This window comes from Pseudoalteromonas sp. S3178 (assembly GCF_005886985.1).
Lineage (GTDB): Bacteria > Pseudomonadota > Gammaproteobacteria > Enterobacterales > Alteromonadaceae > Pseudoalteromonas > Pseudoalteromonas carrageenovora.
In genome coordinates this window covers 1-46,117 of sequence record NZ_PNCW01000089.1, presented here as the reverse complement: position 1 = coordinate 46,117, position 46,117 = coordinate 1, and the positions used below count along the sequence as shown (strand labels likewise).

Sequence of the window (46,117 nt, the reverse complement as noted above, 5' to 3'; positions counted from 1 at the left end):
ATCTTGTCTGAACTAATACAAATAAGAGCAAGTGCTTTATTTAGATGTTTCATAGCGTATTCCTTCATATTCAATGTTCTATCAAAAAATTGGTTTGCTAAAATTAAAGTCATATTCACTTCCTTGTTATCCTCTTTCGTAAACTCCCTTGCCTACTTAGGTTGTCTTTGGCAACTCAGGATAAATCACTTTAAATTAAGCTTCTGAAAACTCTTCTTTTGATAACTCACCATTTTGGTCAGTATCGAGCTCTGAAAACATGCTCATTAGCTTTGCATCTACCGACGCTTCTGCTTGGCTAATTGCGCCATTACCATCTACATCTAACGTATCGAAATCTGATGCTGCAAAAGCTGCTGATGAAGATGCAATAGCGATTAGTGCTAAAGTTTTATTAATGCTTTTCATAATATGTATCCTTCAAATTTATGTGTGTGCGATTAAGTCTTTCACTTTAAATCACGTTTTCGTTCAGTACACCCAGACTATTACAACTTAAATGCCAACCTTTAAAAGCCTCTATATATCAATGTATTACGATAACTTTCTCGTTGTTTTAAAGATTTTAGCTGTGATTTTTGTTGCTATTTAGCAACGCGATTTATAAAGCGAAAATTAAAGCCAACAAAAACAGGTAGTTACAATTAAGTAAAAAGCTACAGTTTTGAGTATTTAATAGAAAGGTGGGGTTTTACCTAGAAAATTTAAGTAAACTTTAAGCTAAGCAGGTTTGCAGTGAAAATAATAATTCTATTTTCAACTAACTCAACAAACTGTTATTTAAGGAAATTATATTTATTTTTAAATTAAATGAAGAAGTATTTTTAAATTTTTACGCAAAATACCTTTTTGTTGCAAAAAGGCGAAACGTTACTACTCTACAGCCATATCAAGTACTGATGGGTCGATAAAATGTTCTTTCATAAATGCTTTCATTTCATCTTCACTGGCTAATAACCTAATTCCGCAATTAACACCCGATGAGTGCTCTTTCACACTGCAAATCTCACCCTGAAAATCCTTACTATTGGTATCGAGTATTACAGTGCATTGCATGTTTTTTAGGTCTTCGTCTTGTTGATCGCCCCTAACATCAAACATAACACCAGTGAGTGAAATATCTTTGATGATGCCTTCAAGTACTCTGTCATCGTTCACTTTTAATTTAGCCGGTAATAAGGTAGGTATGCGTGCTTGAGAGCGCAGAGCAAAAAGCTGTACTTGCTTAGGGTAGTTAATAAAAATCAACCTAGCAGGATGAGAAGCCACCGACATTATTTGTTGTCGAAATGCAATAATTTGCCCGCCACTGCCTTCTATTAATGCTCTTACTATAACCATTACACCATCGCGTAAATAATCACTACTCGCAGGCAAGCGCTTTGAACTAGGGTAATTTAAAATAATAAACTTATTCTCGAGCAAGCCTACAAACTCGGTTTTAATGCGCTTGCTGTCGGTGGGAGTGAGTATTTCTAAGTCAACCAAGCCACTCGTAGTGAGTTGGTGTAATTTGTTTAGATTTGACGCTGGCATACTCTACCCCTGAGTTAGTTTAATAGCGTTTAGCCACGCCAAAAAGTAGGCGTAAATAATACTAATAACGTGAATATTTCTAACCGGCCAAATACCATAGCAATAGTTAGCAACCATTTTGCGCCATCGGTAATTGCACCATAGTGCGAGGCAACATCACCTAAACCTGGGCCTAAGTTATTTAAACATGCAGCAGTGGCAGAAAACGCCGTTATGTTATCCATACCAGTCCCCATAAGCGCCAGCATAATAATAATAAACACCAGTGCATATGCCGAGAAAAAGCCCCACACGGCCTCTACAACTTTATCTGGCAATGCTTTACGGCCAAGTTTAATAGAGTATATAGCGCGTGGGTGTACAAGCCTATTAAGTTCACGTACGCCCTGTAAGTAAAGTAAAAACACTCTTACTACTTTCATGCCGCCACCGGTAGAGCCTGCACAGCCACCAATAAAGCTCGAAAATATAAGTAAAATAGGTAAAAACAGCGGCCAAGTAGAAAAGTTATCGGTAGCAAAGCCTGCCGTTGTACTCATAGATACCGCTTGAAACAAAGCCTGATCGAGGGTCTCGTCGCCATTGGCAAATATTTCGTTGGATGAAAGCACAGTAAAACAAATAACCACCAGCGCTAATTGAATACACAAAAACACCTTAAACTCAGGATCACGTATATATACTTGAATGTTTCTGCTCGCCACTGCGGCGTAATGCAAAGAGAAGTTGACGGCGGCAATAATTAAAAAGAACACGCAAATAAAGTTAATCATTGGGCTGTCAAAATGCCCCATAGACGCATCGTAAGTAGAAAAACCACCTATCGCTACTGTAGAAAACGCATGACATATAGCATCAAACCACTCCATTCCTGCAGCCCAATAAGCCAGCATACACGTAATAGTTAACGACACATAAATATACCAAAGGTGTTTGGCTGTATCGGCTATGCGAGGGGTCATTTTAGAGTCTTTAACAGGACCAGGTATTTCAGCTCTGTATAACTGCATGCCACCCACACCAAGCATGGGCAGTATAGCGACAGCAAGTACGATTATACCCATACCGCCAAACCACTGGAGTTGCTGGCGATAAAATAATACCGATTTTGGCAAGTATTCAATACCCGTTAGTACGGTAGCACCGGTGGTCGTAAGGCCTGAAAACGCCTCAAATACGGCATCAGCCAAAGATAAGTTTGGCTCTTGTAAAAATATAAGCGGTAATGATGCAAACGCCCCTAGTACTAACCAAAACAAAACTACAATTAAAAAGCCTTCGCGTGCTTTTAAATCGCCGTTTTCATGGCGGTTTGGGTAATAAGCCATCATGCCAATAACAACGCTGAATATAAATGCTAAAACAAACGGAACACCACCACCGTCTTTATAAATTAAAGACACCAGTGCCGGTGGCACCATGGTAATACTAAACAGCGCAACAAGTTGGCCAAGAATTTTTATGATGGTACGAAATTGCATTTAGCTTATCGCTTTTATTATTAGTAAACTGAGATTGAGTAACTTCAATCAGATCAAATTAAACAGGTATGCATTAAATGCAATTTGTGTAGGTTATTACTCTTTAATAGTTAACTCAACTGCGCCGTGGCTTAAATCAAAAATATCTTTTATTGCTTGCTGGGCTTGTCGGCTATCTATTGTGATCACCCATTCAATATTAGCAGTAAATTGCTTATCAATATTAAGTACCTGATAATTGGTTTTTAATAACTGCTCTATTGCACCTTGCATGTTGTATTCGCTTTGGCCAATAATTTCTACGCTAGGTACTTTAGTGACTGTTTTAAGTTGAGTAAGCGCATTATTAAGCGAGCCGCCATAAGCACGCACTAAACCACCTGTGCCTAACTTAATACCCCCAAAATAACGTGTAACCACTGCGGTAATTTCACCAAGCCCGGATCCCACCAGCACATTTAACATAGGTTTGCCTGCAGTACCATTTGGCTCTCCATCATCTGAAAAACCATAAACATGGCTGCCACCAGGATTACCCGCTACATGCGCCCAACAGTTATGGCGAGCATCTGAGTACTTTTCTTCAATGCTTTTAATAAACGCTTTAGCTGCATTTAAATCAGGCGTATGAGCTATATGAACAATAAAAGTGCTTTTTTTAATTTCTTCTTGGTGAAACACATCTTCGGCAGGGTATTTATATTCAGACATAATTAAAGCTCAATTAAAAATGGGGCCAAAAGGCCCCTTTGTATTCGCGTATTTTAGCGCGTATTAGCTAACTCGTCTTTATAAGGATCTAGTCGAGCGCTAAATCACGAGTCATATTTTCTAGGCTATCTTCGTGCACAATAATGTTGTCTTCAATACGAATACCGCCATAAGGTTTAAATGTCTCAACTTTATCCCAGTTAATAAACTGTTTGTTGTCGGTTTGTGCTAAATCACCTAATAGTGAATCAATGAAATATAAACCCGGCTCTATAGTGAATACTTGGTTTTTCTCAATTTTACGAGTACAACGCAAGAATGGATGCCCTTCTGGTGATGGCTGATGCCCTCCTTTTTCATCACTCATAAAACCGCCCATATCATGAACTTGTAAACCTAAATGATGCCCGAGTCCATGCGGGAAAAAAGTAGACGTAATTTTACGCTCAACAATTTCTGCCGCTGGTAAGTTTACAATTTTGAAGTCGCTAAGAATTTGCGCAATACGGTTATGGCATTCAACATGTAAATCGCCATATAACATACCTGGTTTTAAACCTTTGCCTAACTCAATTTGCGTAGCCGTCATAGTATTAACAAGCTCAGCAAACTCACCCTGCTTTTTAAAATCGTATGTGCGGGTAATATCAGCAGCGTAACCGTTGAAGTTTGCACCTGCATCAATCAAAAACGAATTATGAGTATGCGGCGCTTTAGGGTCAAAATGTGTGTAATGCAAAATAGCGCAGTTTTCGTTAAGCGCAACAATATTACCGTATGGCATTTCGTTTTCGCTTTGGCGTGTAGCCATAAGGTACGCTTGTTGAATATCAAACTCGCTACCACCATTGTAAAACGTATCGCGTGCGGCTTTATGCCCGTCTACTGCTATGCGGTTAGCTTGGCGTAAACATTCAAGCTCGTACTGCGTTTTGTATGCACGATGAAAATGAAAGTAATTTAATACAGGCTCAGGGTTCATTAAACTAAAACCAAGTGCTTGTGCTACTTCAATGTACTCGCCCATATACGCATATTTAGCTTTATCGTATGGAAGTAGCTTTTCGACTTGATCAGGCTGTAGTAATAGCTCGATATCAAAGTACTCAGCCCAAAAGTCACGTGGCTCGTCAGGTACTTTATGCCAAAAATCAACTGGACGATAAAAAATAAGCTTTGGCTTATCGCTACCATTAACCACAATCCAGCAATGTGGATTATCAATTACAGGCAACCAAGCTTTAAATTGTGGATTAACTTTAAACGGGTAATACATGTCGTCTAAAAACTGGCGCTTAGCTTGGCCTGAGTGAATAACTAATCCCTCTAACCCTTCACGGTCACAAATTGTACGAGTACGCTGTTGCAGTGTTGCAATATGTTCGGCGTATAAAACGGCTAATTTATCCATTGTTAATCCATCTGTTAAATTTAACTTGCTTTGAGTCTACCACTTAAAGGCTGAGCGCTCAAAAAAGGGGGATATTTAACATGTAAATATCCCCCTTCTTAATGCTTATACCAATCGTGTTAAGTTATTACTCGGTGGGTATTATATATTCAACCACCCATTTTCATTTCAAGGAGCGGCGCGAGCACATTACCTTCTCGGCCCATTCGAGTGTGATACACCTGCCTATATGCAAATACATTTTTTACATAGTCGCGGGTCTCACGATACGGAATAAGCTCTACCCATAACTCAGCCGGAATTGCTTCATCGGGTAACCAACGTTTTATACGATGATACCCCGCATTATAAGAAGCTGTTGCTAGTACTTCGTTGCCGTGGTTTTTCTTTTTTAAATACTGTAAGTAACTTGTACCTAATCTAATATTAGTTTTAGGCTGATACAAACGATTACTCGATACACTTCCTTTATTTACGTACTCAGCAGTACTTGGCAATAATTGCATTAAGCCACGCGCATTAGCATGCGAGCGAGCATCGGGTGCAAATGAGCTCTCACGCCTTGCTATTGCAATACTCCATGCGGGGTCTATTTTGCTACGTTTGCTGTAACGCTCAAATACATCTTGATATGCAAACGGAAAACGCTGCTCTACATTATCCCACGCTTTTATTTTAGCGAGTGTAAAAATAGTGCTGTCGTGCCAACCTAAATCGGTAGAGAGTATTGATGCAGCTAACTTTTCGTCAGCACTAGAGGTATCTGTTAAGTAATTCCACTCACGGCGCGCTGAGGTAAATCGTTCTATATCGTAAAGCGCCTTTGCACGTTTAAACCCTGGTGCATTACTCACTTTATCTACCAACTTTTGATCAACCGCTAAAGGGTGATTATTTAAATCAATAGGCAGCCCTAAACGCGCAGCAGCTAAAAAGCCATAATAATCGCGATTAGCAGCCACTTTTTTCCAAATATCATCCGCTTTTTGTTGCTCGCCTCGTTTAGCGTAGCTATACGCTAACCAATATTGTTGGCCTAAGCTTAAATCTTCTTTACCTGTAAAAAATGCAGCTATACCTTCCCAATCTTGGGTTTTGAGCATATTACCCAGCTGCCATTGTATTAACTTTTTATCTTGTCGGTCTTTAGGTACTTTATTTAACCAAAAGCTAGCTTGTTTGTGCCCGCTTGATGCAAGCGATAGCGCAAAGGTGTAATACACATCAGCCTTAGAAGCTTCGCTGTAGTTAAATATTTTTTCTAACTTTTCCCATGCTTTTAATGCAAGCTCTTTGTCGCGCCAAATTAAACGCTTAACCCCATAAAGAGCTATTTCGCCTTCTTTATCCGATTTATTTTTATAACGATATAAACCAGCCGCTGCGCTTGGATCGCGACGTACTTTTAAATATAAATCAGCTAAGTAGCGTTCATTTTTAGGCAATAGTGTTTTTAAATAAGGTAATAAGCTTTGTGTACCGCCTTGCGCTGCGAGTGTAACGCGTTGCCATACGGTTTCTTCTTTCATGTAGCCTTTTTTACGCCACTGAGAAAAAAGCGCATCACACTCATTGGGCTGCGACTTTCCAACAGCCCACAAATCAGTAACCTGATTAAAAATTGCTTTTTCAGGTGCGCCTAAATCAAGCTGAAAATCCAAATAAGTACACGTAAGCTCAGCATTTGAGGTTTGGCGATAATTACGAATATATGCCGCTTTTTTGTTTTTATCTTTTAAGTACTCTAACCACGCTTTTCGCACAGGCCATTCTAATGGCGTATGCTGATAAATAGTTAAGTAGTCTTCTATTTCGGCTTGGTATTTAAAGTTTGGGTTACGCTGCCAATAGGTTTTTTCAACATACGGTTTTAGCGGATGATTAAGTCCACTAACCGCTTCTTTAAAGTCTTGATAACTACCGTAACGTGCTTTTTTTTCAGCATCTAAAAAAGCATCGTTATCGATACTCGCCTCGGCAGAATAAAGAGGAAATATAAATGCAGCTGCCGCAACGTTTAATAAATATTTTTTCATAATGTCCTTTAATAAAAAATTAAAGCGATGACTAAAAACTTTCCATCACACCTTAGCACCAAACCAGCTATATTTTAACCAGCCGTTTGTAACCGAGTTAAATTTTTCGTTGCATTTTTAATTTAAAGCAAGCACACTGATTGAAATGCAAACTCATCGTACCAGTCTTAGTTCGTCAACTAGGGAGAATAATAATGTTATATAAAAGCGATTCCTTTGAAGTTAGCTTCCTTAAGGAAAACATCGCCGAGTTTAAGTTTTGTGTTGCAGGTTCTGTAAACACACTATCTCAAAAAACTCTTTCAGATTGCGCGGCAGCATTAAAAGAATTAGCCGCTAATACTGATATCAAAGGCATGATTTTTACCAGTGATAAAGACCACTTTATTATTGGTGCCGACATCTTCGAATTTTTACCTACGTTTACTAAACCAGAAGAAGAATTAGTAACGTGGATCAAAAACGCAACCGACGTTTTTGATTCAATCGAAGATCTACCATTCCCAACTCTAAGCGCTATAAACGGTATGGCACTTGGCGGTGGGTGTGAGTGGGCACTTGCTACCGATTATCGTGTTGCAAGCGAAACAGCTAAAATGGGCCTACCAGAAGTTAAACTTGGCATAATGCCTGGTTTTGGTGGCACAGTGCGCTTACCACGCATCATTGGCGCCGATAACGCAATGATGTGGATTACCTCAGGCGCAGAAAACCGCGCAGCTGATGCCCTTAAAGTAGGTGCGTTTGACGCGGTAGTTAGTACTGACAAACTACTAGAGTCAAGCGTAGCAACACTTGAATTAGCAATTGCTGGCAAGTTAGATTGGCAAGCAAAACGCAACGTAAAATTACAGCCACTTAAATTAAACCGCGTTGAGCAAGGCATGAGCTTTGCTATGGCAGAAGGTATGGTAATGGGTAAAACCAAAGGCCACTATCCTGCACCGGTTATGGCAGTACGTACCATTAAAGCAGCGGCAAACTGTACTCGCGATGAAGCAATGGCAATCGAAAATGCTAACTTTGCAAAACTTGCGCGTACTAACGAAGCAGCTGCACAAACCGGCATTTTCTTAAATGACCAGTTCATTAAAGGCAAAGCACGCAAACTTGCTAAACACAGCGATGTTGAAATTAAACAAGCTGCGGTATTAGGCGCAGGTATTATGGGCGGCGGTATTGCATACCAGTCAGCTTATAAAGGCACACCAATCATAATGAAAGACATCCAACAGGATGCGCTTGATTTAGGTATGGGTGAAGCATCTAAGCTACTTGGTGCAAAAGTTAAACGCGGCCATATGCCAATGGAAAAAATGCTGGCAACGCTTAGCAAAATTAAACCAACGCTTAACGATGCTGACCTACAAAACGCCAACATTATTGTTGAAGCCGTAGTAGAAAATCCTAAAGTTAAGCAAGCAGTATTAGCTGACCTTGAAAAGAACATGCCTGAAGGCACTGTACTTACATCAAACACATCGACTATTTGTATTGATTTACTTGCAGAAGCGTTAGATAAACCAGAAAACTTCTGTGGTATGCACTTTTTCAATCCAGTGCCAAGAATGCCGTTAGTAGAAATTATCCGTGGTGCAAAAACTTCTGATAAAACAATTAACGCGGTAGTTGATTACGCCCTTAAACTTGGCAAGTCACCTATCGTTGTTAACGATTGCCCTGGCTTTTTTGTAAACCGTGTTTTATTCCCGTACTTTGCAGGCTTTAGCAAATTAGTTGTTGAAGGCGCTAACTTTGCAAAAGTAGATAAAGTAATGGAAAACGTATTTGGCTGGCCAATGGGTCCAGCTTACCTACTTGACGTTGTAGGTATTGATACGGCTTATCATTGTACTGGCGTAATGGCAGACGGTTTCCCTGAGCGTATGGCACGTGCAGAAAAAGATCCGGTAACTGTTTTTGCTAACGAAAAACGTTTTGGTCAAAAGAACAAGGCGGGCTTTTACAAGTACGAAACAGACCGTCGTGGTCGTCTTAAAAAATCAAGCGATGCAACAGCAGTTGAGCTACTAGCGCCAATTACTGATGCACCTAAAGAATTTGATAAACAAGAAATCATTGACCGTTGTATGATCCCAATGATCAACGAAGTACTACTTTGTTTACAAGAAGGCATTGTTGCTTCTCCGCAAGAAGCTGATATGGCCCTTGTATACGGCGTTGGTTTCCCTCCATTTAGAGGCGGCGCGTTCCGTTACTTAGATCAAACTGGTTTAGCTAACTTTGTTGCATCAGCAGACAAATATGCTCACCTAGGTGCGATTTACCAAGTATCAGAGCAAACTCGCAAATGGGCCGAAGAAGGTCGTGTTTTCTATAAGGTGGAAGGTTAATATCATGAATAATCCAGTAATTGTAGATTGTATCCGCACACCAATGGGTCGCTCAAAAGGCGGCGTATTTAAAAACAAGCGTGCGGAAGACTTAAGCGCTCACTTAATGAAGGGCTTACTAGAACGCAACCCAGCGGTTGATCCAGCATCAATTGACGACATTTATTGGGGTTGTGTACAGCAAACATTAGAGCAAGGCTTTAACGTTGCACGTAACGCATCACTGCTTGCGGGTATTCCACATTCAGTACCTGCTACAACCGTTAACCGTTTATGTGGCTCGTCAATGCAAGCATTACATGACGCAGCACGCGCCATTATGACAGGCGCTGGCGACACTTACCTAATTGGTGGTGTTGAGCACATGGGTCACGTACCTATGACCCACGGTAACGATTTTCACCCTGGCCTAGCTACATCAATTGCACAAGCATCTGGCTCTATGGGCTTAACAGCTGAATACCTTGCTACTATTCACGGCATTAGCCGTCAGCAGCAAGACGAGTTTGCTTATCGCTCACATCAACGTGCACATGCTGCAACAGTTGAAGGACGTTTCCGCCGCGAAATTTTAGCAATGGAAGGTCACGCAGCAGATGGCTCACTTATTTTAGTTGAAGATGATGAAGTAATTCGTCCTGAAACAACGGTTGAAGGTTTATCTCAGCTTCGCCCAGTATTTAACCCAGCTACAGGCTCAGTTACTGCGGGTACGTCTTCTGCTCTTTCTGATGGCGCATCAGCCATGTTAGTAATGAGCGAAGAAAAAGCAAAAGAGCTTGGTTTACCAATTCGTGCACGCATTAGAGCTATGGCTGTTGCTGGTTGCGATCCATCAATCATGGGTTACGGCCCAGTACCAGCAAGTAAAAAAGCACTTGCACAAGCTGGTATTACAATTGATGACATCGATGTAGCAGAGCTTAACGAAGCATTTGCAGCACAATCACTGCCTGTACTTAAAGACTTAGGTTTAGCAGACGTGGTTGACGAAAAAGTGAATTTAAACGGCGGAGCAATCGCACTTGGTCACCCTCTAGGTTGTTCGGGTTCGCGTATTAGCACATCGCTTATTCACTTAATGGAAGACAAAAATGCAAAATACGGTTTAGCAACTATGTGTATTGGTTTAGGCCAAGGCATTGCCACTGTATTTGAACGTGTTCAAGACTAATTATTAGCTTAAACATGTAAACCATCTTGGTGATTAAAAAGGCGAACTGATGCAAATCAGTTCGCCTTTTTTTATTGTGCCACCAGCTAAATGAATAATGTGATCGGGTGTATTAAACTTATGCCAGATTGTTTTTTACTTTATTGAGCTGATTCGTTATATGCAAAATAGTTAACCCACAGGTTTATTTGCGCTAAACTACCCGACCTAACCAAGCCGCGACTATTTTTACAGGTAACTTTTTATGAGCTTTGATAATCCCGATCACCAATTAGACGCCATGGGCCTACGCTGCCCAGAACCTGTAATGATGATTCGCGCTGCCATTCGCAAAATTAATGACGGCGAAACACTGCTTATCATTGCCGACGACCCATCAACCACCCGCGACATTCCCAGCTTTTGTACGTTTATGGATCACACGCTGGTGGCTAAAGATGTTGAAGAAGCACCGTATAGGTATGTGGTGAAGAAAGGACTTTAAGGTTCATTGCTCAAATACTGTGTTCTAATTAAATTACTGCTTTTGAAGTGAGAATTATTTTTTTCTTCTAAATAATGAGCCACTCGGAACCACTCAAAATCCAAGTAAAATTTCTTTTCATTGTCAACTACTAACGCTGGCGGCCCCAAGAGTCGCTTCGCGTCTAAGTCTATATTCTGACCAAGTAACTTACTAAAATAATCTTCAGCCCCAGTTACTGATTTATTTACCAAGGTGCGTAGTTTTATCATTAAATCAAAAATCCCTTCAAAATAACCATCTATCGCTCTGTTGAGGTCGACTAAATCATACTTTAAGAGCTCACCTTTAAATGCAGAGTTTAACCCCTTTAACAACTTTATCCTCTCTTTCTCTTCCATTGCCGATAATACGAGTGGAATCTGAAATTTTGTTATTACGCCATTCCCATGTTTACTTTTAGATGGATATTTTAAAGTTAGCCTATTTACGGGTAACATTTTATGTTGGCATAAATTTCTCAAATTACAGCATAGAACATAATACTGATTCTCTTTAAAGATCCTCTCCCTTTCAATCAATAATTCAGATAATAATGATTGATCGATATCATTATTATCGAAAACTTATTACGTTCAATGTACAACCGATCTAAAACTAATTTTCCAGTATTCAAAATACTTAGATAGGAGATATTTAATTTAGTACGAGCTTTTTGATTTTCTATGTAAGCATGTACCTCAGAGAAATTTGAAAACTCTTGTGAAAGTTGAGCCATAGTAAGTAATGATTTAAATGTTTTAACCTCCTCGATCAAAACATCAAATAAATTTTCTATCTCTAGCTTTCGTAAAAAAACTTTATGTTTTGCTATGCACTCATATGAGTCTGTCTCAGTTAACTTACTTCGTTCAAAGCTAGGCTTATCATTTTCTAGATAGCAGTACTCTATATAATTATTCAATGCACTACCCCTTAATCCAAAGGCTCAATTTCATATTAACGTCCTTGTTGCAAATCTATAAGCTCACTCGGGCAGCTAAAAACTGATAGCTTTAAGCTTACAGCTATTTCTTCGTTATCGTCACTTTCGGCTCATCGTAGACACTGTAATCAATGCTTACTATGTACGTGCCTTTTATTGCGGGTGTATAGCTAAAGTAATTATAAATAGTATTACAGTCGGCAAGCGCTGGTTGGCCAAGTGTTAGTTTTTGCCCTTCAGGTTGTGTATCGCTATAGCCACAGTTGTAGCCTTCACTAAAATCGGCATCGGCTATTTTAAACTCGTATACTTTACCTGGCGTACTAAATTTAACTTCTGCTTGGTAGAGCGCAGGACCTACTGGCATAAATTGATACTGAGGTTCAGCATCCCAAAGCGTAAAGTCGCCTCTTAAGTAAATGGTTTTATCTAGCTCTTGTTGTGGCAGTACGTCGTTAATAGAAATTTGGCTAGTACAGGCTGTAAGTAAGCCGGCAATAGCAAGGGTTGAAATTCGTTTCATTGGGATCATCAATAAATATCCTTTACGTTCTGTGAAAACTAAAAAGCCAGCAAATCGCTGGCTTTTTAAATTGCTAAGTTAGCTTATTTTTGTAACACAGAAATATCTGCAATACCTAAAAATAATCCGCTTAACTGGCTTAGTAGCGCAAGACGATTTTGTTTAACTGCTTCATCGTCGGCCATAACCATTACGTTGTCAAAAAAGTTATCAACACTTTGACGAATACCCGCTAATTGGCTTAATGCTTCTTGATAGTTTCCATCGGCATAAAGTGGTGCAAGCTCAGTGGCAAATTTTGCCACTTGTGATGCTAATACTTTTTCAGCGTCGTCGCTTAATAAGCTCTCATCAACATCACCTTGACTAGTAATATTGTTTTTAGCCAGAATATTACCTACACGCTTATTAGCCGCTGCAAGCGCTTCTGCTTCGTCTAATGTACGGAAATGGCTTACCGCTTTAACACGGCGATCAAAATCAACAGGCTTAGTTGGACGGCGTGCAAGCACAGCTTGAATTACGTCTACTTCAATACCTTCATCTTGATACCATGCGCGAAAACGCCCTAGCATAAAATCAAATACATCTGTTGATACATTTAGATTAGTTAACTTATCGCCAAACAGGGTTTGTGCTTTTGCTACTAGGTCTAAAATATCAAGCGGTAGTTCTTTTTCTACCATGATGCGTAGTGCACCAATAGCAGCACGACGAAGCGCAAATGGGTCTTTATCACCTTTTGGTGCTTGGCCTATACCAAAAATACCCACCAGCGTATCAAACTTATCTGCAATGGCAACTGCACAGCTAATTAGGTTTGTAGGTAAGTTGTCGCCTGCAAAGCGTGGCATGTATTGCTCGTTTTGCGCAACTGCTACATCTTCAGCTTCACCATCGTGGCGAGCGTAATGCATACCCATAACACCTTGTACGTCGGTAAATTCCATTACCATTTCGGTCATTAAGTCAGTTTTACTTAATAAACCAGCACGCTTTGCAAGGTCTTTGTCGGCACCTAACTGCTCTGCAATGTAACCGGCAAGCTCGCTAATACGTACAGATTTATCTTTAAGCGTACCTAACTGCTTTTGGAATAAAACGGTATCAAGCGACTCTAAACGGCTTTCTAATGTTTTCTTTTTATCAGTTTCAAAGAAGAATTGTGCATCAGCTAAACGTGGGCGCACTACTTTTTCGTTACCTGATATAACCACACTTGGATCTTTACTTTCGATGTTAGATACAAACAAAAACTTATTTAAAAGTTTGCCGTTTTGATCTAATAACGGGAAGTATTTTTGGTCGTCCTTCATGGTGTAAATTAGCGCTTCGGCCGGTACATCTAAAAATGCTTCTTCAAATGTAGCAGTTAAAGTAACTGGCCACTCTACAAGTGATGTTACTTCTTCTAGTAAGTCTTCATCCATCGCGACAACAGCGTTAACTGCGCTTGCTGCCTCTTCTATTTGTGTACGTATTTGCGCTTTACGCTGCTCGTAGTCAGCAATAACGTAAGCCGATTTAAGTACATCAAAAATATCATCAGCATGGTTAATACTAATTTTTTCTGGATGATGGAAACGATGGCCTTGTAGTTGGTTACTTACTTGTTTACCAAGTATTTCGCCTTCTAGTAACTCGCTACCAAATAAAATAGTGACTGTATGAACTGGGCGAATAAATTGTGTTTTATTCGCGCCCCAACGCATAGGTTTAGGGATTGGTAATTTACTTAATGCTTTAGCGATAGCATCTGTCATTAGCGCTTTAGTTTCTTGCCCTGCTACTTTAGCAATGTGTAATAACCAAGCGCCTTTATCGGTTTCGAGTGTTTGTGCTTCACTTACGTCAATACCACAACCACGCGCCCAACCCATCGCTGCTTTAGTTGGATTACCTTCACTATCAAACGCTGCCTTTGTAGCTGGGCCGCGCTTTTCTACTTCTTTGTCTTGTTGCTTAGCTTCAAGCGATTTTACTTGTAAACCCAAACGACGAGGCGATGCATACCAGCTTACACCTTGGTGTGCTAACTCTAGTGTTTCTAGCTCTTGAGTTAAATTTGCAGCAAAGGCTTCTGCTAATTTACGCAAAGCTTTTGGTGGCAACTCTTCTGTGCCAATTTCTACTAATAAATTTTGTGCTGACATTTTACTTATCCTTACACAGCGGGAAACCAAGCGCTTCACGTGCATCGTAATAACTTTGTGCACACGCTTTAGATAACGCACGAACGCGTAAAATATAACGCTGACGTTCTGTTACCGATATTGCGTGGCGTGCATCTAGCAAGTTAAATGCGTGCGATGCTTTCATTACTTGCTCGTATGCAGGTAGTGGTAAGTTAGCTTCAATTAACTTTTGGCTTTCTGCTTCACACTTATCAAACTGTGCAAATAAGTCTTCTACGTTTGCATGTTCAAAGTTATAAGTAGATTGCTCTACTTCATTTTGATGGAACACGTCGCCGTATGTTACACGCCCTAGTGGACCGTCAGCCCATACTAGGTCGTAAATGCTATCTACGCCTTGAATGTACATTGCTAAACGCTCTAGGCCGTAAGTGATTTCACCTGTTACCGGTGAGCACTCTAAACCGCCTACTTGTTGAAAGTAGGTAAACTGCGTTACTTCCATACCGTTTAACCAAATTTCCCAACCTAAGCCCCATGCGCCTAGCGTAGGTGATTCCCAGTTATCTTCAACAAAGCGTACTTCGTGAGTAAGGGTGTCAATACCCATTGCCGCTAACGAGCCTAAATAAAGCTCTTGGATGTTATCTGGCGATGGCTTAAGTACTACTTGAAATTGGTAGTAATGTTGTAAGCGATTTGGATTTTCGCCATAGCGACCATCCGTAGGACGACGACATGGCTGTACGTACGCGCTCGACATTGGCTCTGGGCCAATCGATTTTAAAAATGTTTGCGGGTGGAATGTCCCTGCGCCCACTTCCATATCAAGTGGTTGAATAATGACACAGCCTTGCTGCGCCCAATAATCCTGTAAAGCCAGGATCAAACCTTGAAAGGTTTTAACGTCATATTTTTGCATATTTGGCTTTTTACTATCTGAGAAGTAGCGTGAAATTACCCTCAGTATACCTTGTGCACACTCAGGTTTTAAGCAGTTTGTGCGGTTGATAAAATAAAAAAGGAGCCATTAGGCTCCTTTCAAGATGTAAGTATAATTTTTTACACGTCTAAGTTAACTACGCGTAGTGCGTTAGTTTCAATAAAGTCACGACGAGGCTCAACTTGATCGCCCATTAATGTTGCAAACAATTGATCCGCAGCAACTGCGTCTTCAATAGTTACTTGTAACATACGACGAGCGCTAGGATCCATTGTCGTTTCCCACAGTTGGCTAGGGTTCATCTCACCCAATCCTTTATAGCGTTGAATATAGATCCCGCGCTTAGATTCTGTGATCAACCATTCCAAAGCATCCACAAAGTTATCAACAGGTTTTGTTTTCTCACCACGTTGAATATATGCGCCTTCACCAAGGATATTTGCAATGTTAGTACCAGTCACAGCAATACGTTGGTAGTCACGTGATGCAATAAAGTCATGATGAAGTACATGTGCTTTATCAACACCGTGCTGACGAATATTCACAACCGGGAAGTATAGGTTGCGCTCTGCGTCATGCTCAGTACCTGCATGGAAAATTGTTGCATCTTCATCACGTTCAATAAGGTCATCAACAAGTTCTTTAGTCCAAGCAATTACTTTAGCTTCGTCTGAAAGGTCATCTGTTTTCAGTTCGCTTTGATAAATTAAACGCTCCATTACCGTATTAGGGTATTTACGTTTTAAGCGCTCAATTACTTTAACTGTGTTTTGGTAATCATGAACAATTTGCTCAAGTGCTTCACCTTCAATCGCACTTGCATCTGCACTTGTATAAAGTGCGGCATTATTTAGTGCTAATGAAGTTAAGTAATCAACGAGTGCTGGATCATCTTTAATATAACGCTCTTGCTTACCTTTTTTCACTTTATAAAGCGGCGGCTGTGCAATGTAGATATACCCACGCTCAACAATTTCAGGCATTTGACGGTAGAAGAAAGTAAGTAGTAGCGTACGAATGTGAGAACCATCCACGTCCGCATCGGTCATGATGATGATGCGGTGATAACGAAGTTTTTCAGGATTATATTCATCGCGGCCAATACCACAGCCTAATGCAGTAATTAGCGTTGCTACTTCTTGCGAAGATAACATTTTGTCAAAACGTGCTTTTTCTACGTTTAAAATTTTACCTTTAAGTGGAAGAATAGCTTGGTTTTTACGGTTACGTCCCTGCTTGGCTGATCCGCCAGCAGAGTCCCCTTCCACTATGTATAGTTCAGATTGGGCTGGGTCTTTTTCTTGGCAATCTGCAAGCTTACCTGGTAAGCCAGCTAAATCCATTGCGCCTTTACGACGTGTCATTTCACGCGCTTTACGCGCAGCTTCACGAGCACGAGCAGCATCAATAATCTTACCAACAACAATTTTGGCATCCATTGGATTTTCTAATAAGAAATCAGTGAATTTTTCAGCCATTGCTTGTTCAACCGCAGATTTAACTTCGCTTGATACTAGCTTGTCTTTGGTTTGTGATGAGAACTTAGGATCTGGAACTTTAACACTAACAACTGCAGTTAAGCCTTCACGTGCATCATCGCCCGTCGCATTACTAGTTGTTTTAGCTTTTTTGTTAAAGCCTTCTTTTTCCATATAGTTATTAAGTGTACGTGTTAGCGCAGATCTAAAACCGGCTAAGTGAGTACCACCATCACGTTGTGGAATGTTGTTTGTAAAACAGTAGATGTTTTCTTGGAAGCCATCATTCCACTGCATTGATACTTCAACGCTAATACCATCTTCTTCACGTTCGTGAGTAAAGTGGAATACACCTTTATGTACCGGTGTTTTATTACGGTTTAGGTATTCAACAAATGCCTGAATACCACCTTCGTATTTAAAGTGGTCAGATTTATTTTCTTCACGCTCATCACTTAAGATAATACTAACGCCAGAGTTCAAGAATGAAAGCTCGCGTAAACGTTTAGCTAAAATATCATAATGAAAATCTAGGTTTGTGAATGTTTCGCCGCTTGGCCAAAAACGTAATTCAGTACCTGTTGTTTCAGAGTCGCCAATAATAGCGAGTGGTGCATCTGGCACACCCATAGTATAAAACTGCTGATGAAGTTTACCTTCACGGCGAACTGTAAGCTTTAACTTTTCAGAAAGCGCATTTACAACTGAAACACCAACACCGTGTAAGCCACCTGATACTTTATAAGAGTTATCATCAAACTTACCACCAGCATGAAGTACCGTCATGATAACTTCGGCTGCTGATACGCCTTCTTCTTCATGGATAGAAGTTGGGATACCACGACCGTTATCTCGTACTGAGACAGAACCGTCTAAGTGAATAGTTACATAAATATCATCACAATGACCTGCTAAGGCTTCATCGATAGAGTTATCAACTACTTCAAACACCATGTGGTGTAAGCCTGTGCCATCATCGGTGTCCCCTATATACATTCCAGGACGCTTTCTTACTGCGTCTAATCCTTTAAGTACTTTAATACTCGACGAGTCATAATTCTCAGACATGGTTAATCCCACTTATCTTGTTATTAGGTTGCCATGTTTCACGTGGAACATTTGTAGTTCTCGTTGCATGGGTTCCACCACAGCAGAAATACTTTCAGATAAAATTGAAGATATAAAAATTTGAGAACTGCAGTGAGCAAGCAATTGCCCCACTTTCTCTTTTGTATCTTCGCCTAGCTCTGAAGGTAAATCATCTATTAGCAATATAGATTGCTTATCTGTCTCTGACTCAATTAAACTATTTTGCGTTACTTTTAACGCATACAATAGCAGCTTTAATTGACCGCGAGAGAACGTATTCTCTACGCTGTTGCCAGCGACACTAAAACTAAAATCAGCCTTATGAGGCCCTTTACTTGTAAATCCTTGCCGAGAGTCTCGCTCAAAGCTTTGCTCTAATGCATCGTTAAGAGATTCAGTCTCTTTCCAGCCTGCGTTATAGCTAATTTCTAAATCGCGTATAAGCGTTAATTCTGCACACATTTTATCAAAAAATTGCTGCTTAAACCTACTTATATACGCCATTCTTAATTTATTTATTTGTTCAGCCAGTCTAACAAATTCTTTGTCCCAAAACCTAATTTGGTCAAAATAATTCTTAGGCTTTGTTTTAAGTAGCGCGTTGCGTTGTTTTAATACTTTATTAAACGACTGCCATAAATAAAAAAACTCATGTTCCACGTGGAACAAACCTAAATCTAAAAACTTTCTGCGTTCTTTCGGGCCACCAAAAAATAAAGAGTAGCTCTCAGGCGTAATTATTTGTACTGGCATTAATTGCGCAAGCTCAGACATTTTTCTACTTGCTTTGCCTTGGATTTTTAAACTAGTTTCACCACTTTGGGTTTTGCTAATACCAATGGGGATCGATAAATCATGAAGCGACTTACGCCCATGAATTACAAATTGTTCTTGCTGATGCGAAATAATGCTTTTATGTTTTGGAGTTCTAAAAGATTTGCCGTGAGAAAGGTAATAAATAGCTTCTAAAAGGCTGGTTTTTCCACTGCCGTTTTCACCATAAATTATGTTAACGCCGTTGACTGGTTCTAGCGTCAATGCCTCAATATTACGAAAATATTTGAGGCTCAAATGACTTAAGCTCATTATATATTTATAGTCTTATAAGCGCATTGGCATAACGACATACATAGCTTCTTCATCGCCTGCACCTTCAATAAGTGCACTGCTATTTGAATCGGCTAATGTAAATAAAACATCTTCAGTTTTTAATGTGTTTAAAACATCAAGTACATAAGACACATTAAAACCAATTTCTAAATCATCACCTTCGTAGTTTACTTCTACCACCTCTTCAGCTTGCTCTTGCTCTGGGTTGTTAGCCGTAATTTTAAGTAAACCGTTTGAAAGATTTAATCGCACGCCTCTAAATTTTTCGTTAGATAAAATAGATACGCGTTGAAAAGCATTTCGTAACCACTCGCGATTAGCTGTAATCACTTTGTCACCACCACGTGGTAATACACGACGGTAATCAGGAAAACGCCCATCAACCAATTTACTGGTAAACGTGAACTCAACATCAATAATACGAATATGGTTAGCACCAAACTGAATTGTTACTAATTCATCATCAGCAACCATAAGGCGCATAATTTCTTGCACACCTTTACGCGGTATAATTAATTGGCGCTGTGTATTAAGTGATTGCGTCAGCTCTTTTTGAGCAATAGCTAAACGGTGGCCATCAGTCGCAACTGTTTTTATATCAGTGTTATCAACCTCAAAAGACATACCATTTAGGTAGTAGCGTACGTCTTGATTAGCCATCGAAAAATGCGTGCTTTCTAGTAATTTACGAAGCTCTATACGAGTAAGTTGAAACTCAACTTCACCATCCCACTGTTCTAAGTTAGGAAAGTCTTCAGCAGCAAGCGTAGTTAATGAAAAGCGACTTTTACCACTTGTTAAAAGTAGTTGGTGCTCTTGTAAGCTTAAAGTAAGGTCTGAACCATCAGGTAGACTTTTACAAATATCGAGTAATTTTTTAGCAGGTAAAGTTAATTTTGTATCAGCAATATCTTCACCTACAAAAACGCCTGCAACCAACTCAATTTCAAGGTCTGTCCCTGTCATTGAAAGTTGTCCGTTTTCTACCACTAACAATACGTTAGATAAAATAGGCAACGTATGCTTGCGCTCTATGGCACCCGATACTTGCACTAATGGCTTTAAAAATTGTTCTCTTGAAATTGTTATTTGCATAATAAAGTCAGCCCTAAGATGACAATGTTCTTATTAAATTTTGATAATCTTCTTTTATTTCGTGGCTTTCATCACGTAGTGATTTCACCTTACGACACGCATGTAATACGGTGGTATGGTCACGCCCGCCAAATGCGTCGCCAATCTCAGGTAGACTATGATTGGTCAATTCTTTAGATAACGCCATTGCTACTTGGCGAGGCCTTGCTATAGAGCGACTGCGGCGCTTAGATAGCAGATCAGATACACGAATTCTGTAATATTCGGCTACTGTGCGTTGAATGTTATCTATGGTTACAAGCTTATCTTGTAGTGCTAATAAGTCACGCAGTGCTTCTTTTACAAAGTCGATAGAAATCGGACGACCCGTAAAATTGGCGTTAGCTATTACACGGTTAAGTGCACCTTCTAATTCACGTACATTAGAACGTAATTTTTTAGCAATAAAAAAGGCCACTTCGTGCGGTAAATTAATCTTACTCTGCTGGGCTTTTTTCATCAAAATAGCAACGCGCGTTTCAAGCTCTGGTGGCTCAATGGCAATAGTTAAGCCCCAGCCAAAACGAGATTTAAGACGGTCTTCAACGCCTTCAATTTCTTTTGGGTATCTGTCGGAGGTTAAAATTATTTGCTGATTACCTTCAAGTAGTGCATTAAAGGTATGAAAAAATTCTTCTTGAGAACGCTCTTTATTAGCAAAAAACTGAATGTCATCGATCATCAATGCATCAACACTACGGTAGTAACGCTTAAATTCTTCTATTGCATTATTTTGTAGTGCTTTAACCATATCTTGTACAAAGCGCTCTGAATGCATGTAAACAATTTTAGCATCAGGCTTATTTGCCATAATGCCATTACCTACTGCATGTAATAAGTGAGTTTTACCTAAACCTGTTCCGCCATATATAAATACAGGGTTAAAAGCAGAGCCTGGATTATCAGCAACTTGAGTTGCTGCAGCTTTTGCTAATTGGTTAGATTTACCTTCAACAAAGCTATCAAAGGTATAGTTTTCTTTTATATTAGATTTATAACCTGACTTAGGAGCAGGTTCAACAACAGGCTTTTGTTCTCGTGGCTGTTGTTTTGCAGTTGTTTGCTGAGCACTTGGCGCTGATTGAGTTTCAACAGCTGGCGCAACTTGAGTGTTTAATAAAGGCTTACTACCTACATCAAAACGCAGCTCTGGTGCTTCTACACCACAAATTTCTACTAATAATTCGTTAATTCTATTTAGGTACTTTTCTCTAACCCAATCAAGCACAAAACGATTAGGTGCATAAATAGTTAAGGTATCTTCGGTACTTTCTGCTTGAAGTGGTCTTACCCACATACTGAATTGCTGCGAAGGCAGCTCATCTTGCAATACATATAAACAACTTTGCCAAACCGACAGATACACAGTTAAACTCCCAGAGATATAATTTTTATTCCCGCACATCATTAATGATTAAAAATCATACATTTATTACGTTCAGTTGGCCAAATAAGCGACCCAAGACCGGGTATTATGAAGGCACTTTATCCACAAGTAAAAGATTGATTTTTATTAAATTGTTGATATCGATGTATAAAATCATTAACAGGCTGATTTAAAACAGTTTTTATTTTAAAGGCTGAGGAGTGATCATAACAAAATAACACGAAGATCGCGAACCAAATTTACGTTCCAATTTACTTTTCCCCCGCTTTTATTCACTTTTTATACAAGGGCTGTGGAAAACTCTTTATTTATGATGATCCTACTTGATCACCCTTATAAGATCCCTTTGAAACAGTAAATAAACCCTATTGAGCTAACGTAATTATGATTGACTTTACATTACTTAATCTATAATATCTCGCGCTCGCAATGGCACCTATGCCAGGATCGCGACCTGTATAGGATGTTTTAACTTTAACCGATCGGATGAGATTGTTATGAAAAGAACTTTTCAACCTAGCGTTTTAAAACGCAAACGTGCACACGGCTTCCGTGCTCGCATGGCAACTGTAAATGGCCGTAAAGTATTAGCACGTCGCCGCGCTAAAGGCCGCAAAGTTCTTTCTGCTTAATTTATAAGTGGAAGACTTTAGCTTTGGCAGGGAGTTACGTCTGTTAACTCCCTCGCATTACTCTCGCATATTTAACGAACCCGCTCGGGCTGCAACTCCTTACTTTACTCTTTTAGCAAAACCCAATGACCAAGACAAACCTAGGTTAGGACTTACTGTCGCTAAAAAACGTGTAAAAAAGGCATGCCAACGTAACCGTATTAAACGACTCGCTCGCGAAAGTTTTCGTTTAAATAAACACAATTTAGATAATATCGATATTGTGCTAATGGTTAAATCTGGTGTTGATGAGCAGTCTAATGAAGAGTTAACCAAACAGTTAACTAAACTGTGGCGTAAAATAAATGAACGCTGCAAACCTGGTGCACCTAAACCACCACCTTTTAAAAAACGCCCAAACAAATCAGCTAAATCTAATAAACAACCCCGATAGCAATAGAATTGCAGGGTTAATTAATGTATCTTTAGCTCACCTTTTAATCATGCGTTTAAAATCTCTAATTGAGCCTTTAAATACATGGTATCTATTCACTAAATATACGCAGGGGCATAAACACCATGAGGTTACTAAAACCACTTGTTGCTATTCCAAAGCGTTGTTTAGTGTTATTTATCCGCGGTTATCAAATGTGGATAAGCCCACTACTAGGCCCGCATTGTCGTTTTAATCCAAGCTGCTCTCATTATGCGATTCAAGCAATTAATTTGCATGGATTTGTAAAAGGGAGTTGGTTAGCACTTAAACGCATATTAAAATGCCATCCTTTACATTCAGGCGGAGAAGACCCCGTACCTGAAAAATTAACCCATATTAACCACCAACACGAGAAATAAGAGCTGTTATGGAATCGCAACGCACGTTTTTATTAATCGGCCTAATGTTAGTGTCGTTTTTATTATTTCAAGAATGGAATAACGATTACAACGCACCTAAAGCCGATCCAAGTGCCACAACACAAACACAACAAGCAAATTCACCAGAATCGGATGACTTCATACCGTCATCGTCAGATTCAGGTTTACCTGCTTCAGCCACTTTAGCTAAACGTTCAGTTATTGAAATAACAACTGATGTATTTAAAGTAAAAATTGACACCAAAGGCGGTGACATTGTTGAAGCAGACTTACTCCAATACGAAGAAGTAAAAGGTGAAGAAACACCATTTATGCTTTTAGGTGAGTTTGATGGTAATCAATACTTTTCACAAAGTGGCTTAATTGGCTTAAATGGCCCAGATGCATCTGCAAATGGTCGCCCTACTTATCAAGCAACGCAAAAAGCCTACACGCTAAGTGGTGATGAACTACGTGTACCACTTACTTATGTAGATAGTAACGGCGTAAGCTTTACTAAAACATATGTATTTAAAAAAGGTCAATACGATGTAGGCCTAGAGTACACAGTAAACAACGCTACAAGCGCACCAGTGCAAGTACAGCTATACACGCAAATTAAGCGCACTGTACAAGAAAAAGGCAGCTTAGTTGATCAAAACTATTTAGGGTCTGCATTCGGCACGGATGATGAACCATACGAAAAATATAGTTTTTCAGATATGGCTGACAAAAACCTAAATAAAAATACCCAAGGCGGTTACGTTGCATTTATTCAGCATTACTTTGTAAGTGCATGGGTACCTAAGCAAGACGAAACACATACTATTTATAGCTTAATTACTAAAAGTAACGCGGCTATTATTGGTTCTAAAGCAGAACCTGTAAACATACAAGCAGGCAGTGAACAAACACTAAGTGCTATTTACTACATGGGCCCTAAAGAGTCTGATATTCTTGAAGCGATTCACCCAGACTTAGACTTAACTGTAGATTACGGTTGGTTATGGTTTATTTCACAGCCTTTATTTGTCCTGCTTAAATGGTTACACAGTATTTTAGGTAACTGGGGTGTAGCAATTATTGCCATCACTATTATCGTTAAATCGCTAATGTACCCACTGACTAAAGCACAATATACCTCAATGGCCAAAATGCGTGCCCTTCAGCCAAAAATGGCTGCTCTTAAAGAAAAATATGGTGATGACCGCCAAAAATTCGGCCAAGCTACAATGGAAATGTACAAAAAAGAAAAAGTTAACCCTATGGGCGGCTGTTTCCCTATTTTGTTACAAATGCCAATTTTCTTAGCGCTATTTTACGTATTCTTAGAGTCTACAGAACTTCGCCATGCAGAGTTTGTACTTTGGTTGACTGACCTTTCAGCACAAGACCCATACTACGTATTACCAATATTATTTGGTGCAAGTATGTTTGTGACGCAAAAACTACAACCAATGACGGTTACCGATCCAATGCAGCAAAAAATGATGACCTTTATGCCGGTTATCTTCTCTGTATTCTTCTTATGGTTCCCATCTGGTTTAGTACTTTACTGGTTAGTGTCTAACCTTATTTCTATTGTCCAAATGCTTATCATCTACCGTGGCATGGAAAAGAAAGGAATAAAAGTAAGAGGCTAATTGCCTATACCCAAGCCACATCAAGATGGTTTGGGTATATTACTTATATAAAGGCGACTTAGGTCGCCTTTTTTATTGCCTGTTTTTTACCACAGCTATTCGCTACAAATAAATGCATAGGTTACAATACGGCCATAAAGTTACTCATTGTTGGCAAATTAATAGCATGATCAATCAAGATACAATTGCAGCACAAGCAACCGCTCCAGGGCGTGGTGGCGTAGGTATAATCAGGGTTTCTGGCAGTCTTGCCAAAAGCGTGGCTGAAAAAGTAATTGGTAAAATACCTAAAGTTCGATACGCCGACTATGTTCCGTTTAAAAGCCTAAGTGGCGAGCAACTTGATCAGGGTATTGCTATTTATTTTGCTGGCCCAAACTCATTTACCGGCGAAGATGTACTAGAGCTACAAGGTCATGGCGGCCCTGTTGTACTAGACATGCTATTAAAAGAAATTAGCCAAATTGAAGGCGTTCGCTTAGCTAAACCAGGTGAGTTTTCTGAGCGCGCATTTATGAACGATAAGCTTGATTTAACTCAAGCAGAGGCTATTAGCGATTTAATTAATGCAACCTCAGAGCAGGCCGCTAAAAGTGCCTTACAATCGCTACAAGGTGAATTTTCTAAACATATTGAAACCCTAGTAGAAAAAGTAATTCATTTACGAATGTATGTAGAGGCTGCAATTGACTTCCCTGATGAAGAAATCGACTTTTTATCCGATGGCAAAGTATCGGGTGATTTAGATGCCATAATCAGTCAATTAAACACAGTAACTAGCCAAGCTAAGCAAGGCAGTATTATGCGAGAAGGTATGCGCGTAGTTATTGCTGGGCGCCCTAACGCGGGTAAATCAAGTTTATTAAATGCCTTAGCAGGACGCGAAGCCGCCATAGTAACCGAAATAGCAGGTACTACTCGCGACGTACTACGAGAGCATATTCATATTGATGGCATGCCACTACATATTATTGATACCGCAGGCTTACGTGAGAGCCCAGACCGCGTAGAGCAAATAGGTATAGAGCGCGCATGGGATGAAATAAACCAAGCTGACCGCGTGTTATTTATGCTTGATGGTACCGATACAATCGATACCGACCCACATGCTATATGGCCTGAATTTATGGCTAAACTACCACAAGGTATGGGTGTAACGGTTATAAGAAATAAAGCAGATCTGTCGGGCGATGTTGTAGGTATGGAGCAAGAACAGCAGTACCCTGTAATTAGCTTAAGCGCAAAAAATGCAGACGGCATTGAGCTTGTACGAGAGCATTTAAAAGCCTGTATAGGCTTTCAAGGAGCTACAGAGGGCGGGTTTATGGCACGTCGTCGTCACTTAGATGCGCTTGAGCACGCGGCCTACCATTTAGACACAGGTAAAACTCAGTTAGAAATGCACATAGCTGGTGAAATATTGGCTGAAGAGCTTCGTTTAACGCAGCAATACTTAAATGAAATAACCGGCGAATTTACCTCAGACGACTTACTTGGCAAAATATTTAGCTCGTTTTGTATTGGTAAATAAGTCACAAATACAATCTAATTTAGGGCACTTAAGTGCCCTTTTTTATGCCTAAATATAAGTCATTTAATTAAGACAATTTGGTTTAAAAGAACCAAAATAACTCATTCAATTACTACTATAAAAGCTATCAAAATGATGAATTTAGGAGCTAAAAAGAGTATTTAATAAGTAGGTTCGACTGAATTGATACTAAGCACTGTCGCTCTAAATAGCCTTATTAGCCATAACTAAAGTCGCTAAAGTGCTAAAATAGTAATCAAAAAGCGAGTTTAAATAGCTATTAAAAAGCACCAAAAAGCAATTTTCCTTTCATATTTTAATACGATCCGATTACTTAAATATAAAATCACCACTGCGATTTTGAATTAAACTTAACTTTTAATCCCCCATCCACCAGCAAAAAATCTTCATAAATTGTTCAAAATAAAAAATTATTCAAAAAGGTTATCCACAATAAGCAGTTTTATGGCAAACAATACTAAAAATTAGCTCACTAAAGAGTCAAAGCGACGACGATCCTTAAAAAAGAGCTGTTTTTAAAATTAATTTTAGCTTTTTAAAGCAGATCTCATTAAATAGATCGTTTTTGAAAATTATTTTTGATCGCGTTTTTAAGTTATCAACAAGATTACTATCCACATTGTGATCAACAGCTATATATGAGTCACAAAATGCTGGCTGGTGGATCTACTTAATTTAAATATCAATAACTTAGCAATTAAGTAAACAGTGAACAAGTTAACTTAAACAGAGGTTCCCCCAACCTTATCAACAACTTGATCATAAGATTACATTTGAAGTAAATATGTTAAACCATTTAAATTCAACAACTTAAAATACAACTAAAGTAACAGTTTAAAAACTTAGCAAAAATAGTTATACAAAATACTCTCAAGCTCTTTACTGAAACACTAACTAAGCTATCATAGCGGGCAAATTGGTAATGTGTGATCAGTAAAATATGAGTTTAGTAAATATAATCGTTGGTAGCCAAATGGGATCTGCAGAATATGTTGCAGAACAACTTTGTGATGAATTAAACAACCAAGGGATTAGCACTGAGATACACGATCAACCAAATTTATCTGATATTGATCAACACAATACAATATGGCTTATATGTACTTCTACTTATGGTGCAGGTGATTACCCTGAAAACCTTTTGCCCTTTATAGAACAGTTAAATCAGCGAAGTGATCTATCAGCTGTAAAATATTCAGTCATTGGTTTGGGTGACACAAGTTATGACACTTATAACTTAGCCGGGCGTAATATAGATAGCTTAATGGCCAGCAAAGGCGCTACTTGCATAGCCCCAAGGCTTGAATTAAATATTCTTGATGAAGCATTACCTGAAGATACAGCCCTAGAATGGCTTGATTCATGGGTTGAAAAAACACAATTAAAGTAACATGATCTAAATAAAGCAATAAAAAAGTTACCCACAATTTACTAATAATATAGTTACTTTTGTGGATAACCACTGATCAAACTGCGATTTCAAGCATGCTTACCCATTGGATAAGATCGACTTGATATACCCCTGTGTATAAAGTCCTATTTTGATCAGAGCTTATTTGCCTGATGATCCGATCATATTAACACCTTTAGATCCGATCTAATTCCATGTTTTAAATATAGAAATATACCTTATCAACAGAAAACCCGATCAGTAGTAGTAATAGTATTAAAAGATCTCTTTAAAAGATCCTTTATATTATAAGTGATCAGTGACTTAGATCTTGAGCACTGTTTAATCATTTATCTTCTGCTAAATTCTAGGTAGAATACGCTCCCTTTTGAAGTTTACTGGTTTGGTTTAAGTAGGATCCCATTAATGATTTTTCACGAAAAGTTTGACGTTATCGTAGTAGGCGGTGGACATGCTGGCACTGAAGCCGCATTGGCAGCTGCACGCATGGGGATGAATACCCTGCTGCTAACTCACAATATGGATACCCTTGGTCAAATGTCTTGTAACCCTGCAATTGGTGGCATTGGCAAAGGTCATTTGGTTAAAGAAATTGACGCTCTTGGCGGTGCAATGGCGCAAGCTATTGACAAAGGCGGGATCCAGTTTCGTACGCTTAATTCTTCTAAAGGACCAGCTGTTCGTGCAACTCGTGCACAAGCTGATCGCGCATTATACAAAGCGGCCATCCAAGACACTTTACAAAACCAAGAAAACTTAAAAATATTTCAGCAATCATGTGATGATCTAATCGTTGAAGATAATCGTGTTGTTGGCGTTGTAACCCAAATGGGTTTACGTTTTAGTGCACCGAGTGTTGTTTTAACAGTAGGTACATTTTTAGGTGGTCAAATACATATTGGCTTAGAAAACTTTAAAGGCGGACGCGCAGGCGATCCACCTTCAATTGCATTAGCGAATAGATTGCGTGAACTACCATTTAGAGTTGATCGATTAAAAACCGGTACACCTCCACGTATTGATGCCCGTACAGTTGATTTTAGTAAAATGGAAGAACAGCCTGGCGACATGCCTACCCCTGTATTTTCATTTATGGGCAAACAAAGTGATCACCCACAACAGATACCGTGTTACATCACTTACACTAACGAAAAAACACATGATGTTATTCGTAAAAACTTACATCGCTCACCTATGTACTCAGGTGTTATTGAAGGTATTGGTCCTCGCTACTGCCCTTCAATTGAAGATAAAATAGTTCGTTTTGCCGATAAAGATAAACACCAGATATTTGTAGAGCCTGAAGGTTTAACTTCTAACGAGTTATACCCTAATGGTATTTCGACAAGCTTACCGTTTGATGTGCAACTAGAAATAGTGCAATCAATTGGCGGATTTGAAAATGCGCATATTTGTCGTCCTGGTTATGCTATTGAGTATGACTTTTTCGACCCTCGCGATTTAAAACAGTCATTAGAAACCAAATTTATTGACGGGTTATTTTTTGCAGGTCAAATAAATGGTACTACTGGTTACGAAGAAGCAGGTGCACAAGGTTTAATTGCCGGTATGAATGCTGCGTTGCAAGTTCAAGGCAAAGATGCATGGACACCACGTCGAGATGAAGCTTATGTTGGCGTATTAATTGACGACTTAGCAACGCTTGGTACAAAAGAACCGTACCGTATGTTTACTAGCCGCGCTGAATACCGTTTATTATTGCGAGAAGACAATGCTGATATTCGCTTAACAGAAAAAGGCCGTGAGTTAGGGCTAGTTAATGATGAACGTTGGCAGGCATTTAACGAAAAAATGGAAGTGATCGAAAAAGAGAAACAACGTATGAAAGATACGTGGATCCATAAAGATCACCCTGTTGTTGATCAAGTAAATGCTTTACTGAAAACACCATTAACACGTGAAGCGAGTTTAGAGGATCTTCTTCGTCGTCCTGAGATTCGTTATAACGATCTTGTTGCTATTGATGGACTAGGATCTGAGCACACAAATAAAGCCGCACTTGAACAGGTTGAAATTCATACTAAGTATGCTGGATACATTGCGCGTCAGCAAGATGAGATCAATAAGCAGCTTCGTCATGAGCAAACAATCTTACCAAAAGAGTTCGATTATAAAACAGTATCTGGCTTATCAAACGAAGTAGTTGCTAAGCTAACTGATGCTCGTCCGGATACTATTGGTCAAGCTTCGCGTATTTCTGGTATCACCCCAGCGGCGATTTCGCTATTATTAGTGTATCTAAAGAAGCAAGGCTTGTTACGCAAAACTGCGTAACGGTAAAGGTACACTGTGTTACAGCAACAATTAACTACATTGTTAGCGCAAACTGATATTGCGCTAACAGAAAAACAACAGCAGCAGCTAGTTCAATATGTTGAGTTATTAAACAAATGGAACAAAGCTTATAATTTAACCTCTGTACGCTTACCTGAAGAAATGATGGTTAAGCATATTATGGATAGCTTAGTTGTTGCTCCTCATTTACCCGGTCATCATTATATTGATGTTGGTACGGGCCCTGGTTTACCAGGTATCGTTTTAGCTATTGCATTACCTGATACACAATTTGTATTACTCGATAGCCTAGGTAAGCGCGTTCGCTTTTTAATGCATGTTAAACATGAGCTTGGTCTTGATAACGTAACCCCTGTTCAGTCAAGAGTTGAAGAATATCAGCCAAGTGTTAAATTAGATGGCGTACTCAGTCGTGCATTTGCTTCATTACAAGATATGGTTGACTGGTGTTCGCACTTAATTGATCATTCAGGTAAATTTATAGCACTTAAAGGTGTGTTCCCTAGTGAAGAGCTAGAGTCGCTACCTAAAGGTGTTAAGTTTGAGCAAAAAATTGCATTGGAAGTACCAAAGTTAGATGCACAACGACATTTAATTATTCTTTCTAAAGACTAGGGATCAGAGACACTGTGGCAAAAGTCATCGCATTAGCAAATCAAAAAGGTGGAGTGGGTAAAACTACAACCGCCGTTAATCTCGCTGCATCTATGGCTGCAACGAAACGTAAAGTGCTGTTAATTGATCTCGACCCGCAAGGCAACGCGACAATGGGAAGTGGCGTAGATAAGTACGGCGACGTACCTACTATCTACGATTTACTCATAGAAGATAAGCCCATTGAAGAGGTAATAATTAAAGAAACCTCTGGCGAATACCATATGATTGCTGCAAACGGTGATGTAACCGCTGCAGAAGTTAAATTAATGGAATTATTTGCACGCGAAGTTCGCCTTCGTAATGCACTTGAAAAAATTCAGGACCAGTACGAATTTATTTTTATCGACTGCCCACCCTCTTTAAATATGTTAACCGTTAACGCTATGGCCGCTGCTGATTCTATTTTAGTTCCAATGCAGTGCGAGTATTATGCTTTAGAAGGTTTAACTGCATTAATGGACACCATTACGCAACTTGCCAAGTTGGTTAACCCTAACTTAAAAATAGAAGGCATACTTCGGACTATGTACGATCCGCGTAATCGTTTAGCTAATGACGTATCAGAACAATTAAAACAACATTTTGGTGATAAAGTATACCGCACTGTAATTCCACGTAACGTTCGATTAGCAGAAGCGCCAAGTTTTGGTGCACCAGCTATGTACTATGACCGAGCATCAAGTGGCGCTAAAGCATATTTAGCACTTGCGGGTGAAATGTTACGCAGAAAAGAAAAAACAGCGTCCGTTGTCGCCTAACTTTGAGGTAAAAAAATAACATGTCTGCTAAAAAACGAGGTTTAGGCCGAGGACTCGATGCACTTTTAAGTTCGTCAAAACCTGCACCCAGCGTAAGCAAGGATCAAGACACATCAACTGTTACTGAAACTGTACAAAAAGCAGTAGAAGTTAATAACAGCGAACTACAAAAATTGCCTATCGAGTTTTTACACTCGGGTAAATATCAACCTCGTAAAGACATGTCTGAAGAGGCACTTGAAGAATTAGCCAGCTCTATTCGCTCACAAGGCATTATTCAGCCAATTGTTGTGCGCCCAGTTGCACAAAATAGTTATGAAATAATTGCCGGTGAACGTCGTTGGCGAGCAGCGCAAATTGCAAAGCTTGAAAGTGTACCTTGTATTATCAAAGATGTGCCAGATGAAGCGGCTGTTGCTATTGCGCTTATTGAAAACATTCAGCGCGAAGATTTAAACGCAATGGAAGAAGCTGTTGCACTAAACCGCCTACTTAATGAATTCGAACTAACACATCAGCAGGTAGCTGATGCTGTTGGTAAATCGCGTACAACCGTAACTAATTTACTACGTTTAAATAATTTAAATAGCGATGTAAAAATTCTGTTAGAACATGGCGACATTGAAATGGGCCACGCACGTTGTTTATTAGCCCTAGAAGGTGAATCACAATCAGATGCCGCGCGTTTAGCTGTTGCAAAAGCACTCACGGTTCGTGAAACTGAAAAACTGGTACGTTCTATTTTAGAGCCGGCGCCAGCAAAAGAAGTGGTAGCGAAAGACCCTGACGTGAAGCAGTTAGAACAACAGCTTGCTGAAAACCTAGGTGCCAAAGTTGAAATAAATTACAACAAAAAAGGCAAAGGCAAGTTGGTCATTTCTTACACTAATTTAGATGAGCTCGACGGTATTTTAAACCGCATCAACCAAGACAATACCCAGCATTAGTTTTCTACATGTCCAATAAGAGACATTTGTAGCTATTTTGTGTTACAAAGCGTCTACTCAAGTTGCAAAACTGGCAGGATTAAGTATAATTTCGCCAGTTTTCACACCCTAACAATTAGAACGCCATAAAGGTTAACTAAACGTGACTAATAAGTTAGCAAGACCTTACAGGCTTGCCGCATTTAAATTAATTTGTCTACAGGGTATCGTGGCTTTAGTAGCTGCAGTTATTATTTTTATTGGTTGGGGAGCAAGTGCCAGCTTATCAGCGTTAGCTGGAAGCAGCGTTGCAATACTCCCTCACCTAGTATTTGCGCTTTATGCATTCAGATTTATGGGTGCAAGCCAAGCAAATCAAGCGTATGCCTCGTTAAAACGCGGTAACGGATTAAAATTTATGCTAACAATCGTATTGTTCGCACTGATACTCAAGTCAACCACGGTAATATTAATGCCGTTTTTTTGTGTTTACGTATTTGTGTTGTTTACAGGATTGTTCGCACCCGTTTTTTTTAAACATTAACTTTTGGGATATAACATGGCTGCAGAAGAAGTTACTATATCAAGCCATATCCAGCATCACTTAACAAACGCTAAGATGTGTATGACCGACTCTGGTCTTGCCTTCAATAAAGCGTGTGCAGACAGTGGTTTCTGGACATGGAATATAGATACCCTCGCATGGTCAATCGGACTAGGTCTATTATTTTTATGGACTTTCCGTAGTGCCGCAAAAAAAGCACACATAGGTGTGCCTGGTAAATTTCAATGTTTTATTGAAATGATTGTTGAGTTCGTTGGCGACAACGTACGTGACACTTACCACGGTAAAAGCAAATTAATTGCTCCATTAGCCTTAACAATCTTTGTTTGGGTGTTCTTAATGAACCTAATGGATTTAATCCCTGTTGACTTCTTGCCTGCACTTGCTGGTCTTGTTGGTGAACAAGCCTTCGGCATGGATTCACACGATGTATACATGAAAATTGTACCAACCACAGACATTAACTTAACCGCAGCTTTAGCTATTGGTGTGTTTATTCTGATGATTGGCTACTCTATTAAAATTAAAGGGGTTGGCGGCTTTATTAAAGAGCTTACACTTCACCCATTTAGCTCTAATAGCAAAGTAGCTATGATTTTCTTAATTCCTTGTAATTTATTACTAGAAACAATCGCTTTAGTGTCTAAGCCTTTCTCGTTAGCACTGCGTTTATTCGGTAACTTATACGCTGGTGAATTGATTTTCATACTTATCGGCGCAGTTGGTTTAATGCAACTTCCGTTGCACTTTGTTTGGGCTGTATTCCATATCTTAGTAATCGTGTTACAAGCATTCGTATTTATGATGCTAACCATTGTTTACCTAAGCATGGCAAGTTCAGATAATCACTAATTTATACACTTTTTATATTTAACTTTAACAATTGAAACTTTGGAGAAAAAAATGGAACTAATGATCGGTCTTAAGTACATCGCAGTTGCTTTACTTATCGGCTTCGGTGCAATCGGTACTGCAATCGGCTTCGGTAACATGGGTGGTAAATTCCTAGAAGCATGTGCGCGTCAGCCTGAGCTTGCACCTTCATTACAAGTTAAGATGTTCATCCTAGCTGGTCTAATCGATGCGGTAGCAATGATCGGTGTTGGTATCGCAATGGTAATCCTGTTCGTACTTTAATTTAATTTTTTGAACAGCTTACTATTTTAAGGAGGAGCGGTCGTGAATATAACAGCCACTCTTATCGGTGAATTAATTGCGTTTACGGTGTTTGTACTATTTTGTATGAAATATGTATGGCCACCATTGAATGATGCAATTGAAGCTCGCCAGAAGAAAATTGAAGATGGTTTAGCTGCCTCTGATAGAGCCGAAAAAGACTTAGAACTTGCGCAACAAAAAGCTGCAGAACAGCTTAAAGATGCAAAAGCTCAAGCGGCAGATATCATTGAACAAGCTAAAAAGCGTGCCGTGCTAATTGTTGACGAAGAAACTGTTCGTGGACAAGAAGAACGTGAAAAAATTATTGCTCAAGGGCACTCTGAAATTGAATCAGAGCGTAACCGCGTGACAGAAGAGCTACGTAAGCAAGTAGCAACACTGGCTGTGGTTGGCGCAGAGAGAATTTTAGAGCGTGAAATCAATCAAGCCGCACATAGTGACATCGTTGAAAAACTTGTCGCTGAGCTGTAATTAGGAGGGTATGAGCATGTCTGAATTGACTACTATCGCTCGCCCATACGCTAAAGCGGCTTTTGAGCTTGCCGTTGAAAAAGGCACAATTGAAAGCTGGAATGACATGTTGTTCTTTGCAGGCGAAGTTGCCAGCAATGAGCAAGCATCAACCATTTTAGCTGGATTGCCTACTGCTACTGCACAAGCTGAGTTATTTATTAACATATGTGCAGAGCAGCTCAACGAACAAGGTCAGAACCTAGTGAAGGTGATGGCTGAAAATGGACGTTTGATTGCACTGCCTGAGGTTGCTCAGTTATTCGCTGCTTTTAAAGCAGAGTATGACAAAGAAATCGATGTAGATGTGATTTCGGCAACCCCTCTTGCTGCACAGCAGCAAGAGTCATTGGTAGCGACACTTGAAAAACGTTTCGCACGCAAAGTTAAGCTGAATTGTAGTGAAGACGCTGCAGTTGTTGGCGGCCTTATTATTAAGGCGGGTGACACTGTAATCGACGGCTCAATACGCGGTAAATTAAACCGCTTAGCCACAACACTACAATCGTAATTGGGAAAAAGAGCATGCAACTTAATTCCACTGAAATTTCAGATCTGATCAAACAACGTATTGAGCAGTTCGAAGTTGTAAGTGAAGCTCGTAACGAAGGTACAATTGTATCTGTTACTGACGGTATCATCCGCATCCACGGTCTTGCTGACTGTATGCAAGGTGAAATGATTGAGCTTCCAGGCAACCGTTATGCTATCGCACTAAACCTTGAGCGCGACTCAATTGGTGCAGTAGTAATGGGTCCTTACGCTGACCTTACTGAAGGCGTAAAAGTATACACAACTGGTCGTATCTTAGAAGTTCCTGTTGGTGCTGGTTTACTTGGTCGTGTTGTAAACACGCTAGGTGCTCCTATCGACGGTAAAGGCGCTTTAGATAACGACGGTTTTGAACCTGTAGAAAAAATTGCACCAGGTGTAATCGAGCGTCAATCTGTAGATGAGCCAGTACAAACTGGTTACAAATCTATTGATGCTATGATCCCAGTTGGTCGTGGTCAGCGTGAGCTTGTAATCGGTGACCGCCAAACAGGTAAAACTGCACTAGCAATCGATGCAATCATCAACCAAAAGAACACAGGCGTTAAGTGTGTGTACGTAGCGGTTGGCCAAAAAGCATCTACTATTGCGAACGTAGTACGTAAATTAGAAGAGCACGGTGCACTTGCAAATACTATCGTAGTTGTAGCATCTGCTTCTGAGTCTGCGGCACTTCAGTACTTAGCACCGTTCTCGGGCTGTACTATGGGTGAATACTTCCGTGACCGTGGTGAAAACGCATTAATCGTATATGATGATTTATCTAAGCAAGCAGTTGCTTACCGTCAAATCTCATTACTACTTAAGCGTCCACCAGGTCGTGAAGCATACCCAGGTGACGTATTCTACCTTCACTCTCGTCTTTTAGAGCGTGCATCGCGTGTAAACGCAGATTACGTTGAAAAGTTCACCAATGGTGAAGTGAAAGGACAAACTGGTTCATTGACGGCATTGCCAATCATTGAAACTCAAGGCGGCGACGTTTCTGCGTTCGTACCGACAAACGTTATCTCTATCACCGATGGTCAGATCTTCTTAGAAACTGACTTATTCAACTCAGGTATCCGTCCGGCAGTAAATGCTGGTATCTCGGTATCGCGTGTTGGTGGTGCTGCACAAACTAAAATCGTTAAGAAACTAGGTGGCGGTATCCGTCTAGCCCTAGCTCAGTACCGTGAATTAGCTGCGTTCTCGCAGTTCGCGTCTGACCTTGATGATGCTACACGTGCTCAACTTGAGCATGGTGAGCGTGTAACAGAGCTAATGAAGCAGAAACAGTACGCACCAATGTCTGTTGCTGATATGTCTTTGTCGTTATTTGCAGCTGAGAAAGGCTATCTTAAAGATATCGAAATTCCTAAAATTATGGATTTCGAAGCAGCTTTACTTTCTTACGCAAGTAGCACATACGCAGAGCTTGTGGCTCAAATCAATGAAACTGGTAACTACAACGCCGAGATCGAAGCGAAACTTAAAGAACTTCTAGAGAAGTTCAAGTCTACGCAAACTTGGTAATTTAGTTATTAATGGTGCGCTTTAGTTTACTAAAGCACACCTTGATTCGGAGAGAGAGTCATGGCCAGCGGAAAAGAGATTAAAAGCAAGATCGGGAGTATTAAAAATACTCAAAAGATCACTAGCGCAATGGAAATGGTTGCTGCGTCTAAAATGAAAAAGGCGCAAGAACGAGTGGCTTCAAGCCGTCCATACGCTGACAAATTACGCAAAGTGATTGGTCGTGTTGCTCAAGCAAATCTTGATTTTACTCACCCGTTCTTAGAAGAACGTGAAGTAAAGCGAGTTGGTTATATTGTTATCTCTACTGACCGTGGTCTATGTGGCGGCTTAAACTCAAACGAGTTTAAAAAAGTTGCATTAGATATTAAAGCATGGAAAGAAAAAGGTGTAGACGCAGAGTTTGCAACTTTAGGCAGCAAAGCTGCTGGTTTCTTTCAACGCTTTGGTGGTCAAGTGCTTGCTAAAAAAGCAGGCCTAGGAGATAAACCTTCAGTACAAGACGTTATTGGTCCTGTAAAAATAATGCTTGATGCATTCTCTGAAGGTAAAATTGACCGTTTATTCCTGGTATATAACAACTTCGTTAATACCATGAAGCAAGAGCCAACAATAGATCAGTTACTCCCTTTGCCAAAAGCTGAAAAAGAAGTATCTGCCCACACATGGGACTACTTATACGAACCAAATCCAGAGGCTATTTTAGAGTCTTTGTTAGTACGTTTCGTAGAGTCTCAGGTATACCAAGGTGTGGTTGAGAACGCTGCCTCTGAACAGGCTGCCCGTATGGTTGCAATGAAAGCTGCAACAGATAATGCCGGCGACCTTATGGATGAGTTACAGCTTGTTTATAACAAGGCCCGCCAAGCGGCAATCACACAAGAAATTAGTGAGATTGTTTCTGGTTCAGCCGCAGTTTAATGCTTCAGGCAAAGATTAACGAGAGGAATAGACATGAGTTTAGGTAAGGTCGTCCAAATTATCGGTGCCGTTGTGGATATTGAGTTTTCTCAAGACAACGTGCCAGCCGTATATGACGCGCTAAAAGTAACAGATGGCGATTTAGCTGGTTTGACTCTAGAAGTTCAACAGCAGCTAGGTGGCGGTGTGGTACGTACTATCGCACTAGGTACTACAGACGGTTTACGTCGTGGTGCTTCAGTATCAAACACAGGTGAAGCGATTCAAGTTCCAGTTGGTAAAGCAACACTTGGTCGTATCATGAACGTACTTGGTGAGCCAATCGATGAAGCTGGCCCAATCGGCGAAGAAGACCGTATGTCTATTCACCGTGCAGCGCCTTCATACGAAGAGCAATCAAGTTCAGTTGAGCTTTTAGAAACTGGTATCAAGGTAATCGACCTTGTATGTCCATTTGCTAAAGGTGGTAAAGTTGGTTTATTCGGTGGTGCCGGTGTAGGTAAAACCGTAAACATGATGGAACTTATCCGTAACATCGCAATCGAGCACAGCGGCTACTCAGTATTCGCAGGTGTTGGTGAGCGTACTCGTGAGGGTAACGATTTCTACCATGAGATGAACGATTCAAACGTACTTGATAAAGTATCGCTTGTATACGGTCAGATGAACGAGCCTCCAGGTAACCGTTTACGCGTAGCGTTAACAGGTCTTACTATGGCTGAAAAGTTCCGTGATGAAGGTCGCGATGTACTTTTCTTCGTAGATAACATCTACCGTTACACGCTTGCTGGTACAGAAGTATCTGCACTACTTGGTCGTATGCCATCAGCGGTAGGTTACCAGCCTACACTAGCTGAAGAAATGGGTGTGCTTCAAGAGCGTATCGCTTCAACTAAGACAGGTTCAATTACATCAATCCAAGCGGTATACGTACCTGCGGATGATTTAACGGATCCATCTCCAGCAACGACCTTTGCTCACTTAGATGCAACAGTAGTACTTTCACGTGATATCGCATCACTTGGTATTTACCCAGCGGTAGATCCACTTGATTCATCTTCACGTCAACTTGACCCATTAGTAATTGGTCAAGAGCACTACGATACAGCACGTGGCGTTCAAACAGTTCTTCAGCGTTACAAAGAACTTAAAGACATCATTGCAATCCTAGGTATGGACGAGCTTTCTGACGAAGATAAGCAACTTGTATCTCGTGCACGTAAAATCCAACGTTTCCTATCTCAGCCATTCTTCGTGGCAGAGGTGTTTACAGGCGCGTCTGGTAAATACGTATCACTAAAAGATACAATTGCTGGCTTTAAAGGCATCTTAAACGGTGAGTTTGATGACCTTCCAGAGCAAGCGTTCTACATGGTTGGCTCTATCGAAGAAGCTCAAGAAAAAGCTAAAAGCATGTAATTAGGAGGGTAGTATGGCAGCTATGACTGTACATCTTGACGTAGTAAGCGCAGAACAGAGTTTGTTCTCTGGTCTAGTTGAATCGATTCAAGTATCTGGTAGTGAAGGTGAGCTTGGTGTTAATGCCGGCCACGCCCCACTACTAACTGCCCTTAAACCTGGTATGGTACGTTTAGTTAAGCAGTTTGGTGAAGAAGAACTCATCTACATTGCTGGCGGTACACTAGAAGTTCAACCGAACATAGTAACCGTACTTGCTGATACAGCTGTTCGTGGTGAAGACCTTGACGAGCAAGCTGCAGAGCAAGCTAAACGTGACGCAGAAAGCCAAATGGCTAATGCGTCAGCTGCTGAATTTGATTATCAAAAAGCAGCTATGCAACTAGCGGAAGCTATTGCACAACTTCGCGTAATTCAGCAATTACGTAAAAAGTAAGCCTATCCGGTTTTAAAAAGCCCACTTTATGTGGGCTTTTTTGTGCCTGTTATTTGGCTTAACACTTATATCAACCTGCAAAGCTGGTTACAATAAGTGTAATTATTATGAACAGTTTGTTTATCATAGATTCAGTCATTATTTATTATAATATGGCTGAGTATGTATACATGGAGTGACATGCGTAATCTCGTAAGCTTATTTTCATTAACTACTCAATAAAACAACGGAAAAAGGAAATTGTTTTAATGGCTCTAACAACAGTAATTCTTGCTGCGGGTAAAGGTACTCGTATGCGTTCTGCTCTACCTAAAGTTCTGCATAAAGTGGCAGGTAAACCTATGGTGCAGCACGTTATAGATAACGCAAAGGCACTTGGGGCAACCACAACTAATTTAGTTTACGGACACGGCGGTGAACTATTACAACAACAACTTGCTGATAACGACGTAAATTGGGTATTGCAAGCAGAACAACTTGGTACTGGCCACGCAGTAGCTCAAGCTAACCCACATATTAATGATGGCGACACTGTACTTGTGTTGTACGGCGATGTACCTCTTACAAAGCAATCAACACTAGAGCGCTTATTAGCTGCAACACCTAAAAATGGTTTAGCGGTATTAACTGTTAACTTAGTTAACCCAAATGGCTACGGCCGTATGCTGCGTGAAAATGGCAAGCTTGTTGGTATTGTTGAGCAAAAAGATGCAAGCGCCGAGCAGTTACTTATTAGCGAAGTAAACACCGGCATTATGGCGGTTAACGGCAAGCTTTTAAAAACATGGTTAGGCAACTTATCTAATAATAATGCGCAGGGTGAATACTACCTTACAGATATCGTTGCTATGGCGCACAGTGAAGGTGTAGAAATCACATCAGCGCAGCCAGATCATGCAATGGAAGTTGAAGGCGCAAACAACCGCGTACAACTTGCAGGCCTAGAGCGTGCCTACCAAGCATGGCAAGCAGAAGAGCTAATGTTAAATGGCGCAACTCTCGCCGACCCTGCCCGTATCGATGTACGCGGCAATGTTAAAACAGGCGAAGACGTATTAATTGATATAAACGTTATTTTTGAAGGTAATGTGACCCTTGGTAATAACGTACAAATTGGTCCTAACTGTGTACTTAAAAACTGTACCATAGGCGATAACGTTGTAATAAAAGCGAATACCCTAATTGAAGATGCAAGCGTAGCGGCTAAATGTACGCTTGGGCCATATGCTCGCCTTCGCCCTGGTGCGGTAATGGAAGAAGACTCGCACATTGGTAACTTTGTAGAGATGAAAAAAACCCGCTTAGGCAAAGGTTCTAAAGCAAACCACTTAAGTTACTTAGGCGATGCTGAAATTGGTGAAAAAGTGAATATTGGTGCGGGCACTATTACCTGTAACTACGATGGGGTTAATAAAGCAAAAACCATTATTGGTGATAACGCCTTTATTGGTTCAAATTCATCACTTGTTGCTCCTGTAAATATTGGTGCAACAGCAACTGTAGGTGCAGGCTCTGTGATCACCAGTACCGTTGAAGATGAGCAGCTTGCAATAGCACGCTCTAAACAGCGTAATTTAACCGGCTGGAAACGACCAGTTAAAAAATAATAATGAAAGGCTACTTAGTTAGCCTTTTTTATTTCAGTTTTAGCTTAAATTGCTCTTTGTAGCGTCTAGATAGGTTAAGTACTTTACCTGTAGTTAGCTTTATTTCACTATCACCACTAGGTAGCGGTGTAATAGACTCTATTCTATCAAGGTTTACGCCATGACTGCGGTGGACTCTACAAAAGCCTTTATCTTCTAATTGCTCACTTAGTGCTGTAAGGGTTGTTCTTAAAGGGTAAATAGACGTGCCAATATATAAGTTTACATAGTTACCTGATGATTCAAGCCAATCAACATCGTCTATTTTTACAATAAATTCTTTGCCACGCTTTTTTACGAGCAAACGGCTTAGAGTGGGTGTTGCTTGTTGCTCGCTTTCTTCTATTGAAGATGCCTCCCCTAATAATTGCTGAACAACATATTGATATACTTTTATTAGCGTAATAAAAAATACAAAGCTAATAGCATCCTTTTGGTATTCGTATATTAATTCATACCAACTCAGTCCAAAATCATAAGCGCGGCCATAAGCTAAATATACAAGCTTGCGACTACCAACCATAATAGCAATATGTAACATGCTAAATATAATTGAAGCGCCAAAATACATAGCCAATGAAGCAGGTACTTTTTGCCAATTAAAAGGTGTGTTTTTCAAAAACCAAATTAAAGCCGGAAACATAAGCAATGATCCTAGTGCGCTTGAATACTCCCATACAAATGGCTCCCAAATTAAAAATGGTACATCTCCTGCTCTTTTTGCCTCCATTATTTGGGTTGTAGCGTTTATTGTATTGTTTATCAAAATATATGCGCAAAGTAATGCAGAGGCATATAGGGCTTGAAAACGCTGAAAGTGTTGTAGGTTCATAATATGTGCTTATATTTATGTGGTGGGTTTATCCCTAAATACCACCTTTTATCACTATTGCTTGTAATATAAGCACTTATGAATAGTTTTTGCGAGTTGTTTAAGTCTTACTAGTACCAATACGCATACATTGGCTTAAGCATGAATAAACAATTACACCTCACAACTCATTTAAATAATCGTCATTACTTTCTTGATTGGCTAAGAGTAATTGCGTTTGCTGTACTTATTTTTTATCACATAGGTATGCTGTACAGCGAAAATTGGGGTTTTCACTTTAAAAGTACTTATACATCTCAATACGTAGAGTATTTTATGTTGATGTTTGCTCCTTGGAGAATGCTACTTATATGGTTTATATCTGGGGTAGCACTTCGATTTATGCTTGATAAGGTAAGAGGCGTTAAATCAAACTTCTTTTTTATTTTAAATCGCTCTATTTTTATATTACTCCCTTTGCTGGTGGGCTTATGGTTAATAGTTCCCTTTCAGCTGTATGCAGAAATGTCGCAACAAAGCGTTATAAACATATCGTATTGGCAGTTTTACTCCGCGTTTTTAGATATTAATAATGAAATGTTTGCTAATTACCAATCTGGAGTATGGCCGCACGTAGATGTAAATCATTTATGGTATTTACGTTCTTTATGGCAGTTTATGCTTATTGTTTTTTTATTTTCACTATTCGTAAAGCTTCCTATTTTTCAGCCTTTGCTCAAGTTGGTTAAAATAAGCCTACCCCTACTTGCAAGCTTATTAGTCATAGCAATGCTGCTTACTAATAACTATTTAAAAGGAGATGCAATTCGTGAAACTAACGGCTTTATATTTTTATTGATAGGGTACCTGTTAGCTAAGTACGCTTATTTTTGGGCGAGCTTAAATCACTATTTTTGCCTGCTATGTGTAAGCTTTGCCCTGCTGTGTATATACATAGTAATGGCTTATCAAAACGTGTTTGATTTACCTAGCTATGTTTTTACTACTCTTTACAACATTCAAAGAGTATTGGGAGTGCTAACCATGCTTGCACTCGCACAGCATTTTTTAAACTTTAAAACTAGCTACTTAAAAACATTAAATAGCTGGGTATTCCCTTTTTATCTATTACATCAAAGTGTACTCATAATTCTATGTTTTGTTTTGCAGCCTTTAAGGCTAGGTTATTTTATTGAGCCACTCTTAGTTGTTATTGGTACATGGTGTGTTTGCGCGGTCATTACATTAGTAGTTACACGCATTGATATTTTAGGGCCTTTTATAGGGATTAAAGCTAAAAATAGCTATTCCAAGCCTTTTAAATTATTAGGTTATACAGTAAGTCTTGTTCTTGTATGCCCTTTAGCATTAAAACTCGTTTTTTAAGTTAAAAAAGCTTTATTAAAAATGCCATAACTTTGTCATACCGGTGTGTTGTTATTTTTGCCAATACAATACTAAGGAAAATAACAATGTTAAAAAGGTCACTTATAGCACTTTCACTCATATCAATATTAACGGGTTGCTCACTAGATGGAGATGACGGCCAAGACGGCACGCAAGGTATTCAGGGAGAGCAAGGTACAGCGGGTCAAAATGGTACTAACGGCACCAATGCAAACTCTGCGTTAAATATAAGTTTAGTAGGCCGCGCTGTACTTAATGCCCAAAGCCCCGAAGGTGCAGCCGAAATAGTCGCTTATCAAGCATCTAAAAAATGGATTTACGCTATTAATAGCTCTGGTGATGAAGCAGTAGTGAACATTATACCCGCCGATACGTTTGATACTGCCGCACTCGTTCAAGATAACGAAGGAATAGTGAATGCAACTAACCTTACATCAGCAATTACTCTTACCTTAAATGATAGCACCCCAGGGGATGCGAACAGCATAGCAATAGATGAAACTAACCAATTACTGGCTGTTGCAATGGCAGCTAAAACCGTGGGCGAAGCGGGTCAAATAGCGTTTTACAATATTAGCGGCGATACACCGGTGTTTATTAAAAATGTAATGGTCGGCTTTTTACCAGACATGGTGACATTTAGTCATAGTGGGGCAAAAGTAGTTGTTGCTAATGAGGGCGAACCTAACGGCGATTACAGTATCGACCCAGAGGGCTCTATTAGCGTTATTAATATTGAAAATGGCGTAATTGCCGATAAGGCCAGCAATATTGATTTTACTGCATATAACAATCAACAAACTGAGCTTGAAGAGAAAGGGCTAGTTTTTGCCAACCCCACAGGGCGAACAATTAATGGAAATGAAATAAATACAACAGTTGCCATGGACCTAGAACCTGAGTACGTCAGCATTTCTAAAGATAACAAATATGCCTATATATCAATTCAAGAAAATAACGCACTAGCCATCGTTAATTTAGAAGATAACTCTCTTGAACTAAAAGGGTTGGGATTTAAAGGTTGGTCTAACTTGCAAATAGACGCATCAGATAAAGACGGCGGTGTTAATTTTAAATCATACACTGGCTTATATGGAATGTATCAGCCAGATACTATCTCAAGTTTTAGCTGGAAAGGCGCAAACTTTATAGTGTCGGCAAATGAAGGTGATGCACGTGAATACTTCTTTGATACAACAGACGAAGCAGACTGCATAGCAAAAGGAGGTCTAGATTACGATGAAGATGATGGTTGCCTTGCATACATAGATGAAAGCCGTGTTGAAGATTTAACCCTTGCTGCTAATTTTGATTACTTAAATAACGACGATAACGATATTGGTCGTTTAAAAGTAAGTACAGTAAAAGGTGATGCTAATAACGATGGCCAGTACGAATCGCTTTATGCCTATGGTGCACGGTCGTTTACCATTTGGGACAGTAATGGGCTGGTGGTGTTTGATTCAGGCGACGATATAGGCCGTATAACTGCATCTGTACATGGCGAAGCCTTTAATAATAATGAAGATGAAAACGAAGGTGACACACGCTCAGATGATAAAGGCGCAGAACCAGAAGCGCTAACAATAGGTAGCATCGGCGAACGCACCTTTGCTTTTATAGGTCTTGAGCGTATGGGTGGGATTATGGTTTACGATATTACTAATCCTTACGATGTACAATTTGAAGATTACTTTTATAACCGAGGTGTAATAGAGGGAGCAGATATAACCGGTGACCTTGCACCCGAAGGAATGGTGTTTGTACCGGCTGAGCAAAGTGCCACTAACAAACCACTCCTTATAATAGGTAATGAGATCTCAGGTTCTATAGCTGTATGGCAAATTGCAGCAAATTAAAACCAACAAAGCAGTATAGCGATTACTAAGTGTACTGCTTTTTCTAACGCGCAAATAATAGCTGTAAAATAGCGACATAATGTGCGCGTTTTTTAATCTAAAATCACTCCGAAGCCCTTTGTTTGTATGCGTTTCATACTAAATTCATTTATTTGTCAAAAAGCTGAAATAAAACATTGACCCCCGCTCGAATCTCCCTATAATGCGACCCCACTGAGACGGGAAACGCCAACGCATAGCAAGGCAGCAGCGGCTCAGAGAGTTAAGTAAAACTTCGGTTTTGAATCTTCTAAAAAGAAAGTTTAAAACAAAGTGTTGACTCGAAAAATAAAGGGTGTATTATTCGCATCCCTTGAGTCGCTAAAGCGACTCAAAACGTTCTTTAACAATATAAAGCAATCATCTGTGTGGGCACTCGTACAGATTGAGTTCTAACAGCCAACCTACTTCGGTAGTGAGGCAAAAAAATTAGAGTCTCAATTGAAACTGAGTGACCATATGTTATTAAAAGATTCAGCCTTGAGCTGTTTTGATTTCACTTTTTTTAAAAGTGAAAATAATAACGCACAGTCAATTCGTTTTTGGCAACAAAAACAAAAATTCAGAATTCATTGAGCT

General features: G+C 39.8%; 40 protein-coding genes. 25 read left to right on the top strand and 15 right to left on the bottom strand.

Translation table 11 applies throughout. The features are described from left to right. Nucleotides 1-195: 195 nt before the first annotated feature. From CWC11_RS19400 to CWC11_RS19375, 6 genes are all read right to left on the bottom strand, one after another. A complete protein-coding gene (locus CWC11_RS19400) occupies nt 196-408 on the bottom strand; it encodes an EF-hand domain-containing protein (RefSeq protein WP_138683998.1) in 213 nt (70 codons plus the stop codon). 465 nt (nt 409-873) lie between these two features. Continuing rightward, nucleotides 874-1,536, bottom strand: a complete 663-nt coding sequence (locus CWC11_RS19395; protein WP_138683997.1) for a flagellar brake domain-containing protein — start codon at nt 1,534-1,536, stop codon at nt 874-876. A 29-nt stretch (nt 1,537-1,565) separates the two neighbouring features. Next, the gene (locus CWC11_RS19390) at nt 1,566-3,017 is read right to left on the bottom strand and encodes a TrkH family potassium uptake protein (protein ID WP_058548174.1); all 1,452 of its coding nucleotides are present in this window, start codon (nt 3,015-3,017) and stop codon (nt 1,566-1,568) included. 96 nt (nt 3,018-3,113) lie between these two features. Further along, nucleotides 3,114-3,728 (bottom strand): YigZ family protein, encoded by a 615-nt coding sequence (locus CWC11_RS19385; RefSeq protein ID WP_138683996.1) that lies wholly within the window; start codon nt 3,726-3,728, stop codon nt 3,114-3,116. 88 nt (nt 3,729-3,816) lie between these two features. Beyond that, nucleotides 3,817-5,139, bottom strand: coding sequence for a Xaa-Pro dipeptidase (pepQ, locus tag CWC11_RS19380; protein WP_058548176.1), 1,323 nt, complete (start codon nt 5,137-5,139; stop codon nt 3,817-3,819). Between the two features lie 149 nt (nt 5,140-5,288). Further along, a complete protein-coding gene (locus CWC11_RS19375; protein ID WP_138683995.1) occupies nt 5,289-7,175 on the bottom strand; it encodes a transglycosylase SLT domain-containing protein in 1,887 nt (628 codons plus the stop codon). A 194-nt stretch (nt 7,176-7,369) separates the two neighbouring features. Between CWC11_RS19375 and fadB the strand changes: the two genes are divergently transcribed. The 3 genes from fadB (at nt 7,370) to tusA (ending at nt 11,187) form a co-directional block, all read left to right on the top strand. Beyond that, on the top strand, nt 7,370-9,529 hold the full coding sequence (gene fadB / locus CWC11_RS19370) for a fatty acid oxidation complex subunit alpha FadB (RefSeq protein WP_138683994.1): 2,160 nt from the start codon (nt 7,370-7,372) through the stop codon (nt 9,527-9,529). A 4-nt stretch (nt 9,530-9,533) separates the two neighbouring features. After that, nucleotides 9,534-10,703 (top strand): acetyl-CoA C-acyltransferase FadA, encoded by a 1,170-nt coding sequence (gene fadA, locus CWC11_RS19365; RefSeq protein ID WP_058548179.1) that lies wholly within the window; start codon nt 9,534-9,536, stop codon nt 10,701-10,703. Nucleotides 10,704-10,947: 244 nt separating this feature from the next. Then, complete coding sequence (gene tusA / locus CWC11_RS19360; protein ID WP_055016202.1) at nt 10,948-11,187, top strand: sulfurtransferase TusA; 240 nt, start codon at nt 10,948-10,950, stop codon at nt 11,185-11,187. Here the strand turns inward: tusA and CWC11_RS19355 are convergent. The 8 genes from CWC11_RS19355 to dnaA form a co-directional block, all read right to left on the bottom strand. Beyond that, nucleotides 11,184-11,567: a hypothetical protein gene (locus tag CWC11_RS19355; protein WP_138683993.1), complete on the bottom strand. Its 384-nt coding sequence runs from the start codon at nt 11,565-11,567 to the stop codon at nt 11,184-11,186. The two genes, tusA and CWC11_RS19355, sit on opposite strands and share 4 nt — an antisense overlap. 666 nt (nt 11,568-12,233) lie before the next feature. Continuing rightward, nucleotides 12,234-12,683, bottom strand: a complete 450-nt coding sequence (locus CWC11_RS19350) for an early set domain-containing protein (RefSeq protein WP_138683992.1) — start codon at nt 12,681-12,683, stop codon at nt 12,234-12,236. 74 nt (nt 12,684-12,757) lie between these two features. Beyond that, nucleotides 12,758-14,827 carry a glycine--tRNA ligase subunit beta gene (glyS, locus tag CWC11_RS19345; protein ID WP_138683991.1) on the bottom strand — a complete coding sequence of 690 codons (2,070 nt, stop codon included), beginning with the start codon at nt 14,825-14,827 and terminating at the stop codon, nt 12,758-12,760. 1 nt (nt 14,828) lies between these two features. Further along, complete coding sequence (gene glyQ / locus CWC11_RS19340) at nt 14,829-15,731, bottom strand: glycine--tRNA ligase subunit alpha (protein ID WP_013463645.1); 903 nt, start codon at nt 15,729-15,731, stop codon at nt 14,829-14,831. Between the two features lie 140 nt (nt 15,732-15,871). After that, on the bottom strand, nt 15,872-18,298 hold the full coding sequence (gene gyrB, locus CWC11_RS19335) for a DNA topoisomerase (ATP-hydrolyzing) subunit B (RefSeq protein ID WP_058548186.1): 2,427 nt from the start codon (nt 18,296-18,298) through the stop codon (nt 15,872-15,874). 12 nt (nt 18,299-18,310) lie between these two features. Then, a complete protein-coding gene (gene recF / locus CWC11_RS19330; protein ID WP_138683990.1) occupies nt 18,311-19,405 on the bottom strand; it encodes a DNA replication/repair protein RecF in 1,095 nt (364 codons plus the stop codon). Between the two features lie 15 nt (nt 19,406-19,420). After that, nucleotides 19,421-20,524, bottom strand: coding sequence for a DNA polymerase III subunit beta (gene dnaN, locus CWC11_RS19325; RefSeq protein ID WP_138683989.1), 1,104 nt, complete (start codon nt 20,522-20,524; stop codon nt 19,421-19,423). Between the two features lie 13 nt (nt 20,525-20,537). Beyond that, entirely contained in the window at nt 20,538-21,929 is a 1,392-nt protein-coding gene (gene dnaA / locus CWC11_RS19320; protein WP_138683988.1) for a chromosomal replication initiator protein DnaA, read from the bottom strand. A 518-nt stretch (nt 21,930-22,447) separates the two neighbouring features. Here dnaA and rpmH point away from each other — a divergent pair. The 20 genes from rpmH to glmU all read left to right on the top strand — a co-directional run bounded on the left by rpmH (nt 22,448) and on the right by glmU (nt 41,383). Beyond that, entirely contained in the window at nt 22,448-22,582 is a 135-nt protein-coding gene (gene rpmH / locus CWC11_RS19315) for a 50S ribosomal protein L34 (protein ID WP_004335215.1), read from the top strand. Between the two features lie 7 nt (nt 22,583-22,589). Next, the gene (rnpA, locus tag CWC11_RS19310; protein ID WP_058548190.1) at nt 22,590-23,015 is read left to right on the top strand and encodes a ribonuclease P protein component; all 426 of its coding nucleotides are present in this window, start codon (nt 22,590-22,592) and stop codon (nt 23,013-23,015) included. A 125-nt stretch (nt 23,016-23,140) separates the two neighbouring features. Beyond that, nucleotides 23,141-23,416: a membrane protein insertion efficiency factor YidD gene (yidD, locus tag CWC11_RS19305; protein ID WP_138612309.1), complete on the top strand. Its 276-nt coding sequence runs from the start codon at nt 23,141-23,143 to the stop codon at nt 23,414-23,416. 8 nt (nt 23,417-23,424) lie between these two features. Beyond that, nucleotides 23,425-25,059 carry a membrane protein insertase YidC gene (gene yidC, locus CWC11_RS19300; RefSeq protein ID WP_138683987.1) on the top strand — a complete coding sequence of 545 codons (1,635 nt, stop codon included), beginning with the start codon at nt 23,425-23,427 and terminating at the stop codon, nt 25,057-25,059. Between the two features lie 166 nt (nt 25,060-25,225). Then, nucleotides 25,226-26,590 carry a tRNA uridine-5-carboxymethylaminomethyl(34) synthesis GTPase MnmE gene (gene mnmE, locus CWC11_RS19295; protein WP_138683986.1) on the top strand — a complete coding sequence of 455 codons (1,365 nt, stop codon included), beginning with the start codon at nt 25,226-25,228 and terminating at the stop codon, nt 26,588-26,590. Between the two features lie 961 nt (nt 26,591-27,551). Then, complete coding sequence (gene mioC / locus CWC11_RS19290) at nt 27,552-28,001, top strand: FMN-binding protein MioC (protein WP_138683985.1); 450 nt, start codon at nt 27,552-27,554, stop codon at nt 27,999-28,001. A gap of 426 nt (nt 28,002-28,427) precedes the next feature. Continuing rightward, entirely contained in the window at nt 28,428-30,317 is a 1,890-nt protein-coding gene (gene mnmG, locus CWC11_RS19285; RefSeq protein WP_138683984.1) for a tRNA uridine-5-carboxymethylaminomethyl(34) synthesis enzyme MnmG, read from the top strand. Nucleotides 30,318-30,332: 15 nt separating this feature from the next. After that, nucleotides 30,333-30,953, top strand: coding sequence for a 16S rRNA (guanine(527)-N(7))-methyltransferase RsmG (rsmG, locus tag CWC11_RS19280; protein WP_058548195.1), 621 nt, complete (start codon nt 30,333-30,335; stop codon nt 30,951-30,953). Between the two features lie 14 nt (nt 30,954-30,967). Continuing rightward, nucleotides 30,968-31,753, top strand: a complete 786-nt coding sequence (locus tag CWC11_RS19275) for a ParA family protein (RefSeq protein ID WP_058548196.1) — start codon at nt 30,968-30,970, stop codon at nt 31,751-31,753. Nucleotides 31,754-31,773: 20 nt separating this feature from the next. Next, on the top strand, nt 31,774-32,700 hold the full coding sequence (locus CWC11_RS19270) for a ParB/RepB/Spo0J family partition protein (protein ID WP_138683983.1): 927 nt from the start codon (nt 31,774-31,776) through the stop codon (nt 32,698-32,700). Nucleotides 32,701-32,842: 142 nt separating this feature from the next. After that, entirely contained in the window at nt 32,843-33,223 is a 381-nt protein-coding gene (locus tag CWC11_RS19265) for an ATP synthase subunit I (protein ID WP_138683982.1), read from the top strand. Between the two features lie 15 nt (nt 33,224-33,238). Continuing rightward, nucleotides 33,239-34,096 carry a F0F1 ATP synthase subunit A gene (atpB, locus tag CWC11_RS19260; RefSeq protein ID WP_058548199.1) on the top strand — a complete coding sequence of 286 codons (858 nt, stop codon included), beginning with the start codon at nt 33,239-33,241 and terminating at the stop codon, nt 34,094-34,096. Between the two features lie 51 nt (nt 34,097-34,147). Beyond that, on the top strand, nt 34,148-34,381 hold the full coding sequence (atpE, locus tag CWC11_RS19255; protein WP_138683981.1) for a F0F1 ATP synthase subunit C: 234 nt from the start codon (nt 34,148-34,150) through the stop codon (nt 34,379-34,381). Nucleotides 34,382-34,423: 42 nt separating this feature from the next. Further along, entirely contained in the window at nt 34,424-34,894 is a 471-nt protein-coding gene (gene atpF, locus CWC11_RS19250) for a F0F1 ATP synthase subunit B (RefSeq protein ID WP_058548200.1), read from the top strand. 16 nt (nt 34,895-34,910) lie between these two features. Beyond that, complete coding sequence (gene atpH / locus CWC11_RS19245) at nt 34,911-35,444, top strand: F0F1 ATP synthase subunit delta (RefSeq protein ID WP_138683980.1); 534 nt, start codon at nt 34,911-34,913, stop codon at nt 35,442-35,444. A gap of 14 nt (nt 35,445-35,458) precedes the next feature. Then, nucleotides 35,459-37,000, top strand: coding sequence for a F0F1 ATP synthase subunit alpha (gene atpA, locus CWC11_RS19240; RefSeq protein WP_058548202.1), 1,542 nt, complete (start codon nt 35,459-35,461; stop codon nt 36,998-37,000). A 60-nt stretch (nt 37,001-37,060) separates the two neighbouring features. After that, nucleotides 37,061-37,921 carry a F0F1 ATP synthase subunit gamma gene (gene atpG / locus CWC11_RS19235; protein ID WP_058548203.1) on the top strand — a complete coding sequence of 287 codons (861 nt, stop codon included), beginning with the start codon at nt 37,061-37,063 and terminating at the stop codon, nt 37,919-37,921. Nucleotides 37,922-37,954: 33 nt separating this feature from the next. Continuing rightward, a complete protein-coding gene (gene atpD, locus CWC11_RS19230) occupies nt 37,955-39,340 on the top strand; it encodes a F0F1 ATP synthase subunit beta (RefSeq protein ID WP_138683979.1) in 1,386 nt (461 codons plus the stop codon). 13 nt (nt 39,341-39,353) lie between these two features. Next, a complete protein-coding gene (locus CWC11_RS19225) occupies nt 39,354-39,776 on the top strand; it encodes a F0F1 ATP synthase subunit epsilon (protein ID WP_058548205.1) in 423 nt (140 codons plus the stop codon). Between the two features lie 248 nt (nt 39,777-40,024). After that, nucleotides 40,025-41,383, top strand: coding sequence for a bifunctional UDP-N-acetylglucosamine diphosphorylase/glucosamine-1-phosphate N-acetyltransferase GlmU (gene glmU / locus CWC11_RS19220; protein ID WP_138683978.1), 1,359 nt, complete (start codon nt 40,025-40,027; stop codon nt 41,381-41,383). 28 nt (nt 41,384-41,411) lie between these two features. On the opposite strand, the gene CWC11_RS19215 is transcribed toward glmU, so the two are convergent. Beyond that, nucleotides 41,412-42,254: a LytR/AlgR family response regulator transcription factor gene (locus CWC11_RS19215; RefSeq protein ID WP_138683977.1), complete on the bottom strand. Its 843-nt coding sequence runs from the start codon at nt 42,252-42,254 to the stop codon at nt 41,412-41,414. Between the two features lie 141 nt (nt 42,255-42,395). On the opposite strand from CWC11_RS19215, the gene CWC11_RS19210 reads away from it, so the two are divergent. Both CWC11_RS19210 and CWC11_RS19205 read left to right on the top strand, forming a co-directional pair. Further along, nucleotides 42,396-43,619 carry an acyltransferase family protein gene (locus CWC11_RS19210; RefSeq protein WP_138683976.1) on the top strand — a complete coding sequence of 408 codons (1,224 nt, stop codon included), beginning with the start codon at nt 42,396-42,398 and terminating at the stop codon, nt 43,617-43,619. A gap of 86 nt (nt 43,620-43,705) precedes the next feature. Then, a complete protein-coding gene (locus tag CWC11_RS19205; protein WP_138683975.1) occupies nt 43,706-45,499 on the top strand; it encodes a choice-of-anchor I family protein in 1,794 nt (597 codons plus the stop codon). Nucleotides 45,500-46,117: the final 618 nt, after the last annotated feature.

Excerpts from the sequence above, each read along its gene's own strand:
- CWC11_RS19390 (WP_058548174.1), bottom strand. The coding sequence starts at position 3,017 with ATGCAATTTCGTACCATCATAAAAATTCTTGGCCAACTTGTTGCGCTG.
- CWC11_RS19225 (WP_058548205.1), top strand. The coding sequence starts at position 39,354 with ATGGCAGCTATGACTGTACATCTTGACGTAGTAAGCGCAGAACAGAGT.
- recF (WP_138683990.1), bottom strand. The coding sequence starts at position 19,405 with ATGAGCTTAAGTCATTTGAGCCTCAAATATTTTCGTAATATTGAGGCA.
- atpA (WP_058548202.1), top strand. The coding sequence starts at position 35,459 with ATGCAACTTAATTCCACTGAAATTTCAGATCTGATCAAACAACGTATT.
- pepQ (WP_058548176.1), bottom strand. The coding sequence starts at position 5,139 with ATGGATAAATTAGCCGTTTTATACGCCGAACATATTGCAACACTGCAA.
- atpH (WP_138683980.1), top strand. The coding sequence starts at position 34,911 with ATGTCTGAATTGACTACTATCGCTCGCCCATACGCTAAAGCGGCTTTT.
- atpE (WP_138683981.1), top strand. The coding sequence starts at position 34,148 with ATGGAACTAATGATCGGTCTTAAGTACATCGCAGTTGCTTTACTTATC.
- rpmH (WP_004335215.1), top strand. The coding sequence starts at position 22,448 with ATGAAAAGAACTTTTCAACCTAGCGTTTTAAAACGCAAACGTGCACAC.
- CWC11_RS19210 (WP_138683976.1), top strand. The coding sequence starts at position 42,396 with ATGAATAAACAATTACACCTCACAACTCATTTAAATAATCGTCATTAC.
- CWC11_RS19385 (WP_138683996.1), bottom strand. The coding sequence starts at position 3,728 with ATGTCTGAATATAAATACCCTGCCGAAGATGTGTTTCACCAAGAAGAA.
- mioC (WP_138683985.1), top strand. The coding sequence starts at position 27,552 with ATGAGTTTAGTAAATATAATCGTTGGTAGCCAAATGGGATCTGCAGAA.
- atpB (WP_058548199.1), top strand. The coding sequence starts at position 33,239 with ATGGCTGCAGAAGAAGTTACTATATCAAGCCATATCCAGCATCACTTA.
- mnmE (WP_138683986.1), top strand. The coding sequence starts at position 25,226 with ATGATCAATCAAGATACAATTGCAGCACAAGCAACCGCTCCAGGGCGT.
- yidC (WP_138683987.1), top strand. The coding sequence starts at position 23,425 with ATGGAATCGCAACGCACGTTTTTATTAATCGGCCTAATGTTAGTGTCG.
- CWC11_RS19215 (WP_138683977.1), bottom strand. The coding sequence starts at position 42,254 with ATGAACCTACAACACTTTCAGCGTTTTCAAGCCCTATATGCCTCTGCA.
- glmU (WP_138683978.1), top strand. The coding sequence starts at position 40,025 with ATGGCTCTAACAACAGTAATTCTTGCTGCGGGTAAAGGTACTCGTATG.
- tusA (WP_055016202.1), top strand. The coding sequence starts at position 10,948 with ATGAGCTTTGATAATCCCGATCACCAATTAGACGCCATGGGCCTACGC.
- CWC11_RS19400 (WP_138683998.1), bottom strand. The coding sequence starts at position 408 with ATGAAAAGCATTAATAAAACTTTAGCACTAATCGCTATTGCATCTTCA.
- glyQ (WP_013463645.1), bottom strand. The coding sequence starts at position 15,731 with ATGCAAAAATATGACGTTAAAACCTTTCAAGGTTTGATCCTGGCTTTA.
- CWC11_RS19395 (WP_138683997.1), bottom strand. The coding sequence starts at position 1,536 with ATGCCAGCGTCAAATCTAAACAAATTACACCAACTCACTACGAGTGGC.
- CWC11_RS19350 (WP_138683992.1), bottom strand. The coding sequence starts at position 12,683 with ATGATCCCAATGAAACGAATTTCAACCCTTGCTATTGCCGGCTTACTT.
- CWC11_RS19375 (WP_138683995.1), bottom strand. The coding sequence starts at position 7,175 with ATGAAAAAATATTTATTAAACGTTGCGGCAGCTGCATTTATATTTCCT.
- CWC11_RS19205 (WP_138683975.1), top strand. The coding sequence starts at position 43,706 with ATGTTAAAAAGGTCACTTATAGCACTTTCACTCATATCAATATTAACG.
- yidD (WP_138612309.1), top strand. The coding sequence starts at position 23,141 with ATGAGGTTACTAAAACCACTTGTTGCTATTCCAAAGCGTTGTTTAGTG.
- fadB (WP_138683994.1), top strand. The coding sequence starts at position 7,370 with ATGTTATATAAAAGCGATTCCTTTGAAGTTAGCTTCCTTAAGGAAAAC.
- atpG (WP_058548203.1), top strand. The coding sequence starts at position 37,061 with ATGGCCAGCGGAAAAGAGATTAAAAGCAAGATCGGGAGTATTAAAAAT.
- dnaN (WP_138683989.1), bottom strand. The coding sequence starts at position 20,524 with ATGCAAATAACAATTTCAAGAGAACAATTTTTAAAGCCATTAGTGCAA.
- gyrB (WP_058548186.1), bottom strand. The coding sequence starts at position 18,298 with ATGTCTGAGAATTATGACTCGTCGAGTATTAAAGTACTTAAAGGATTA.
- CWC11_RS19355 (WP_138683993.1), bottom strand. The coding sequence starts at position 11,567 with ATGGAAGAGAAAGAGAGGATAAAGTTGTTAAAGGGGTTAAACTCTGCA.
- fadA (WP_058548179.1), top strand. The coding sequence starts at position 9,534 with ATGAATAATCCAGTAATTGTAGATTGTATCCGCACACCAATGGGTCGC.
- glyS (WP_138683991.1), bottom strand. The coding sequence starts at position 14,827 with ATGTCAGCACAAAATTTATTAGTAGAAATTGGCACAGAAGAGTTGCCA.
- mnmG (WP_138683984.1), top strand. The coding sequence starts at position 28,428 with ATGATTTTTCACGAAAAGTTTGACGTTATCGTAGTAGGCGGTGGACAT.
- CWC11_RS19270 (WP_138683983.1), top strand. The coding sequence starts at position 31,774 with ATGTCTGCTAAAAAACGAGGTTTAGGCCGAGGACTCGATGCACTTTTA.
- atpD (WP_138683979.1), top strand. The coding sequence starts at position 37,955 with ATGAGTTTAGGTAAGGTCGTCCAAATTATCGGTGCCGTTGTGGATATT.